Origin of the sequence: Xanthomonas sp. LMG 8993, from assembly GCF_009835065.2 — a bacterium.
Lineage (GTDB): Bacteria > Pseudomonadota > Gammaproteobacteria > Xanthomonadales > Xanthomonadaceae > Xanthomonas > Xanthomonas arboricola.
In genome coordinates this window covers 288,358-344,681 of sequence record NZ_QVIF02000001.1, presented here as the reverse complement: position 1 = coordinate 344,681, position 56,324 = coordinate 288,358, and the positions used below count along the sequence as shown (strand labels likewise).

At 66.5% G+C, this 56,324-nt stretch carries 53 protein-coding genes (2 of these 53 only partly in view); 24 read left to right on the top strand and 29 right to left on the bottom strand.

The features are described from left to right. From DYQ94_RS01410 to DYQ94_RS01395, 4 genes are all read left to right on the top strand, one after another. Positions 1–798, top strand: partial view of a cation diffusion facilitator family transporter gene (locus tag DYQ94_RS01410; protein ID WP_104591244.1) — the 3' portion only. The gene continues 255 nt to the left of window position 1, outside the view; only the last 798 of its 1,053 coding nucleotides appear in the window; the start codon falls outside the window, past its left edge; its stop codon occupies positions 796–798. Between the two features lie 281 nt (positions 799–1,079). After that, complete coding sequence (locus DYQ94_RS01405; RefSeq protein WP_039511537.1) at positions 1,080–1,553, top strand: FKBP-type peptidyl-prolyl cis-trans isomerase; 474 nt, start codon at positions 1,080–1,082, stop codon at positions 1,551–1,553. A gap of 124 nt (positions 1,554–1,677) precedes the next feature. Beyond that, positions 1,678–3,054 (top strand): Hsp70 family protein, encoded by a 1,377-nt coding sequence (locus DYQ94_RS01400; RefSeq protein WP_065032048.1) that lies wholly within the window; start codon positions 1,678–1,680, stop codon positions 3,052–3,054. Between the two features lie 189 nt (positions 3,055–3,243). Next, positions 3,244–3,429, top strand: coding sequence for a hypothetical protein (locus DYQ94_RS01395; protein WP_010366034.1), 186 nt, complete (start codon positions 3,244–3,246; stop codon positions 3,427–3,429). An 86-nt stretch (positions 3,430–3,515) separates the two neighbouring features. Here DYQ94_RS01395 and DYQ94_RS01390 read toward each other — a convergent pair whose 3' ends face one another. Genes DYQ94_RS01390 through DYQ94_RS01380 form a run of 3 tightly spaced genes read right to left on the bottom strand, consistent with a single transcriptional unit; the run spans position 3,516 to position 5,529 of the window. After that, entirely contained in the window at positions 3,516–4,400 is an 885-nt protein-coding gene (locus DYQ94_RS01390; protein WP_126965729.1) for a DUF4097 family beta strand repeat-containing protein, read from the bottom strand. A gap of 11 nt (positions 4,401–4,411) precedes the next feature. Next, positions 4,412–4,945, bottom strand: a complete 534-nt coding sequence (locus tag DYQ94_RS01385) for a hypothetical protein (RefSeq protein ID WP_126965728.1) — start codon at positions 4,943–4,945, stop codon at positions 4,412–4,414. Then, entirely contained in the window at positions 4,942–5,529 is a 588-nt protein-coding gene (locus DYQ94_RS01380) for an RNA polymerase sigma factor (RefSeq protein WP_024938004.1), read from the bottom strand. Before DYQ94_RS01380 ends, DYQ94_RS01385 begins: the two co-directional genes overlap by 4 nt. Positions 5,530–5,858: 329 nt before the next feature. Here DYQ94_RS01380 and DYQ94_RS01375 point away from each other — a divergent pair, with 329 nt between their 5' ends. Together DYQ94_RS01375 and DYQ94_RS01370 are read left to right on the top strand one after the other, a co-directional pair. After that, on the top strand, positions 5,859–6,107 hold the full coding sequence (locus DYQ94_RS01375; RefSeq protein ID WP_039520183.1) for a hypothetical protein: 249 nt from the start codon (positions 5,859–5,861) through the stop codon (positions 6,105–6,107). Positions 6,108–6,339: 232 nt separating this feature from the next. Beyond that, positions 6,340–6,933 carry a mechanosensitive ion channel family protein gene (locus tag DYQ94_RS01370; protein ID WP_104626969.1) on the top strand — a complete coding sequence of 198 codons (594 nt, stop codon included), beginning with the start codon at positions 6,340–6,342 and terminating at the stop codon, positions 6,931–6,933. Between the two features lie 158 nt (positions 6,934–7,091). On the opposite strand, the gene DYQ94_RS01365 is transcribed toward DYQ94_RS01370, so the two are convergent. Next, positions 7,092–7,358, bottom strand: coding sequence for a DksA/TraR family C4-type zinc finger protein (locus DYQ94_RS01365; RefSeq protein WP_024938007.1), 267 nt, complete (start codon positions 7,356–7,358; stop codon positions 7,092–7,094). Positions 7,359–7,489: 131 nt separating this feature from the next. Here DYQ94_RS01365 and DYQ94_RS01360 point away from each other — a divergent pair, with 131 nt between their 5' ends. Beyond that, on the top strand, positions 7,490–7,744 hold the full coding sequence (locus tag DYQ94_RS01360) for a DUF2789 domain-containing protein (RefSeq protein ID WP_016904102.1): 255 nt from the start codon (positions 7,490–7,492) through the stop codon (positions 7,742–7,744). Positions 7,745–7,918: 174 nt separating this feature from the next. Here DYQ94_RS01360 and DYQ94_RS01355 read toward each other — a convergent pair whose 3' ends face one another. Continuing rightward, the gene (locus tag DYQ94_RS01355; protein WP_003489471.1) at positions 7,919–8,092 is read right to left on the bottom strand and encodes a DUF1328 domain-containing protein; all 174 of its coding nucleotides are present in this window, start codon (positions 8,090–8,092) and stop codon (positions 7,919–7,921) included. Between the two features lie 171 nt (positions 8,093–8,263). On the opposite strand from DYQ94_RS01355, the gene DYQ94_RS01350 reads away from it, so the two are divergent. The 3 genes from DYQ94_RS01350 to DYQ94_RS01340 all read left to right on the top strand — a co-directional run bounded on the left by DYQ94_RS01350 (position 8,264) and on the right by DYQ94_RS01340 (position 11,481). Beyond that, complete coding sequence (locus DYQ94_RS01350) at positions 8,264–8,791, top strand: M48 family metallopeptidase (RefSeq protein ID WP_160954631.1); 528 nt, start codon at positions 8,264–8,266, stop codon at positions 8,789–8,791. A 183-nt stretch (positions 8,792–8,974) separates the two neighbouring features. Next, the gene (locus DYQ94_RS01345) at positions 8,975–10,225 is read left to right on the top strand and encodes a 2OG-Fe(II) oxygenase (RefSeq protein WP_160954630.1); all 1,251 of its coding nucleotides are present in this window, start codon (positions 8,975–8,977) and stop codon (positions 10,223–10,225) included. Positions 10,226–10,380: 155 nt separating this feature from the next. Continuing rightward, positions 10,381–11,481: a Glu/Leu/Phe/Val dehydrogenase dimerization domain-containing protein gene (locus tag DYQ94_RS01340; RefSeq protein WP_126965725.1), complete on the top strand. Its 1,101-nt coding sequence runs from the start codon at positions 10,381–10,383 to the stop codon at positions 11,479–11,481. Positions 11,482–11,536: 55 nt separating this feature from the next. Here the strand turns inward: DYQ94_RS01340 and DYQ94_RS01335 are convergent, their stop codons facing one another. Then, positions 11,537–14,392: an autotransporter serine protease gene (locus tag DYQ94_RS01335; protein ID WP_184428986.1), complete on the bottom strand. Its 2,856-nt coding sequence runs from the start codon at positions 14,390–14,392 to the stop codon at positions 11,537–11,539. A 185-nt stretch (positions 14,393–14,577) separates the two neighbouring features. Between DYQ94_RS01335 and DYQ94_RS01330 the strand changes: the two genes are divergently transcribed. From DYQ94_RS01330 to pdeM, 11 genes are all read left to right on the top strand, one after another. Next, a complete protein-coding gene (locus DYQ94_RS01330; RefSeq protein ID WP_024938012.1) occupies positions 14,578–15,753 on the top strand; it encodes a thiolase family protein in 1,176 nt (391 codons plus the stop codon). 122 nt (positions 15,754–15,875) lie between these two features. Next, the gene (locus DYQ94_RS01325; RefSeq protein ID WP_016904096.1) at positions 15,876–16,217 is read left to right on the top strand and encodes a hypothetical protein; all 342 of its coding nucleotides are present in this window, start codon (positions 15,876–15,878) and stop codon (positions 16,215–16,217) included. Between the two features lie 239 nt (positions 16,218–16,456). Further along, positions 16,457–16,783, top strand: coding sequence for an XAC1346 family secretion chaperone (locus DYQ94_RS01320; RefSeq protein WP_126965722.1), 327 nt, complete (start codon positions 16,457–16,459; stop codon positions 16,781–16,783). 116 nt (positions 16,784–16,899) lie between these two features. Beyond that, the gene (locus DYQ94_RS01315; protein ID WP_160954628.1) at positions 16,900–18,609 is read left to right on the top strand and encodes a diguanylate cyclase; all 1,710 of its coding nucleotides are present in this window, start codon (positions 16,900–16,902) and stop codon (positions 18,607–18,609) included. A 96-nt stretch (positions 18,610–18,705) separates the two neighbouring features. After that, complete coding sequence (locus tag DYQ94_RS01310; protein ID WP_126965720.1) at positions 18,706–19,263, top strand: bactofilin family protein; 558 nt, start codon at positions 18,706–18,708, stop codon at positions 19,261–19,263. After that, positions 19,260–19,625, top strand: a complete 366-nt coding sequence (locus DYQ94_RS01305; protein ID WP_016903723.1) for a hypothetical protein — start codon at positions 19,260–19,262, stop codon at positions 19,623–19,625. The genes DYQ94_RS01310 and DYQ94_RS01305 overlap by 4 nt, the downstream gene beginning before the upstream one ends. A gap of 312 nt (positions 19,626–19,937) precedes the next feature. Continuing rightward, entirely contained in the window at positions 19,938–20,948 is a 1,011-nt protein-coding gene (locus DYQ94_RS01300) for a ligase-associated DNA damage response exonuclease (protein ID WP_065031828.1), read from the top strand. Continuing rightward, positions 20,945–21,178 carry a hypothetical protein gene (locus DYQ94_RS01295; RefSeq protein ID WP_024938018.1) on the top strand — a complete coding sequence of 78 codons (234 nt, stop codon included), beginning with the start codon at positions 20,945–20,947 and terminating at the stop codon, positions 21,176–21,178. Before DYQ94_RS01300 ends, DYQ94_RS01295 begins: the two co-directional genes overlap by 4 nt. After that, on the top strand, positions 21,175–22,779 hold the full coding sequence (locus DYQ94_RS01290; protein WP_102581096.1) for an ATP-dependent DNA ligase: 1,605 nt from the start codon (positions 21,175–21,177) through the stop codon (positions 22,777–22,779). The genes DYQ94_RS01295 and DYQ94_RS01290 overlap by 4 nt, the downstream gene beginning before the upstream one ends. After that, a complete protein-coding gene (locus tag DYQ94_RS01285; RefSeq protein WP_126965718.1) occupies positions 22,776–25,268 on the top strand; it encodes a ligase-associated DNA damage response DEXH box helicase in 2,493 nt (830 codons plus the stop codon). Before DYQ94_RS01290 ends, DYQ94_RS01285 begins: the two co-directional genes overlap by 4 nt. Then, positions 25,258–25,902 carry a ligase-associated DNA damage response endonuclease PdeM gene (gene pdeM, locus DYQ94_RS01280; protein WP_126965717.1) on the top strand — a complete coding sequence of 215 codons (645 nt, stop codon included), beginning with the start codon at positions 25,258–25,260 and terminating at the stop codon, positions 25,900–25,902. Before DYQ94_RS01285 ends, pdeM begins: the two co-directional genes overlap by 11 nt. A 32-nt stretch (positions 25,903–25,934) precedes the next feature. Here the strand turns inward: pdeM and DYQ94_RS01275 are convergent, their stop codons facing one another. The 10 genes from DYQ94_RS01275 to rlmD all read right to left on the bottom strand — a co-directional run bounded on the left by DYQ94_RS01275 (position 25,935) and on the right by rlmD (position 35,712). Then, positions 25,935–27,200 (bottom strand): FAD-dependent oxidoreductase, encoded by a 1,266-nt coding sequence (locus DYQ94_RS01275; protein ID WP_160954627.1) that lies wholly within the window; start codon positions 27,198–27,200, stop codon positions 25,935–25,937. 94 nt (positions 27,201–27,294) lie between these two features. Beyond that, entirely contained in the window at positions 27,295–27,501 is a 207-nt protein-coding gene (cspE, locus tag DYQ94_RS01270) for a transcription antiterminator/RNA stability regulator CspE (RefSeq protein WP_003488188.1), read from the bottom strand. Positions 27,502–27,588: 87 nt separating this feature from the next. Then, positions 27,589–28,341, bottom strand: coding sequence for an S-methyl-5'-thioinosine phosphorylase (locus tag DYQ94_RS01265; RefSeq protein WP_039809937.1), 753 nt, complete (start codon positions 28,339–28,341; stop codon positions 27,589–27,591). A gap of 86 nt (positions 28,342–28,427) precedes the next feature. After that, on the bottom strand, positions 28,428–28,982 hold the full coding sequence (locus DYQ94_RS01260) for a hypoxanthine-guanine phosphoribosyltransferase (protein WP_016903731.1): 555 nt from the start codon (positions 28,980–28,982) through the stop codon (positions 28,428–28,430). Next, a complete protein-coding gene (gene nagZ / locus DYQ94_RS01255; protein ID WP_126965715.1) occupies positions 28,982–29,986 on the bottom strand; it encodes a beta-N-acetylhexosaminidase in 1,005 nt (334 codons plus the stop codon). The genes DYQ94_RS01260 and nagZ overlap by 1 nt, the downstream gene beginning before the upstream one ends. Before the next feature lie 140 nt (positions 29,987–30,126). Next, positions 30,127–31,704: a cryptochrome/photolyase family protein gene (locus DYQ94_RS01250; protein WP_126965714.1), complete on the bottom strand. Its 1,578-nt coding sequence runs from the start codon at positions 31,702–31,704 to the stop codon at positions 30,127–30,129. A 185-nt stretch (positions 31,705–31,889) separates the two neighbouring features. Next, positions 31,890–32,906: an NAD(P)/FAD-dependent oxidoreductase gene (locus tag DYQ94_RS01245; protein ID WP_126965713.1), complete on the bottom strand. Its 1,017-nt coding sequence runs from the start codon at positions 32,904–32,906 to the stop codon at positions 31,890–31,892. 39 nt (positions 32,907–32,945) lie between these two features. Further along, entirely contained in the window at positions 32,946–33,629 is a 684-nt protein-coding gene (locus DYQ94_RS01240; RefSeq protein WP_065031836.1) for a DsbA family oxidoreductase, read from the bottom strand. Positions 33,630–33,776: 147 nt separating this feature from the next. After that, on the bottom strand, positions 33,777–34,274 hold the full coding sequence (locus DYQ94_RS01235) for a CYTH domain-containing protein (RefSeq protein WP_126965712.1): 498 nt from the start codon (positions 34,272–34,274) through the stop codon (positions 33,777–33,779). A gap of 103 nt (positions 34,275–34,377) precedes the next feature. Further along, positions 34,378–35,712 carry a 23S rRNA (uracil(1939)-C(5))-methyltransferase RlmD gene (rlmD, locus tag DYQ94_RS01230; protein WP_126965711.1) on the bottom strand — a complete coding sequence of 445 codons (1,335 nt, stop codon included), beginning with the start codon at positions 35,710–35,712 and terminating at the stop codon, positions 34,378–34,380. Positions 35,713–35,869: 157 nt separating this feature from the next. Between rlmD and DYQ94_RS01225 the strand changes: the two genes are divergently transcribed. Further along, positions 35,870–36,592 carry a response regulator gene (locus DYQ94_RS01225; protein WP_046342105.1) on the top strand — a complete coding sequence of 241 codons (723 nt, stop codon included), beginning with the start codon at positions 35,870–35,872 and terminating at the stop codon, positions 36,590–36,592. Between the two features lie 149 nt (positions 36,593–36,741). Here the strand turns inward: DYQ94_RS01225 and recO are convergent, their stop codons facing one another. The 9 genes from recO to rpoE form a co-directional block, all read right to left on the bottom strand. Further along, positions 36,742–37,464 (bottom strand): DNA repair protein RecO, encoded by a 723-nt coding sequence (gene recO, locus DYQ94_RS01220; protein ID WP_024938031.1) that lies wholly within the window; start codon positions 37,462–37,464, stop codon positions 36,742–36,744. Positions 37,465–37,704: 240 nt separating this feature from the next. Further along, the gene (gene era, locus DYQ94_RS01215; protein WP_024938032.1) at positions 37,705–38,604 is read right to left on the bottom strand and encodes a GTPase Era; all 900 of its coding nucleotides are present in this window, start codon (positions 38,602–38,604) and stop codon (positions 37,705–37,707) included. Then, a complete protein-coding gene (rnc, locus tag DYQ94_RS01210; protein ID WP_039511552.1) occupies positions 38,601–39,281 on the bottom strand; it encodes a ribonuclease III in 681 nt (226 codons plus the stop codon). Before rnc ends, era begins: the two co-directional genes overlap by 4 nt. Further along, positions 39,271–39,678 carry a DUF4845 domain-containing protein gene (locus DYQ94_RS01205; RefSeq protein WP_024938034.1) on the bottom strand — a complete coding sequence of 136 codons (408 nt, stop codon included), beginning with the start codon at positions 39,676–39,678 and terminating at the stop codon, positions 39,271–39,273. The genes rnc and DYQ94_RS01205 overlap by 11 nt, the downstream gene beginning before the upstream one ends. Next, positions 39,678–40,478 carry a signal peptidase I gene (lepB, locus tag DYQ94_RS01200; RefSeq protein WP_011036465.1) on the bottom strand — a complete coding sequence of 267 codons (801 nt, stop codon included), beginning with the start codon at positions 40,476–40,478 and terminating at the stop codon, positions 39,678–39,680. Before lepB ends, DYQ94_RS01205 begins: the two co-directional genes overlap by 1 nt. A 104-nt stretch (positions 40,479–40,582) precedes the next feature. Then, complete coding sequence (lepA, locus tag DYQ94_RS01195) at positions 40,583–42,373, bottom strand: translation elongation factor 4 (protein ID WP_024938035.1); 1,791 nt, start codon at positions 42,371–42,373, stop codon at positions 40,583–40,585. Positions 42,374–42,563: 190 nt separating this feature from the next. Further along, on the bottom strand, positions 42,564–44,135 hold the full coding sequence (locus tag DYQ94_RS01190; RefSeq protein WP_126965710.1) for a DegQ family serine endoprotease: 1,572 nt from the start codon (positions 44,133–44,135) through the stop codon (positions 42,564–42,566). A 109-nt stretch (positions 44,136–44,244) separates the two neighbouring features. Continuing rightward, a complete protein-coding gene (locus tag DYQ94_RS01185; protein ID WP_104576338.1) occupies positions 44,245–45,135 on the bottom strand; it encodes a sigma-E factor negative regulatory protein in 891 nt (296 codons plus the stop codon). Continuing rightward, on the bottom strand, positions 45,132–45,752 hold the full coding sequence (gene rpoE, locus DYQ94_RS01180; protein WP_016903799.1) for an RNA polymerase sigma factor RpoE: 621 nt from the start codon (positions 45,750–45,752) through the stop codon (positions 45,132–45,134). Before rpoE ends, DYQ94_RS01185 begins: the two co-directional genes overlap by 4 nt. A 235-nt stretch (positions 45,753–45,987) precedes the next feature. Between rpoE and DYQ94_RS01175 the strand changes: the two genes are divergently transcribed. Continuing rightward, on the top strand, positions 45,988–48,069 hold the full coding sequence (locus tag DYQ94_RS01175; protein WP_126965709.1) for a 3-hydroxyacyl-CoA dehydrogenase NAD-binding domain-containing protein: 2,082 nt from the start codon (positions 45,988–45,990) through the stop codon (positions 48,067–48,069). A 170-nt stretch (positions 48,070–48,239) separates the two neighbouring features. Here DYQ94_RS01175 and DYQ94_RS01170 read toward each other — a convergent pair whose 3' ends face one another. The 3 genes from DYQ94_RS01170 to DYQ94_RS01160 form a co-directional block, all read right to left on the bottom strand. Further along, entirely contained in the window at positions 48,240–51,092 is a 2,853-nt protein-coding gene (locus DYQ94_RS01170) for a TonB-dependent receptor (protein ID WP_160954626.1), read from the bottom strand. Between the two features lie 381 nt (positions 51,093–51,473). Then, complete coding sequence (locus DYQ94_RS01165; protein ID WP_126965708.1) at positions 51,474–53,057, bottom strand: tetratricopeptide repeat-containing sulfotransferase family protein; 1,584 nt, start codon at positions 53,055–53,057, stop codon at positions 51,474–51,476. Between the two features lie 40 nt (positions 53,058–53,097). Next, the gene (locus DYQ94_RS01160) at positions 53,098–53,556 is read right to left on the bottom strand and encodes a hypothetical protein (protein ID WP_126965754.1); all 459 of its coding nucleotides are present in this window, start codon (positions 53,554–53,556) and stop codon (positions 53,098–53,100) included. A gap of 160 nt (positions 53,557–53,716) precedes the next feature. On the opposite strand from DYQ94_RS01160, the gene DYQ94_RS01155 reads away from it, so the two are divergent. Beyond that, positions 53,717–55,219: a tetratricopeptide repeat-containing sulfotransferase family protein gene (locus DYQ94_RS01155; RefSeq protein ID WP_126965707.1), complete on the top strand. Its 1,503-nt coding sequence runs from the start codon at positions 53,717–53,719 to the stop codon at positions 55,217–55,219. Between the two features lie 23 nt (positions 55,220–55,242). Here the strand turns inward: DYQ94_RS01155 and DYQ94_RS01150 are convergent, their stop codons facing one another. Then, positions 55,243–56,324 carry the 3' portion of an aspartyl/asparaginyl beta-hydroxylase domain-containing protein gene (locus tag DYQ94_RS01150; protein ID WP_126965706.1) on the bottom strand. The gene runs 202 nt beyond the window's last position, so 1,082 of the gene's 1,284 nt are visible here — the last part of the coding sequence; the start codon falls outside the window, past its right edge; its stop codon occupies positions 55,243–55,245.

The following is a 56,324-nucleotide window of genomic DNA, read 5'->3' as shown; positions in this document are numbered from 1 at the left end:
CTGTACGGCTTGCGCCGCGCCGCGCAGGCCCCCTCGCCGACCCATCCGTTCGGCTACGGGCGTGAGCTGTACTTCTGGAGTTTCATCGTCGCGCTATTGGTATTCGCGATGGGCGCAGGCGTGTCGCTGTACGAGGGCATCGTGCATCTGCGCAATCCCGAGCCGGCCAAGAGCCATCTGCTCGCCTACATCGTGCTCGGTGTGTCGATCGTGTTCGAAGGCATTTCCTGGGTGGTGGCGCTGCGCGAATTCCGCGCCAAGAAGGGCCGCATGGGCTATTTCCAGGCATTCCGGCAGAGCAAGGACCCCAGCACGTTCACCGTGCTGCTCGAAGACAGCGCCGCCTTGATCGGCCTGTTCATGGCGGTGCTGGGCCTGGCCGGCGCACAGCTGCTGGACATGCCCGAACTCGATGGCATCGCCTCGATCGGCATCGCCTGCGTGCTGGCCTTTACCGCCTTCCTGTTGGCGCGCGAAACCAAGGGCCTGCTGATCGGCGAACCCGCGCATGCGCACGTCACCGAATCGCTACTGCGCATTGCCGCCAGCGATCCGGATGTGCGCGCCGCCAACGGCGTACTGACCATGCAGATGGGCCCGAACCAGGTGGTCGCCGCGTTGAGCGCCGAGTTCGAAGACAGCCGCACCACGCCACAGATCGAAGCCTGCGTCGGGCGCATCGAAGCGGCCGCCAAGCGTCAGCATCCCGAGCTCACCGCGCTGTTCATCAAGCCGCAGACGCCGGAAACCTGGCACGCGCGCCGCGCCCAGATCGAACGTGGAGCAGAGAAGGATTAGTGCACGGCAGGCCGTGGAATGCGTGCATCGCCACGCGGCCAAACGCCGCACGTGACGCGCATCGATCGGCTCATCTTCGCACCGACGCACCGACGCATCGCGTAGGAAGCAGTTGCATCGCAGCGGTGACATCGTCACCACCAAGCTGATCCTCGCCCTAACCGCAGCCCCGGCTGCGGTTGCATCATCCGGGTCGATTGCCTACGGTAGGCGGGCACCACCTCTTGGCGTCGTGAGTCAGCCGACGCATCCCACTCGATCACAAGTCATGGAGGTTTCCGATGGAAATCAGCCAGGGTCGCGTTGCGACCATTCATTACACCCTTTCCGACGACAGCGGCCAGGTCCTGGACCGTTCGACGCCGGACGCGCCATTGAGCTACCTGCACGGTGCCGGCAACATCGTGCCCGGCCTGGAACAGGCGCTGGACGGCAAGCGCGTCGGCGAGACACTCACTGCCGATGTCGTGCCCGAGCAAGGCTATGGCCCGCGCCATGAGCAGTTGATCCAGCAGGTACCGCGTGAGGCATTCCCGACCGATGTCGAGGTCGTGCCGGGTGTGCAGTTCGAGGCGCGCACCCAGCAGGGCCCGGTGCTGGTCACCGTCACCGAGGTGGGCCCGGAGCAGGTCACCGTCGACGGCAACCATCCGCTGGCCGGGCAGACCCTGCATTTCGCGGTCGAAGTCATCGAGGTGCGCGAAGCCACCACCGAAGAACTAAACGAAGGCCAGGTCGCCAGCGTCGCGGCCTGATCGGGTGTGCCGCGTGCCTGTGGGCATGCGGCAGTTCGGCTGCTGCGACGTCCGAACGCAGCGCGACGGGCGTCGCCGGCAGCAGAAGTAGTAAAGTGCGCGGCCCGCTCACAGGCCCGCTTGCATGAAACTCGGCATCGACTTCGGTACCAGCAACTCCGCCGCCGCGGCGATCGTCGATGGTCAGGTGGTCCCGGTGCGCTTCGGCGAGGCCCTGCAGTTCCGCACCACGGTGTATTTCCCCGAGACCATGCGCGACCCGGACGATTTCAGCCTGACCCCGGCGCTGGAATACGAGGTCGAACGGCTGATCGACTCCGGCCGTCGCGATGCCGCCGCGGCAGGCCGCACGTCCAGCAACGACAGCCTGCGCCGCGACGCGATCCGCATCGTGCGCCGCCAGTGGATGGAAGAGCAGGTGCGCGAGCCGCGCAGCTCCGCCGCCCTGCTGCAGAACGCGGTCTATGGCGACGAAGCGCTGGATGCGTATTTCCTGGAAGGCGAAGGCAGCCTGGTGCAGAGCCCCAAATCGATGTTGGGCTACAACCTGCATCCGCGTGCGCGCCAGACCATCACCGGCATCGCCACGCACGTGCTGGAACACATCCGGCTCACCGCCTCGCGCCAGTTCGACATCAATATCCGCAGCGCCACGCTGGGCCGCCCGGTGCAGTTCCGCAGTTCCATCGGCGAGGCCGGCAACGCGCAGGCGCTGGACATTCTGCAGACCGCCGCCATCGCGGCCGGCTTCGACAGCGTGGATTTCCTCGAAGAACCCGCAGCGGCCGCGATGCATTACCACGTCAGCCACGACAGCCGTCACGACACCGTGGTGGTGGACATCGGCGGCGGCACCACCGACATCGCCCATGCCAGCGTCGGCGGCAGCGCCGCGCCGCAGGTGCACCGCGCCTGGGGCATCGCGCGCGGCGGTACCGATATCGATCTGGCGCTGAGTCTGGCCGCCTACATGCCGCTGTTCGGCCGCGGCATCACCCGCGTGCCCACCCACCATTACGTGGAAGCGGCGATGGTGCAGGACATGACCCGCCAGCGCGAATTCCGCCTGCACAAGTACCAGGACGTCCCTGCCCCGTTCGACAAGCGCCTGCAGGCGCTGCAGGACACCGGCAACACCGCGCGCCTGTACCGCGGCGTGGAAGCCTGCAAGATCGCGCTCAGCGAGCGCGACCGGCACCAGGCCGGGCTGGACTTCATCGAACGCGGGCTGGAGGTGGAGGTGCAGGCCAGCGCGCTGGTTGCGTCCGCTTCCAGCTACCTGGGCGAACTGGAAGGCTTGCTTGCGCAGGTCCGTGCCGACCTGGATGCGCCGCCGGCCACGCTGTTCCTGACCGGCGGCATGTCGCGTGCCGGCTATATCCGCGACACGGTGGCTGCCGCGTTCCCGCAATCGCGCCTGGTGCAGGGCGATCCGTCCTTCGGCGTGGTGCAGGGTCTGGCCTGGGCGGCGGCCCGCCAGGCCCGTCCGTCGGACGGTTAAGGCAACGCGGGCGCCCATCCGTTACAATGCACGGTTGCTGCATACCGCTTAGCCGGCTTGTCAGCAAGGCACGCTTGCCGTGCCGCCGCGATTGCGCACCGAACGCGACCGCACCTCTCGACACCGCTTCCGCGCGCGCCACCCTAGCCGCACGCGGTGTCATCGCACTTCCCCGCTACAGGAGGCCACATGGCACGTCCCGCGACCAAGCAGAAATCCCAGCCCAGCATCGCTCGCAGCGAAGGCAAGTCGCAGCCGCTCAGTCGTGAGCGCATCGCTGCCGACATCGCCGCGTTCCGCAAGACCGGCGGCCGGATCGAAGTGCTCACCACCAACTTCGGCCCTGCGCGTAACGATGGCGACAAGATCGCCTAAGCGTCACCCCCCGCAAGCCGAAGCGTTGTACCGACGTGCCACCGCAAGGTGGCACGTTCGTTTCCGGCCACAGTTGGCGCAGCCGCTCAGTTGCCGTAATCGATGCGCACCGAGCCGGAATGCGACTCGAGTTTGATGTCGCCATTGCCGGCCCCCAGCCGGGTTCTCAGGCTCTTGCCCGGGCCGTACTCCGGCCGCTCCACCTGCCCGGCCACCGAACGGATGTCGCCGCTGAACACCTCCACCTGCAGCGCTGCCGACACGTTGCGCGGCACACCCAGGCTGATCGTGCCACTGACGCTCTCCGCAGCGATGCTGCCGCCCGGCGCCAGACCGGCCACCGTCAGCGCCGTTGCGCCGGACACGCTCTCGGCGCGCAGCTGCGACACCTGCCCCGCGCCGACCCGGATCTGGCCGGAAACGGACTCGACCGACACTACGCCGCTGGCGCCGGCCGGCGCATCGATCTGCCCGCTGACCGTGCCAAGGCTCAGCCGTGCGCTGGCCACCGTGCTGCGCAGAGCGCCGCTGACGGTTTCCAGTTGCGCTTCCCTGGCGCGTCCGGCTGCGACCACGTTGCCGCTGACCGACTTGAGCTGCAACCGCGCCAGATCGACCTGATCGACATCCACCGAGGCACTCACCGCCTCCACCTCCAGCAGCACCGCGCGCGGAACCCGCAGCTCCAGTTGGGCCCCCCTGCTGTTGCGGTTGTTACGCGGGTAGATCACCTCGAACTGCAGCCGGTCCGGGCTTTCATCCACCTCCAGGCGCTGCCCTTCGCCCAGGGTGCCGGTCAGCGCCACGTCGTCGCGGTCCCAGCCGCGCACGCGGATCTGCCCGGCGATGTTGTCCAGCTCCACGCGCCCGCCGCGCGTCAGCGGATGGCTCTGCTTCACGGTGGTCTGCGCTGCCGCCGGCAGTGCGCAAAACGCAAGCAGCAACAACACGGATAGATGGGCGTAACGCATGGGCATGCTCCTCAGCTTGGAAAGGACGTCTCGCCCTGCGCGGCAAGACGGGTCAGTTGCAGGCGCTTGGCATAGGTGCGTTGCAGCTGCGACAACAGGAATGCAGAGCGCGGACTCTGCGCGATGGCGTGGTGGATGGCCTGTGCACTCTGGTCCAGCTCGGCCAGCGCCGGGCGCAGATCGGCCGGCACCTGCTGCACCGGCACTGCATCGATGGCCTGCTGGTACTGGCCGGCCATTGCCTGCGCCTGCGCCACCAGGCCAGAGCGCGCCGACGCTGGCGCTGGCGCCTGGGTCGAGCGATCGAGCCCTGGCACGATCGCCACCACGGCCAGCGCAGCAGCAAGCGCCACACCGAACGCGGGCCAGGCCCAGGCACGCTGGCGGCGCGGCTGCAGCGCAACCACGTTGGTGTGCGGCGTCAGTGCGGGCGCGATGCGCTCCCAGAGCTGTGCCGGTGGCTGACGTTGTTGCGGCAACGCACGCAGACGCGCGGACAACGCGGCGTCATCGGTTGCGTGCGGATCAAGCGGATCGTGATTCATGCAATGTCTCCCAGCCGCACGCGCAGCAGGCCGCGCGCGCGATGCAGTTGCGCCTTGGAACTGCCGACCGCCATCTGCAGTTCGTCGGCAATTTCCTGATGTTTCCAGCCTTCGATGTCGTGCAACACCAGTACCGCGCGTGCACGCGGCGGCAGCGTCTCCAGCGCGCGCTCCAGATCCATCTGGGTGGCCTGGCAGGCTGCGACACCTGGAATGGCAGCGAGGATCTCGCCATCGGCATCGTCCACCATCTGATCGCCCGCAGCCGAACGCGCACGCAGCTCCATCAGGGCCGTATTGACGGCCAGCCGGTGCAGCCAGGTGCCCAGCGCGCTCTGGAAGCGGAATTGCGGCAAGGCCTTCCACGCGGCAATGAAGGTCTCCTGCAGCACATCGTCGGCACGTGCCGCATTGCCCCCGCATAGCCGCCACACCACCGCATACAGGCGCGGCGCATGACGGCGGTAGATGGCCTCGTAGGCGGTGCGATCGCCGCCTGCAGCGGCACGCGCCAGCGCCGCATCGTCGCGTCCGGCCGGACCGTCACAAGCTGAGGCATCGATGGGCATGGAGGTGTCGAGCATATCCACTTCGATGCGCTGGGCAGCACAAAGGTTTAAACCGCGCCCAGGTTTTTTTCGAGCACGGTTCCAGTCGCGACCGACCAGCCTACTGCGCCGCCGCCCGGCGGGCGCGGCCGGTGGTCGGAATCGGCATGGCCCCGTCGTGCCACTTCGGTTCAGAGCGTGCGGTCCTTACCACCTGACGACTGCTCGCTTCCTTTTTTGCCGTTCTAAACCCTTTCGCCGTTCGCCGCATCCAAGCCTGCGATGGCGCAATCCTGCGCCGCATCGTTTGCCGGGAGCACCGCCGTTGGCCGCTCCAGGCGCAGGCCCCCTGATCGGACGTCGCCATGCCGCATGTTCTCGGAATCCTGCTGAGCCTGTGCTCCACCCAGTGCTCGGCCCCGCTGCCGATGGATGCAGTGCAGCTCACGCTGACGCCTGCGCGCCTGCAGGCCTGCCTGCTGCACCTGCCGTCGACGCGGCTGTCATGCGTCGAGCTGAACTCACCAGCGCACTGGTTGCCGGTACGCCGCGCCGAGCAGCTGTGGCGGCGTGTTGTCGCATTGTCCGCGCATGGCCGCAGTTCAACGCGTTGACCGGTTGCAGCGTCATCATGAATTTCGGTCGCTGCTGTATCGCCGTGTTGGCCTTCATCGATGCGCATGGCAGCGAACGCCCGGCCACGTACAGCTGAGATGCGGCACTCCATCGCAGCATCCTTGACTCAAGCTCGCTGCCGCCACCGCTGAGCACGCGTTCACCCCGCGCACCGGCTGCGCAATGACGCCCCCGTTACAATGGCTGTTCTCTGTGAACCTGCACGATCCGATGTCCGCGTCCGACGCTTTGCCCACCATGATCCGTAGCCTGCTGCCGCACTGGAATCCGCAGTGGCTGACCGTGGCAGTGCTGACGGTCCAGATCGTGCTGATCCTCGCCGTTGCCGCGCTGGTTCGGCTACTGCTGCGGCAAGTGCTGCGCCGCCTGTGTACGCGCTACAGCCTGCCGGCGGAAATGATGATCGGCATCCGTCGCGTGGGCAGCTTCATCATTTCCGTCACTGCGGTGCTGACGGTACTGAACGTGCTGGGCGTCTCCAGCGGCACCTTGTGGACCGCGTTCACCGGATTCGCGGCAGTCGGTGCGGTGGCGTTCTTCGCGGCATGGAGCGTGCTGTCCAATATCTTCTGCACCTTCCTGATCATCACCACGCGCCCGTTCCGCCTGCACGACCACATCGAGCTGCTGGAAGGCGGCGACAAGCCCGGCCTGAAGGGCCGGGTGATCGACATCAACGTGATTTACACGACCCTGGAAGAAACCGGCGATCATGCCGGCAGCGTACTGCAGGTTCCCAACAGCCTGTTCTTCCAGCGCACCACGCGCCGTTGGCGCGAGACCAGCCACTTCAACGCCAGCTGAGGGCGTCTGGCAGGACGTAGCGAGCCGTTATCGGGTGACTCGGTCGGCGCCTCGCAAGGACACGGCATACGAATGTCGCATGTAGGCCCCGAGCGATGGCCGCAGCCGCCTGGCGGCAAGCGCAGTCGTTTGCCGGTTGCGCTGAAGCCGCGTGGCAATCAACGCAGCTGGCTGTCCTTGCTGCCCCGACGGTTGTAGCCGCCTTGCGCCGCCTGCTCCTGGTCGTGCGCCTGCTGACAGTTCACGCACAGGTGCACGCCCGGTACTGCCTTGCGGCGCGCCTCGGGGATGGGCGCATCGCACTCCTCGCAGTGAGTCAGGCTCGGGCCCTGATGCAGCTGGCTCCGCGCGCGCTTGATCGCGTCCTCGACGGTCGCATCGATCTGGTCCTGCACCGCCCCATCACCTGCCCATCCGGTCGCCATGTTCGCCTCGGCTTGTCTGCTCAGAACTCAAATATGGGCATGCGCCCAGGCAAATCCAAGCCGGACGTGCACAGCGCGCTCAAATCAGGTGCTTTAGCATCCGCCCATTCGCACTCTTCGAGGAAGTCGCAATGGAACAACACGTCCACCCGTTCTCCGAATTATTCGCCCAGTTGGGCCTGCCGTCGGATGAGGTCAGCATCCGCAGCTTCATCGACGAACACTCTCCGCTGCCGGGCGACATGCGCCTGGAGGAAGCGCCCTTCTGGACACCGGCGCAGGCGCAGCTGCTGCGTGAAGAGCGCCTCGACGATGCCGACTGGATCGTGACCATCGATCAACTCAATATCGCCTTGCACACCACCGCCGACGACACCGGCGTCTGATCCGCGCAAGAACGCAGCGAGTGTCCTGCGCTAGACCTCGCTCGCGGCCGGCTTGTCGTTTTGTTGGTTGATTAGCTTGCAGGAATAAAAAAAAAGAGCGGCCACTGGCCGCTCCTTTGCACTCCGGGCGATGTAGCCGGCATGCGAACCGCATGCCGATGCACGCCTCGGGCGTCAGGTCACCTTTTTGGCGATCGTCATGCCGAGCACGAACAGCACGATGGCGATGATGATGCCGGCCCAGAACAGGAACTTGGCAATCCCCATTGCAGCGCCCGCCATGCCGCCAAACCCGAGCGCACCGGCAATCAGTCCGATGATGGCGAAAATAATGGCCCACTTGATCATGTTTGTTGTCTCCTCATCCGGCACGGTGCCGTGTTCAGTCGTGTGCTTGCGCAGTCGTGCCGCAAAACATGCGCTGCACGCTACGCATCCGGATGTGCCGCATTCGTGAATACGCCTGACACACGACGCCACATTCGCGCAGATTCGCCAGCAGCGCCTGCATCGGCGATCATGCGCAGCTCGCAGCAATCGATTGGCATGGACACTCTTCGCTATCTCGCCGGCTACCCGCCCGCCGTCCTGGATCAGGTGCGCGAGCTGATCGCGCAGGACAAACTCGCCCTGGTACTGGCACGCCGCTACCCGGACCGCCACAGCATCCGCACCGACCGGCAGTTGTACGACTACGTCAAGGCCATGAAGGAGCGCTACATGCGCTCCTCGCCCACGCTGCACAAGGCGCTCTACGACAACCATCTGCAGGTGGTGAAGCACGCGCTGGGCACGCATACGGCGATCTCGCGCGTCCACGGTAGCCGGCTCAAGGCCAGCCGCGAGATCCGCATCGCCTCGATCTTCCGCGATGCGCCCGAACCGTTCCTGCAGATGATCGTCGCCCACGAGCTGTCGCATCTGAAGGAGGCCGATCACAACAAGGCCTTCTACCAGCTGTGCAACCACATGAGCCCGGACTACCACCAACTGGAGTTCGACCTGCGCCTGTATCTGACCCACCTGGCGCTGTCCACGGACGCCTGATCGCGCACCGGCTAGACGAGGCAGCCCATCGCTGCGACCACCGGTCCATGGCCACCGGTCGCCCGCCGGGGACGCACGACCTGCATTGATCTCGGCGAGACCGCCATCGCCCTACGCGGGCCGCAGCGGCGCCCGCCTAGGATCAGGCACGACAGGGTTGCCGGCCTCTCCTAGAATGCCTCCATGCAGGCACCGTCCCTCCAGCAGCTCACCCAGGCCGCACAGACCGCCCAACCCGCGGCAATGACGGCGCTGGCACATGCATTGGTGCGTACCGGGCAGCCCGAGCAGGCGCTGGCCTGGTACACGCGCAGTGCGGCCGCAGGCGATGCCGGCGCGCAGATCGAAGCCGGCCGCATGCTGGCCTACGGTGTGGGTTGCGAGGTGGACCTGGCCCGTGCGCAGGAGCACTGGCAACACGCCGAGCGCCAGGATGTTGCGGCAGCGCGCTATCTGTTGGCGACCGTGGCCATCACCGACGCCCCATTGATGCTCGACACGCAGGCGCAATCCCGCTTGCATGCAGCGGCCGCAGCCAACTATCCGCCTGCGCTGCGCGCGCTGGCCATCCAGCACGGCCGGATCGATCACCCCGCGCAGCAACGCAGCTGCGTTGCCTTGCTGGAGCGCGCCGCCGCAGCCGGTGACGCACTGGCTGCCGCGCTACTGGCCGAGCGTCTGCTGCGTGGCGAAGGCGTCCGGCCACAACCCGACGCCGCGGCGCAGCTGCTGCGGCAATTGCAGCCGCTGGGTATCGCCGCGGCGCCTGCCGTGCAGATCACGCCGCCGGATCCGCTCGTCGACGATCCGCGCATCCGTTTCGCTGCCCGACATGTCGCAACGCGCCGCCACGACGCGCCCATGATCGAAGAAGTCTGCGGCGTGCTGTCTGCCGACGAGTGCCGCCTGTTGATGTTGCTGGCGCGGCCGCACCTGCGCGCCTCCGAAGTGGTCGACCCCGACGATGCGCGCACGCGCCGCGCGCCGATCCGCACCAGCCGCGGCGCCACCCTGGACCCCATCCTCGAAGACTTTGCCGCGCGTGCGGCGCAGGCGCGCGTGGCGGCCTGCGCGCAGCTGCCGCTGACCCATGCCGAAGCGCTGTCGGTGCTGTGCTACGCGCCGGGTGAGCAGTACCGCGCGCATCGCGACTACCTGCCGCCCGGCACGATCGCCGCCGACCGCCCCACTGCCGGCAATCGCCTGCGCACCGCCTGCGTCTACCTCAACGACGTCGACGCGGGAGGCGATACCGACTTCCCGGTCGCGGGCGTGCGCGTGCGTCCACGTGCCGGGTCGGTGGTGTGCTTCGACAATCTGCATGCCGATGGCCGCCCCGACCCCGACTCGCTGCACGCCGGCCTGCCGGTCAGCGCAGGGAGCAAATGGCTGGGAACGCTGTGGTTCCGGCAGCAGCGCTATCGGCATTGGTGAACAGATTCATACACTAGCCCCCGCCGACGTGGTTTAAAATGTTGCAGCGCGACGTGATCGGACAGGGTCTGCAGACGTCGCGTTTTTTTTTCCCATTGCACGGGTTCCAGCCCGGCCTCAGGGAAGGCACATCACGCAGCCCCGCGGAGCCTTCGATGCTTTTCGAAACCCTCGACACCACCGGCCACGAGCAGGTGATTTTCTGTCACAACCGCGACGCCGGCCTGAAAGCGATCATCGCGTTGCACAGCACCCGTCTCGGGCCCGCGCTGGGTGGCGTGCGCATGCGCCCCTACCCCAATAGCGAGGCGGCGCTGGACGATGCGCTGCGGCTCAGCCGCACCATGACCTACAAGAACGCGCTGGCGGGATTGAATGTCGGCGGCGGCAAGGCGGTGATCATCGGCGACCCAAAGAGTGACAAGAGCGAGGCGCTGTTCCGCGCATTCGGCCGTTTTGTCGACACCCTGGGCGGGCGCTACATCACCTCCGAAGACGTCGGCACCGACGTCAACGACATGGAACAGATCTATCTGGAGAGCGAGTACGTCACCGGCGTGCACCAGGTGCATCGCGGCTCCGGCGACCCGGCCCCGTTCACCGCCTACGGTGCGTTGCAGGCGTTGATGGCCTCGCTCAATCGCAGGCTCGGCCACGAGGAAGTCGGCAAGACCAGCATCGCGATCCAGGGCCTGGGCCATATCGGCATGGAGCTGGTGAAGCTGCTCAAGGAGCGCGGCGCCAAACTCTATGTGGCCGATCTGAACCCGGCGCTGGTGGATCGCGCGGTGGCCGAATACGGTGCTGAAGCGGTCAGCATCGAGGAGATCTACCAGGTGCCGGCCGATGTATTCGCACCCTGCGCGCTGGAAGGGGCAATCAACGAAGACACGTTGCCGCGATTGAGGGCCAAGATCATCTGCGGCACCGCCAACAACCAGCTCGCCAGCGCCGCCATCGGCGAAGAGCTGCACAGGCGCGGCATCCTGTATGCGCCCGATTACGTGGTCAATGCCGGCGGCGTAATGAACGTGTCGCTGGAGATCGACGGCTACAACCGCGAACGCGCGATGCGGCTGATCCGCAGCATCTATCACAACCTGGAAAAGGTCTTCGACTTGTCCTCCCGCTTGGGTGTCGCGCCGCAGCAGGCGGCCGACCAGATTGCCGAGGCGCGTATCGAGGCCATCAGCAAGCTCAAACTGCCGCTGGGCCGCACCGCACCGCGCTTCCTGCACAAGCTGCGCGGCGAGTGACCCACCTGTCCAGGCATCTTGCCTGGACAGATGAACCACCGATCAGGCGCGCCGATCAGAAATCGGCGCTGTAATGCAGGCTCAGCGCGCGATCGTCACCGCGCTCGCCCACCCGCTGGTCGTAGCCGAAGCGCAACTGGCTCTGCGGCCCCAACGGCGCGGCCGCGGTGATGCCGAACAGACCACCCGAGCGCGCCGGCTGCATGCCGCGCAATGGCGCCCATGCGTTCACGCCGATGAAGCTGGCATCCAGCGTCAGGCCTTCGCTGCTCAACGCCTGCTGCCATTCGGCATAACCGCCGAGCTGCACGCCGCGCCAGCGATAGGACGAACGCACGCCGGCCAGCACCTGGGTGCGCGAGGAGGTGCTGGCATCGGCACGCAAGCCGAAGCCGTCGCCACCGCTTTCGCGGAATCCCTCGCTGCGCAGACGCACATAATCCAGCCCCATGTAGGGCGTCAGGCTGGCGCGCGCGCCACCCAGGCGATACCCGGTTTCCAGGTTGCCGCTGAGGTAACTGCCGCTGTAGTCGCTGAAGGCACTGCTGCGGTCTTCGCCCAACTGCAGGCTGCGCTCGATCTGCCGGTTGACGTTGCCGAAACCCAACTGACTCAGCGTGTACGCCGACCCCAGCGTGGTACCCCAGTACAGCTGCCCCTGCACCTGCCGATCGCGCCCGCGTGCACCGTCCAGATCGCCCAGGCTGTTGGAGCGCGTTTCGCCGAAGGCAAAGCCAGTGACTGCGCCCGACGCCAGGCGCAGGTCGTTGCCCATCATCCAGCCGGAGGTGGCGAATCCTGCGGTGGTCACGCCACCCTCGCCCGGCCCACCGAGCGCGCGTTGCCAGACGCCCAGCATACGCGGCTGCTGCGACAAGCCGTCGAAATGCGAGGCCAACGCACGCCGCCCCAGATCGATGGTGTCGAAGGTCATCGCTGCCGACTCGGCGTGCGCACGGCCCGACAAACTACGCAGCGAATCGGCGGCAGCCTTGGCATCCGGCGACTGCTGCAACGCCGCTGCGGCGCGGATGAACCCGCTGCTGATGCCGCCAATGCCCTGCAGTTGCTGCGCATCCACCTGCTGGAACGCCTGCTCGACGCGGATTGCCGAATCCATCGCTGCCGTGCCGGTCATGCCCAGCGTGGCGGCAACGGCGGTGGCATTCAAGCTGCGCAAGGCAAGGTAAGCCGTATTGCTGTCGTACGTCAGCGAGGCATCCAGGAAGGTCACGGCCGCGCCGCGGCTGAGCGTGTCGAACGTGCCCTGCAACCCGCTGCTGGCTTGCAACAGCGTGTAGGTCGCGTTGTCGACCACGTAATCGCGGCGGCCGAGCACTTGCAGATCACCTGCAATCGTCGCGGTCCCGGTCACGTTCACCCGGTCGCCCACGTTCAAGGCAAGGCGACCGTTACTGGCCTGCGTGTAATTGCCCGCGATCGACAGCGTCGCACTGTTGACCTGCAGGGTGCCGGCGTTATCGACGCGTCCGCCGATCCTGCCCGCACCGATCAACGTCGCACCATTGGCGATGCCAATGCGCGCACTCTGCAGACTGGCCGTCTGCAAGGTGCCGCCCAGCACCTGGGTGTCGCCGTTGAACGTATTGGCGCCACTGCTCAACACCAGCGTACCGGTGCCGCGTTTGGTCAGGCCACCCGTGCCACTGATGTCGTTGGCCCAGGTGGAACGCAAGGTGTTGACGGTGACATCCACCGTGCCCCAATCAAAGCGCGCCGGCCCCAACACTGCCTTGCCGACATTGAGCAGGCCGTAGCCGAAGGTCGGGTCGACGCCGGCCGCACCCAGATCGGTGGCCGTTCCCAATAGCGTCTGCCGCACCAGATCGTTGCTGAAGTACGGAAAAGCCTGCCACACCAGCGCAGCCGCACCGGAGACCAACGGCGCCGCAAACGAGGTGCCGCTGCCGTAGAAGTAGCGGATGTTGCTGGCGGTCGCATCGGGGTCGAGGAACATCGAGGTGCCCGGTGCCACCAGGCAATAGCGCATCGCCACGCCACAGGCATTGGAGTACGAGGCCAGCTGCGTGGGATTGGCGGTATCCAGCGCAGCGACGACCAGCCAGCCGCGCTCCAGATCGGCGGCCGGCAGCGTGCCGTTCGGGCCCAGCTGGCTGGGCAGCGCGGCGGTATCGGAGGGTTGCGCTCGCGATTCGTTACCCGACGCGAACACCACCAACCCATCGTTGCCGATGACGAACGGCCGGTATTCCTGCGCAATCTGGTTGGTCACCGCCGGGTCGTTCCAATACAGCCCGCCCCAGGAATTGTTCATGATGCGCACGCCGGCACTGATTAGATCGGCATGCACCGGACCCAGGCCAAGCGGGCCATCGACCTCGTTGCCCTGACCGCTGCCGTCATCGTCCGGCGCTTCGTCGCTGATGATGCGTGCCGACACCAGGCCGGCGCCGCTGGCGATGCCGCCCGGCCACTGGCCCACTGCGCGCCCGGCTGCCAGCTGCGCGACCACCGTGCCGTGGCCCACCACATCGCCCGCAGCGACATTGTTGGTACGCGGATCCACATAGATGAAGCTGTCGCTGACCCGCCCCTGCAAGGCCGGATGATTGGAATTGATGCCGGTATCGATCACGCCGATGCGATAGCCCGCACCGGTGAAACCCAATGCCTGCGCAGCGCGTGCGTTGGTCAGCGCCAGATGCGCGTCGAATGCGGGTTCCGGGGTCGTCGGCGGTGCCACCACCGGCGGCGGAGGTGGTGGCGGTGGCGGTGAAGTCGGCGGCGGTGGCGGCGGTGGCGACGTCGGTGGCGGTGCCGTCGGTGTACTCGGACGGATACCACCGCCCCCACCACCGCCGCCACACGCGGTCAACGCCACGGCCAACGCCGAGGCCAGGACAGTCCTGGCGACGTCTGTCTTGTTCATTTGATGCTCTCCCCGAACCCATTCCATGGATAGGGCCCAATCCCGGGCCCGAACGCCGTCTTTATACTGCATCCTCACACGGCTGTCGCAGCTGATTGCGTAGCGAATGTTGCAGCGCCGGGGGCGTGCTGGCGCGAACCGAGCATGAGGCAGATAATCGTTTCACTTTAAACGGTATCTCCTTTATGTCCGACATCGTCATCGTTGCTGCCAAACGCACTGCCATCGGCTCGTTCCTTGGTCAATTCAACGGTGTGCCGGCGCCGACGCTCGCCGCCACTGCGATCCGCGGCGCGCTGGCGCAGTCCGGCGTCGCGCCGGCCGACATTTCAGAAGTCATCGTTGGCTGCGTCCTGCCGGCCAACCTGGGCCAGGCGCCCGCACGTCAGGCGGCGATTGCCGCAGGCATCCCCACCTCCACCGGCGCCACCACCATCAACAAGGTGTGCGGCTCGGGCATGAAGGCGATCATGTTCGGGCACGATCTGATCAAGGCAGGCTCGGCCAGCATCGTGGTCGCCGGCGGCATGGAGTCGATGAGCAATGCGCCGCATCTGCTGCCCAATTCGCGCACCGGCAACCGCTACGGCAACTTCCAGGCGGTCGACCACATGGCCTGGGATGGGCTGACCAACCCTTACGACGGCCAGGCGATGGGCGTGTTCGGCGAGGCCACCGCCGAGAAGTTCGGTTTCAGCCGCGCCGATCAGGACGCGTTTGCGATCGCCTCGGTCGAACGCGCGCAGGCTGCCCAGCGCAGCGGTGCGTTCGCCGATGAAATCGTTCCGGTCACCGTGGCCACACGCAAGGGCGAGGTGGTCGTCGACAGCGACGAGCAACCGGCCAAATCCGACATCGCCAAGATCCCGACCCTGAAGCCGGCCTTCAAGAAGGACGGCAGCGTCACCGCCGCCAGCTCGTCCAGCATCTCCGATGGCGCGGCGATCACCGTGCTGATGGGCGCAGACGAGGCGCAGCGGCGTGGCATCGCACCGTTGGCGCGCATCGTGGGGCATGTCACCCACTCGCAGGAACCTGAGTGGTTCACCACTGCGCCGGTCGCTGCCATCCAGAAGTTGATCGGCAAGATCGGCTGGCAACTGGATGAGGTGGATCTGTTCGAAATCAACGAAGCATTCGCCGTGGTGGCGATGACGCCGATCGCCGAGCTGGGCATTTCGCACGACAAGGTCAACGTCAACGGCGGTGCCTGCGCTTTGGGGCATCCGATCGGCGCATCCGGTGCCCGCCTGGTGGTGACATTGGTGAATGCGTTGCGCACGCGCGGTGGCAAGCGCGGAATCGCGACCCTGTGCATCGGCGGCGGTGAGGCGACTGCCATCGCTATCGAATTGATTTAATTGTTTTTAACGGCGATTTTGCAAAACTGAATGCGCGCACGCTTGACACTGGTCTTTGGACCGTCATCATGTCGGGGGCGCGCAATAGCGCGTTGCCTAATCTAACGACGAGGATTGAAACAATGACCATTAACAAGCTGCTGATCGCAATGGCTCTGGGCCTGGCCCTGACCGCTTGCTCGAAGCCGGAACAGGCTCAGGACGCTGCTGCTTCGGCTAACGAAGCTGCTGCCGACGCTCAGACCGCTGCTGACCAGGCTGCTGCCTCGGGCTCGCAGTCGGCTGACGCCGCTCAGGCTGCTGCCAACACCGCCGCTGCTTCGGCTGACACCGCTGCTGACGCTGCCCAGGCTGCTTCCGGCGCCGCCACCGACGCTGCTGCTGAGCAGGCTGCCGACGCTGCCAAGACGGCTGAAAACACCGCCGAAGCTGCTAAGGACACCGCCGAAGAAGCCAAGAAGTAATCACTTCTTAGCTCCAAGCGAGTTCGGAAAAAGCCGCTGGTTTCCAGCGGCTTTTTCTTTGCCCGCGATTTATAGGCGCCTGACCAGCGTTGCCGTTCCTGCACCGGAGCGGCTCCCTGTGGCGACGTGCACGGTGCATGCCGCCCGTTGGCTGAATGGCCGGCCGCGCATTGACGCCGGCTGCATCGGCCCGTGCATAAGCTCGCTCTTCCAACACCGGAACAGGAACAGGACCACCCATGAAGACGATCCGCATGCTGTCGCTGAGCGCCATCGCCGCTCTCACCCTCGCCGCTTGCCAGGGCCCTGACGCCGAGCAGGCGCAACGCGATGCCGCCTCCGCTGCCAAGCACGCTGCGGCTGCGACCGAACAAGCTGCCGATCGCGCCGCCGTGCAGGCCAAGGCCGCCACCGCAGATGCACGCGTGGCTGCACGCGAACTGGCCGCCGATGCGAGCCGCGCAACCGCCAATGCCGCAGACGCCACTGCCGACAAGACCCGCGAGATGGCCAACAAGGCCGAGCAGAACGCCGACAAGCACGACGCCGACCATCCGCAGCATTGATTGACCGTGTGACCGTATCAGCAGTTTGCGAACGCGCCGGCCAAATTGGGCCGGCGCGCTTGTTTCCCGCCAACGGCGACCTCGTGTTGTCGAGGCTGGCAGGCTAGCATTCGTCCATGCCCTCCTCTTTTACTGCGCGCCGCCGCAACCAGCTGGCGCTGGCGTTCTCTGCCCTGATCTTCATCGCCATCGGTATCGGCATCTTTGTCGGTGCCCGTCGCTCGTTGGCCGATGCCGCGCTCGTCTCGCATACGCATGAAGTGATTGGCCGGGTCGACGAGATCCAGGCGCGCGTACTGGATGCCGAATCGGCGCAGCGCGGCTTTCTGCTCACCGGCAACGATGCCTATCTGCTCGACTATCAGACCAGCGTCGAGCGCCTGCCGATCCTGCTCGATAACCTGCGTCGCCTGATTGCCGACAATCCCGACCAGGTGCAGCACCTGGACACCTTGCAGCGACTGGTGGAAACGCGCCTGCAGCAGATCCAGCACGTGCTCGACGTGTACGCGCAGCAGGGCCTGGAGCCGGCCCGCGCGGGCATCCGGCAGACCGCCTTCCGCACCACCAGCGCGATCCGCGAGCAGGCGCTGACCATGGTGCAACGCGAGCAGGAGCTGCTGACCCAGCGCGCCGAAAGCAGCCGACAAAGTGCGGCCTTGCTGCTGGTGCTGGCACTGGCCGGCATCCCGTTCGGGCTGGCGGTGGTCGGTACCGTCTATGCCTTGCTGATGCGCGAACTGCGGCATCGCTCGCAGGCCGAGAAACTGGCAGCGCAGGCCAATCGCGAGTTGGGCGACAGCGTCGTTGCGCTACAACGCAGTACCGCCGATCTCAATCTGCTCAGCCGCTATACCGGCCTGTTGCAAAGCTGCATCAGCGCAGAAGAGGCGCTGATGGTGAGCAGCCGCACCCTCGCCAGCCTGCTGCCGGGCGTTGCCGGAAGCGTGTATCTGCTGCGTGCCTCGCAGGATCGCGCCGAGGCGATCAGCCATTGGGGCGAGCCGCTGGTGCACAGCGCGCCACATCTGCTGCCTGAAGAGTGCTGGGCGCTGCGCCGTGGACAACCGCACATCGTCGACGACCTGGGCCGGGATGCGCTGTGCGTGCATATCGGTACGCCCGAGCCCGGCAGCGCCGTCACCACCGCATGCCTGCCGATGTCCGCGCAAGGCACCCAGCTCGGCTTCCTGTTCCTGTCTTCGCCGGGTCCGGGGCCGATGCCCCGCCTGGAAATCGCCGAGGCGGCCGCCGAACAGCTGTCGCTGGCGTTGAGCAATCTGCGCCTGCGCGAATCGCTGCGCCGGCAGTCGATTCGCGACCCGCTGACCGGGCTGTACAACCGCCGCTATCTGGAAGAATCGCTCAGCCACGAACTCGCGCGCTGCGCACGCCGCGGCCTGCCGTTGTCGGTGCTGATGCTGGACGTGGACCACTTCAAGCAATTCAACGACAGCCAGGGCCACGCCGGCGGCGATCTGCTGCTGGCGGCGCTGGGCGAGTTGCTGCTGACCCGGCTGCGTGCCGAAGACGTCGCCTGCCGCTACGGCGGCGAAGAGTTCACGGTCATTCTTCCCGAGGCCGATGGCGTCGAGGCGCTGCGCGTGGCCGAGGACATTCGCGGCCACATCGCGGCCCTGGCAGTCAGCGACGGCCCGCGCTCGTTGCCGTGGGTGACGGCCTCGATCGGCGTGGCCAGCTTCCCGGTCGATGGAGAACTGGGGGCCAGCCTGATCCAGAAGGCCGATGCGGCCCTGTATGTCGCCAAGCACGGCGGTCGTAACCGGGTCGAGCGGCATGGCGCCGCCACGCCCGCAGTGGACTGAGCACGCGCGCCATCGGTGCTGGTTTGCGTAACCCGTCACACAAAAGATCGGTCCGCGCGGCGATAGTCGGTCTTGACCCCCGAGCGAGACAGTCCGATGTCGATGTGGCGCGATCAAGGTCCCAACAAGAAAGACGGCGTTCCCGCAGCCCCTGAGGTCCCGGCTGCCGATGGACGGCTGTTCACTGCCGAGGCCAGCCCGGCACCCCCGGTGCCCGCCGCCGCGCCACCGAGCGCCGCACCCGCCGCGGCCACACCGCAGCGCCAGGGCGAGGCCAAGGAATCGCTGATCGCCGCCGACATCAGCATCGAAGGCAAGATCGAGGGCGCCGGTCACGTGCGTCTGGCCGGCCGCTTCAAGGGCGATGTCAACGTCAAGGGCGATCTGACCATCGAGCGCGGCGCCAAGCTCAACGGCGGCGTGCGCGCCAACAAGGTGATCATCGCCGGAGAGCTGGAGGGCAATATCGAATCGGCCGCGCAGGTGGAGCTGCAGACCTCCGGCGTGCTGGTCGGCGACGTCAAGGCCGGCAGCCTGACCGTGGCCTCGGGTGCGCGCATGCGCGGCCAGGCCGATTTCGGCTGGGGCGAGGACACCGGCAAAACGGTCGTTGCGGCCAAGCCGGTCGTCAGCGGAGACAGCGACGGCACATGAGTGCGCCCCGCCCGGGCACGCCCGGTGCCACGCGCAGCTGCCCGCACTGCAAGGCGACGATCCTGGAAAGCGCCAGCGTCTGCCCTGCGTGCAAGCACCACCTGCGCTTCGACTCGGCGGCGGCGCAGCACGCACAGCCGGCACCGATCGTGCCGCTCAAGGTCGACGGCACCATTCGCCATCCCGCCGATGGCGATCCATGGGAATACACCGTGGTGGTGGTGGTGCGTAACGGCAAGGGCGAGGAGATTCGGCGCCAGGTCGTGGATGTCGGCGCAATGCAGGGCGGCGAGGAGCGCGGCTTTACGCTGGCGGTGGAGGCGACTGCGGTGCGTTCGCCTGGGCGGCGGTCGCGGCATTAGCGGTTGGGGCGGGGAATCGGGAATCGGGAATCGGGAATCGGGGTGGATGATGCGGGCCAGCGCCTGCGTGGGTGTTCGATTTCCGAGTCTTGACTGATTATTCCGATGCGCAATGGTGCGAGCTGGCGGCGGGCGTGCTGCATTGACGGACAGCTCATGCCACGCCGGGCGCTTGCTCGAGTCGATGGCCTTGCCTTGATCGCGCACTGGCTCGACTAGCGATTGCGATCTGCAGGCCTTGGCGCAGTGGTGCGTCGATGCGTGCCATTCCCATTCTCAGGATCTGCACACCGGCTTGGCCAGAGTTGCCCCATGCGCAACGGCAACGGACAACTTGGCGATCTGGTGGTGCTTGGCCCCGAAGGCCTGTATTGCCCGCAGGGCGACTTCCATATCGATCCCTGGCGGCCGGTGCCACGTGCGGTGATCACGCATGGGCATGGCGACCACGCACGCAGCGGCATGGGCGAATACCACTGCACGCACGAGAGCTTGCCGATCCTGCAGTGGCGCCTGGGCGAGCAGGTCTATCACACGCATGCCGACGGTGAAGCCTTCGAGCTGGGACGCGCGCGGGTGTCGCTGCATCCGGCCGGGCATGTGCTCGGCTCGGCGCAGGTGCGCATCGAGGTGGATGGCGAAGTCTGGGTTGCATCGGGCGACTACAAGCGCCAGCACGATCCCACCTGCAAACCGTTCGAAGTGGTGCCCTGCGACACCTTCATCACCGAAGCGACCTTTGGGCTGCCGGTGTATCGCTGGCCGGATACCGCCGATGTCGCGGCCGACATCGTCGCCTGGCGCCACGAATGTGCAGAGCGCGGCGAGGCCGCCATTCTGTATTGCTATGCCCTGGGCAAGGCGCAACGCGTATTGGCGGAATTGCGCGCCTGGGATACGCAACCAGCCTTGCTGCATGGCGCGATTGCGGTGGGCGTGGAGGTGTATCGCCAGGCCGGCATCCCGATGCTGGATACCCAACCGGTCAGCGAACATGCGCGTGGCGCCGACTATGCCGGGCAACTGGTCCTGGCGCCGCCATCGGCGGCCGGCAGCGCCTGGATCCGTCGCTTCCGGCACGCGCAACAGGGTTTCGCATCGGGCTGGATGCGCATTCGCGGCAATCGCCGTCGGCGCAACTATGACCGCGGTTTTGTGGTGTCCGATCATGCCGACTGGCCGGACCTGCTGCGCACCATCGAAGACACCGGCGCACGGCGGGTGATCGCCACCCACGGCAACACCGATGCCTTGATTCAGCACCTGCTGGAACGCGGCGTCGCTGCCGAAGCCTTCCGTACCGATTTCGGAGCCGAGGAATGAACCCCTTGCCTGCACGTCGTTATGCGCGCGCGCGCCCACGGATCCGCTTGACCGGCGCACTCGCGTTCCGTCGCCACGCATTGGCGTTTCGCGTGCACCGCACACTGCCGGCGGCAGTGATCGGGCCGCCACGACCTTACCGGCGCCCGCGCTGCCTGGGCGCATTTACGCGGCGCGCGCTGGAACTGCGTGCTGCCGACAACCGCACCAAGCTGCAGGGCCCGGCGTGAAGCGATTTGCCGCGTTGTACCGCACCCTGGATCGCAGCACCGGCACGCTCGACAAGCGTGCGGCCTTGGTCGCGTATTTCCGCAGTGCGCCGCCGTTCGACGCGGCGTGGGCGCTGTACCTGCTGGCCGGTGGCAAGGTGGCCAGCACGCGCATGCGCATCGCCAGCAGCGGCGAACTGCGCGAATGGATCACCGACACCGCCGGCATCGCCGACTGGCTGGTGGCCGACAGCTACGACCATGTCGGCGATCTGGCCGAGACCTTGGCCTTGTTGCTGGACGACCCGATCACCGAAGCGGCCGATCTGCCGCTGGCCGAGTGGATCGAACAGCGGTTGCTGCCGATCGCCAACCAGGACGTGGAAGTGCGCAAGGCCTGCATCGTGCAGGCGTGGCGCAGCCTGGCCTTCGACGAGCGCCTGGTGTTCAACAAGCTGCTCACCGGCGCCCTGCGCGTGGGGGTGTCGCAGCGACTGGTGCAGCAGGCGCTGGCGGAGATGTCCGGGATAGAGATCGCGCGCATTGCACAGCGCATGCTCGGCAGCTGGCGGCCGCATCCGGGCTATCTGGCCACTCTGCTGACCGCCGAGGAACTGCCCGGCGATCGCCAGCAGCCCTACCCGTTCTTTCTCGCCTCGCCACTCGAAGCCGAGGTCGAAACGCTGGGCGCGGTCGATGACTGGTTGCTGGAATGGAAGTGGGACGGCATTCGCCTGCAGTTGATCCGGCGCGCTGGCGAAGCGGCGTTGTGGTCGCGTGGCGAGGAACGCCTGGATGGCCGTTTCCCGGAGATCGAACAGGCCGCGCTGCAGTTGCCCGACGGCACGGTCATCGATGGCGAGCTGCTGGCCTGGCAACCGGAGCAGTCCTTGCCGATGCCGTTCACCGCCTTGCAGACGCGCATCCAGCGGCTCAAGCCCGGGCCGAAGACATTGGCGGCGGCGCCGGCGCGCGTGGTTGCCTACGATCTGCTCGAGCTGGACGGCGAAGATTTGCGCGAGCGCCCCTTGCAGGAGCGTCGCGCATTGCTGGAAGGCGTGCTGAGCACGCTCGCCGACCCACGCATCGTCGCCTCGCCGCTGGTAAAGGCCGGCGACTGGCAGGCGGCCGCGCAGCTGCGCCTGGATGCACGCGAGCGCGGCGTGGAAGGGTTGATGCTCAAGCGCGCCAGCTCCGCCTACCAATCCGGCCGCCGGCGCGGCGACTGGTGGAAGTGGAAGATCGACCCGCTCACCATCGATGCGGTGCTGCTGTACGCACAAGCCGGCCATGGCCGCCGCAGCACGCTGTACACCGACTACACCTTCGGGCTGTGGCACGAGGGCCAGCTGGTGCCGATCGCCAAGGCCTACTCGGGGCTAGACGACAAGGAGATCCTGCAGCTGGATCGCTGGATCCGCGCCAACACCACCGAACGCTTCGGACCGGTGCGTGCGGTCACCGCGCACCATGTCTTCGAACTGGGGTTCGAAGCGGTCAACCGCAGCGCGCGGCACAAGTCCGGCATTGCGGTGCGTTTCCCGCGCATCCTGCGCTGGCGACAGGACAAGCCGATGAACGAGGCCGACCACCTGAGCAGCCTGCAGGCGCTGGCACGGTGAGCGCTGCGGCGCAGACACGCGGCACGCCCTTGCAACAATGGCGTGCCTGGTTCGCGCAGCGCGGTTGGGCGCCGTTGCCGTTTCAACGTGATGTGTGGAAGCGCTATCTCGCGGGCGAGTCCGGCTTGCTGCATACGCCCACCGGCAGCGGCAAGACGCTGGCAGCCTTCGGTGGGCCGCTGCTGGAGGCCTTGTCCACGCGTGGACGCAAGCCGGCGAGCAAGCCCGCCACGGCCGCGCGACGCCAACAGCAACGCACGCTGCAGGTGCTGTGGATCACGCCCCTGCGCGCACTCGCCGCCGATACCGCACGCGCGCTGCGCGAGCCGGTGGAGGCCCTGGGGCTGGATTGGCAGGTGGGCCTGCGTACCGGCGACGCCAGCGCGCGCGACAAGCGGCTGGCGCGCAGCGGCAAGCTCGATGTGCTGGTCACCACGCCCGAATCGCTGGCCTTGCTGTTGTCGTATCCCGACACCGCGCCGCAGCTGTCGGCGCTGCGCTGCGTGATCGTCGACGAATGGCATGAGCTGCTCGGCAACAAGCGTGGCGTGCTGCTGCAACTGTGCCTGGCGCGGCTGCGCGGCTGGGCGCCGCAGCTGCGCATCTGGGGCCTGTCGGCAACGCTGGGCAACCTGGCGCAGGCACGCGACGTGCTGTTGCCGCATCGCCCCGATGCCGCGCTGGTGTCGGGCGTCAAACCCCGCGCGATGACCCTGGAGACGCTGCTGCCCGACAGCGGCGAGCGCTTTCCGTGGGCCGGGCATCTGGGTCTGGCGCAGCTGGCGCGCGTATTGCAGAAGATCATGCAGCAGCGCACCAGCCTGGTGTTCACCAATACGCGCGCCCAGGCCGAGTTGTGGCATCAGGCCTTGAGTGCGGTGTGGCCGGACGATCTGGCCACGCTCGCGCTGCATCACGGCTCGCTGGACCCGTCCTTGCGCGCGGCGGCCGAGCAAGGCCTGCGCGACGGCAGCCTGCGTTGCGTGGTCGCCACGTCCAGCCTGGATCTCGGCGTGGATTTCCCGGCTGTCGATCAGGTGCTGCAGGTCGGCAGCCCCAAGGGCATTGCGCGCCTGCTGCAACGTGCCGGCCGCGCGCGCCACCGTCCGGGCGAATCCGGGCATGTGGTGTGCGTGCCCTCGCATGCGCTGGAACTGGTGGAATACGCCGCCGCGCGGCGCGCCATCGTGCATGGCCAGATCGAGGCACGGCCGCCGCCGCGCCTGTCGCTGGACGTGTTGGCGCAGCACTGCGTGACCCTGGCATTGGGCGGCGGTTTTCAGGCCGATGCCTTGTTCGAGCAGGTGCGCGGCACCGATGCGTTTGCGGCACTGGATCACGCCACCTGGCAGGCGGTGCTGGACTTCATCGTGCAGGGCGGCAGCGCGCTGGCGCATTACCCGGATTTCCACAAGGTCGTGCGCGACGAAGAAGGCGTGTACCGGGTCATCGACCGGCGCGTCGCGCTGCGGCACCGCCTGTCCATCGGCACGATCACCAGCGACGGCAGCGTGCGCGTGCAGTTCCTACGCGGCGGCCGCCTGGGCGCGGTGGAGGAGCAGTTCGTCGGCCGCCTGCGCCGTGGCGATCGTTTTCAATTTGCCGGCCGTTTGCTGGAGCTGGTGCGGCTGGAAGACATGACCGCCTACGTGCGCGTGGCCAAGGGTGGCAGCGGCGTGGTGCCCAAATGGATGGGTGGACGCATGCCGTTGTCGTCGGCCCTGGGCCGCGAGGTCGAAGCGGTGTTTGCCGATCCCGGCGACGCGCCGGAAATGCAGGCGCTGGCGCCGTTGCTGCGCCTGCAGGCCTCGCTGTCCTCGCTGCCCGGCCCGGACCATTTGGTGGTGGAAAGCATCAAGGCGCGCGATGGCCGGCACGTGTTCGTGTATCCGTTCGCCGGTCGCCAGGTCAACGAAGGGCTGGCCGCGTTGCTGGCGGCGCGCTGGGGCAGGCGTCAGCGCAATACCTTCAGTTTTGCTGCCAACGATTACGGATTCGTGCTGTCGCCCGCGCAGGATGTGGAACTCGATGCGGGCGTCCTGCAGGCGCTGCTGTCGCCGGAGGGGCTGTTTGCCGATCTGCGCGACAGCCTCAACCTGGGCGAACTGGCACGCCGCCAGTTCCGCGAGATCGCGCGCGTGGCCGGCTTGCTGTCGCCATCGCTGCCCGGCCGTGCACCACGCAGCCTGCGGCAGCTGCAGGCCTCCAGCGGATTGCTGTACGACGTGTTGCAACGTTTCGACCCAGATCACCTGCTGCTTGCCCAGGCCGAGCGCGAAGTGTTCGAAGGCCAGCTCGAACTGGCGCGGCTTGCGCATGCACTGGAAGATTGCGCGCGGCGCGAACTGCGCCTGTGCAAACCGCGCAGCCTCACCCCGTTGTCGTTTCCGTTATGGGCCGAACGTGTGCGCGGCCAACTGAGTACCGAAGACTGGAAGGCCCGCGTGTTGCGCGCTGCCGAACAACTGGAGCGTAAACATGGGCGATAGCGTGCAACTGCAGCTTGCTGGCGAAACAGTGGAACTGCTCGGCGAACGCGCGCTGTATCGACCGGCGCAACGCGCCTTGCTGATCGCCGACCTGCATCTGGGCAAGGCCGATGTGTTCCGTCGCGCCGGCATCGGAATGCCGGCCGGCGGCACCGCGCACGATCTGGAGCGGCTGGATGCGCTGCTGCAACAGCGCACGGTGGACGCGTTATGGATCCTCGGCGACCTGCTGCACGGCCCCGTACCGCGCGCGGCCTGGCATCGCCGCTGGAGCGCATGGCGCGAGCGCCATTGCGCGTTGCGCGTGATCGCCATCCGCGGCAATCACGACCGCGCATTGTCGGGCGCCGACCTGCATATCGAAGCGGCCGGCGAACAGGTAGAAGATGGCCCCTTCGTGCTGCGCCACGATCCGCTGCCCCATCCGACCGGGCATGTGCTGTGCGGGCACCTGCATCCGCTGGCTGCGCTACCCGGCATGTCGCGTCGCTGGCCGGCGTTCTGGTTGCGCGAGCGCGTCACCATCCTGCCGGCGTTCTCGCATTTCACCGCGGGCATCGTGCCAACGCTGGTCGAAGGCGAGCGCCTGGTCGCCTGCGTGGAAGACGATGCGCTGGCATTGCCGGTGCGTTAGCGGGCGCGGCACTGCGTAGGCCGCCGCTTCTTCTATGCGGCCGCTTCGGCCTTGTCGACGGCAACACGCGGCACCGGTTGCGCCAACGCGTCCACAAAGTCCGGCGCCAGTGCCAGCTTGCCGAACCAGCCGTGCTGGGTGCCGCTGAGCACCCGCAGCATATGCCCGCGTCCGCCGGGCACGCGTCCCATCGGGCGCAGCAGCAGATCGCGCCCGTGCGCCCAGAAATCGCGTTCGGACTGGAACAACGGCGTCAGCCAACGGCTCCAGCGGTGATAGATCGCCACATGCGCCTGGCGCTCGCGCTGATAGTGCTGCAAGGCCGCATCCAGATCGGCGCCGACCCGCAAGGCATCGCGCAGCGCCAACGCATCCAGCAGCGCCATGTTGACGCCCTGCCCCAGCTGCGGACTCATCGCATGCGCGGCATCGCCGGCCAGCACGAAGCGGCCGCGATGCCAGCGTGTCACCACCGCGTCGCGATAACTCGCACGCGCCAATGCGCCATGCACTTGCACGGTTTCCAGACGCGCATATGCATCCGGCCACATCTGCGCAATCTCCTGCCGCCATGCGGCAATGCCGCGCTGTTCCCACGCGGCAAAATCGCTGCACGGCAGGCTCCAGAAAAAACTCAGCCGCGGGGTGGCGTCGCCCGGGCGCGTGCCCACCGGCAGCAGGCCGATCATCTTGCGCGCGCCGACATAGCGCTGGCGCAACTCATCGACGAACGGCCAGTCCTCGCGTGGCAGCAAGCACCACAACGCACCCCACGGATACACCCGATCCAGCCGCGTGCCCTGCGCCTGCGCGCGCAAGCTCGACGCAGAACCATCGGCGGCGATGATCAGATCGTAGGGGCCGTGCCAGTGCCCGCGCTGGTCCTGCACGCGCGCGCTGTCGTGATCGATCGCGGTGATCCGGGTATCCACATGCAGCTGCGCTTGCTCTGACCAGGCCTCGCGCAACAGCGTAAACAAAGCGCCGCGCTGCATGCCCAGGCCCATCAGCCGCGCATCCAGATCGCGGTACTGCATGTCCATCACCGCGCGTCCGCACGGCGTTTCGCCATACAGCCGGCGCACCGGTGCGCCATGCGCGAGCGCCTGCGGCAGCAGGCCCATCTTCCACAGCACCTGCAGGCCACTGGGCTGCAGCAGGAAGCCTGCTCCCACCGGCCCGGGCGTGGCGGCACGTTCGAACACGTCCAGCCGGTGCCCGTCGGCGCCCAGCAGCACGGCCAGTGCCTGCCCCGCCGTTCCATAACCCACTACCGCAATGCGCAATGCTCGCTGCATGTCCTTCGCTCCCTGGACGGCACCGACCCCGCATGGGGCGATGCAAAAAAAACCCCGCCGTGGCGGGGTTCTTCAACCGCACAATCGAGTCACATCACTCGACCGGCGTGATGTTCGAAGCCTGGGCACCCTTGGGGCCCTGGGTCACGTCATAACTGACGCGCTGGCCTTCCTGCAGGCTGCGGAAGCCCTTGGAGTTGATCGCGGAGAAGTGCGCGAAGACATCGGCGCTGCCGTCCTCCGGTGAGATGAAGCCAAATCCCTTGGCGTCGTTGAACCACTTGACGGTACCGTTCGGCATGGTGATGCGAGACCTTTGCAATAATTAATGGGTGGTGTACGGCGATGCGTACGCGCCGAGTATGCAAAGCTTATGCCCCGATGACAATCACCCGCGTGCAAGTTCGCCGATCAGCTCCGGCAATCCGGACGAGGCGGCATCGACGTTGGCCAACACCTCCGCCATGGTGATTTCCTGCGCGTCGCCACAGCCGGCCGCCCAGTTGGCCACGATCGCCAAACATGCGTATTCCAGGCCTTTTTCGCGTGCCAGAGCCGCTTCGGGCATGCCGGTCATGCCGACCAGATCGCAGCCGTCGCGACGCATGCGGGCGATCTCTGCAATCGTTTCCAGTCGCGGCCCCTGGGTTGCGCCGTAACATCCGCCGGCGACCATCGTGACGCCGGTCACCTTGGCGGCGGCGATGACCTTGCTGCGGAACATCGGCGAATACGGATGGCCGAAATCCACGTGCTGCACCTCGCTGCCTGGCTCTTCGCAGAAGGTGGACACGCGGCCCCAGGTGTAATCGATCAGCTGATCCGGGCACGCCAGCACGCGTGGGCCGAACTGCTCGGTGATGCCGCCGACGGTATTGAGCGCCAGCACCCGCGCAGCACCGATTTGCTGCAGCGCAGCGATGTTTGCGCGGTAATTCACCTTGTGCGGCGGCAGCGAATGGCCTTCGCCATGACGCGCCAGGAATGCCACGCGGTGGCCCAGCAACATGCCCACGCGGATCGGGCCGGAGGGCGCGCCATACGGTGTTTCGATGTCGTGCGTCTGCACCTGATCCAGCTGTGCGAGCTTGTAGACGCCGGTGCCGCCGATGACGGCCAATGCGATGGAAGTGGAGGACACAAGCAACCTCTGCAACGAAAGACAGGATGGTGACGCGCAGCCCTGCGCGCCGGGCTGCCCGCAGCGACGCGGGCAAACTGCGGCAGTTACTGCTTCATCGCGTAGATGGCGGGAATGCCGCGCAGCTGCTCGTTGACGTCCATGCCGAAGCCGAACACGTAGCGGTCGGCCACTTCCACGCCGACGTAGTCGGCGGCCACACCAGGCACGCAACGGTCGTGACGCTTGACGGTCAACACCGCCACGCGCACGTCGGTGGCGCCCTGCTCCAGGCACCACTGGCGCACGCCCTGCAGCGTGTAGCCCTCGTCGAGGATGTCGTCGACCAGGATCACCCGGCGACCGAACAACGCAGTGGCCGGACGGTGCTTCCACACCAGCTCGCCGCCGGTGGTTTCGCCGCGGTAACGGGTGGCATGCAGGTAATCGAACTGCAGGTCCTGGCCGCGTGCGCCCAGCTCCAGCGCCAGCTGCCCGGAGAACGGCAACGCGCCATGCATGATGGTGAGATACACCGGCACTTCGCCGGCATAGTCGCGCGCGATCGCGTCGGCAATGCTGGCGACCGCCGCATCGATGGCAGGGCGATCGACCAGCAGATCGGCTTGGGCCAGGGCCTGGGAAATGGTGAGCGTGGACATCAGGCAGTTGTTCCGAAAGAGGCGGAAAGGGGGGTGGTGAATGAGGCGTCGGAGCCGGCGAGCAGGCCATCCCAGCCCAGCGCGCCGCGGCCGATCAGGCCGATCAATGCTGCGGTATTGAGGCTGCGGCCCTGCACGGCCTGCAGCGATTCGTCGACCAGTTCCGGGTGGCAAACCAGCACCACGTCACAGCCGGCATCCAGGTGCGCATGCACCCGGCCGGCCACCCCGCCGGCGCTGAACGAGGCGGCCATGCCGATGTCGTCGGAGAACACCACGCCGCGAAAGCCCAGTTGCCCGCGCAGGATCTGCTCGATCCAGCGCGGCGAATAGCCGGCCGGTTCCGGGGCGACCTGCGGGTAGACCACGTGCGCCATCATCACCGCGTCGGCACCGGCCTCGATGCCGGCCATAAACGGCAGCAGATCTTCGGCCAGCAGGACCTGCAGCGGGCGCGGGTCGCTGGCATGGTCGACGTGGGTGTCTTCCAGCACGGTGCCGTGGCCGGGGAAATGCTTGAGCGTGGCGGCCATGCCGGCGCCGTGCAGCGCCTGCACATAGGCGCGGGTGAAGCTGGCCACGATCTGCGGATCGTCGCTGAAGGCACGATCGCCGATGGCGCGGTTGCCGCGGCCCAGATCCACCACCGGTGCGAAGCTCAGGTCCACGCCGCTGGCACGCACTTCGCTGGCCATCAGCTGCGCATGTGCGCGCGCGGCGGCGAGCGCGGCCTCGGGGTCCTGCGCGTAGTGCGCGCCGAAGCTCTGCAGCGGCGCCAGGGCGCTGTAGCCGTCGCGAAAGCGCTGTACGCGCCCGCCTTCCTGGTCCACGCAGATCAGCACCGGGCGCGGTGCGGCCGCGCGGATGGACGCAGACAGCTCGGCCACCTGCGTGCGCGAGGCGAAGTTGCGCTTGAACAGCACCACGCCGGCGACCGCGTCGTGCTGCAGCCAGTCGCGTTCCTGTGCGCTGAGTTCGGTACCGGCAACGCCGATCAGAAGCATGTTGGGGGGACTCCCGGGCCAGGCGCCACGTTGGCGCAGCGCGGCATTGTCGCAGATGCGCGTTGCAGCGTCAGATCGCGCATTCAGGCAGGCCCGTGCTTCCGGCCGTCTCGGCCCCGCCACTGCCCTTCGATTGCAGCTCAGAGCACCTCCAGATTCGCCCGCCAGTGCGCGGCCTGCGCCTGCACCTGCTCCAGTACCTCCGGTGCCATGGCGTCGAGCTGCCGGTAGGGCAGCGCCAGGCGCTCGTTGGCGCCCAGCAGCGTGCGCTGCCGCGCCAGGAAATCCCAGTACAGCGAGTTGTACGGACAGGCCTGCGGGCCCACCCGCACCTTGCGCTGATAGCGGCAGCCACCACAGTAATCGCTCATGCGGTCGATGTAGGCCGCGCCGCTGATGTACGGCTTGCTGCCGAGCAGGCCGCCGTCGGCGAACTGGCTCATGCCGACCGTATTGGGCAGCTCCACCCACTCGAACGCATCGATGTAGATGCCCAGGTACCAGCGATGCAGGGCCTGCGGGTCCAGCCCCGCCAGCAGCGCGAAATTGCCGATCACCATCAGCCGCTGGATGTGGTGCGCATGCGCGTTGGTCAGCGAATTGCCGATCGCATCGGCCAGGCAGCGCATGCCGATCTGCCCATCCCAGAACCAGTGCGGCAGCGGCGCATGCTGGTCGAGCCGATTGGACAGCGCGTAACCGGGCATCTGCGACCAATACACGCCGCGCACGTACTCGCGCCAGCCCAGGATCTGGCGGATGAAGCCTTCCACCGATGCCAGCGGCGCATGCCCGTCATGCAGGGCCGCCTCCGCGCGCGCGATCACCTCGCGCGGATGCAGCAGCTTGACGTTGAGCGCGAACGACAGCAGCGAATGGAACAGCCGCGGGCTGCGCGTGTTCATCGCATCCTCGTAGCGACCGAAGTGCGGCAACGCATGCGTAACGAAGGCATCCAGGTGCTGCAAGGCTTCGTCGCGATCCAGCGGCCACGGTAGCGCATCGGCATTCGGCGCACCGAAGCTGTGCACGCCGGCTGCCTCGATGACACTCCACAGCGCGCGGTGATCGTGCGCGGCGCGCCACTCCTGCGGCGCGGGCGGATCGCCTGGCCATGGCGCACGGTTGTCGTGATCGAAATTCCAGCGCCCGCCTTCCGGCTCGCCTGCGGCATCGAGCAGGATCCGGTGCCGGCGGCGCATCTTTCGATAGAACACTTCCATGCGCCATTGGCCGCCAGCACGAAAACACCCGGCTACCTCATCGCGCTCGGTCAGGAAATGTTCGCTGTCGACCATGCGCGTGGCGAACGGCTGCCGCGCGCACCAGTGCTGCAATGCTTTGTCCAGCCGCCATTCGTCCGGCGCCTGATACTCCAGCTGGCTGGCGCGGTAATGCGCCATCAACGCGTCCAGATTGGCGGGAATCGATTGCCGATTGCTGGGATTGTCGATGGCCACGTAACGCACCCGATGACCGGCCTGCCGCAGACGCGCGGCAAACGCGCGCATCGCCGCGAAGATCGCCAGGATCTTCTGCGCGTGGTGCAGCACGTAGTCGGTTTCCTCGCGCACTTCCATCAGCACGTAGACCACGCCCGCATCGGTGACATCGAACCAGCTGTGTTGCGGGTTGAGCTGATCGCCCAGGACCAGGCGCAGCGTGTGTGCAGCTGGCTGCGGATGACGCTCGCCTGCGGTCGCGTCAGAATTGCTCATCTATGCCGGGCGCGTGCACGCGCACAAAGCGTCGCAACAATCGAGGTCGCACGCGCGCGCGCACTGCATAGCGGCACATGGTCTGTCATGCCTGCGCGGCCCGTTTGCGTTGGCGAACGGCCTGGCGTGCAGACGCGCTCTGCATCGACACGCCAGCGCATATCTCCGCCGCGCATGCCACCGCATCACTCCTGCCCACTGCAGGCGGCATCGCCGGCACACACACGCGCAGCCAAGGCCACACCGCTTTGCCAGGCCCCTTCGACCTTGCCACCGGCCAACCAGTCACCGCAGATGCCGATGCTCAGCGGCGCATCCCAGGCACAGCCGATCTGCAAGGCAGGCTCAGTGCTGGCCACCGTCCAGCGATACGCATCGCAGGACTGCGGCAGGGGCAGGCCAAGCGCGGCCAACGCGGGCAACACGCTGGCAATCACCGTTTCAGGCGTTGCGTACAGATGCGCCCGACTCCAGTCGGCAGTGGCATGCAGCAGCCAGGTTTCCATGCCATCCCTGCCCGGCTTGCTGGCGTTGCGTGCCACCCAGCGCAACGGGCCGGCGTTGACGAACAATGCGTCGTACCCGGGGTCGACCGGCATGTCGAAACGCAGCACCACCGCCCAGGCCGGCTGCATCCGTGCGTTGGCGGCCGTCGTCGCCAGCGTGGGCGCGCTGTCCGCCAGCAATGCAGCTGCAAGCGGTGCCGGTACCGCCAGCAATACGGTGTCGAAGCGGCAGTTACGTGTCGTTCCGTCTTCTGTCACCTCCAGCTGCCAGCTCTCGCCATCACGCTGCAGCGATCGCACAGAGGCGCCCAACCGAACATTCAGGGACGCCGCCAGCGCACGCGCCGGTGCGCCCATGTCCGGCACCCCGACAAAGCGCGTCAACCCGCCCTGCGACGCACGCAGGTGGGCGCCATCCCAACTGGCGACGCGCGCAGGCCAGATCGCCGCGTCACCGCGCGCAATCCATGCATCCACCACTGCGGCAAACGCCGGGTCGCGGGCGGTGAAATACTGCGCGCCGTGATCGCACTGCCAGCCAGCGCCGCCACAGCTGCGCATGCGTCCGCCGGGCAGGTCGCCCTGCTCGAACAACGTCACAGCCAGTCCCGAAGCCTGCAGCCGTTGCGCGCAGGCAAGCCCGGCCAGCCCGGCGCCGATCACCGCAACCGTCCTCGATGGGATGGGCCGCGTCATCTCGTCAGCGGCAGGCCGTTGCCACACGCCGCCGGCCGATCACACCGCGCAGCCATCCGGCCCGCAGGCATCGGGACCACCGATTGGCGCCGATTCGGCCGCCAGCTGCAGCAGTGCCTGCGCAAAGCTCTCCGGCGGCTGCGCGCCCTGGATCAGGCTGCGTCCATCGATGACGAAACTGGGCACCGCACGGATTCCCAGCGCAGCGGCCTGCGCCAGTTGCGCTTGCACGGCAACGACGCCTTCGTCGGAGTCCAGCAGCGCGCGCACGCGGGCCTCGTCCAGACCGCCGGCGGCCCCGGCAGTCACCAGTGTTGCGGTCGCGCCGACGTCTTGGCCTTCGGCAAAATGCGCATGGAACAAGGCTTCGATCACAGCCTGGACATCGCCCTCGCGGCTGGCCAGCCAGATCAGCCGATGCGCGCGCAACGTGCTGACCTGCACCTGCCCACGCCCGAAATCGAACGGCAGGCCTTCGGCGCGCGCAGTGGCCTGGGTCTGCGCCAGCATCTGCTCCACGCGCGCAGCACCGCCGAACTTTTGCGCCAGCGCATCACGCAGCGGGGTCGGCTCCAGGCCAGCATCTGGGTCCAGCTGAAACGCGTGGTAATGGATGTCCAGCGCCGGTGCCTGCGCACCGAGTGCGGCCACCGCCTGCTCGAAACGGCGCTTGCCGATCCAGCACCAGGGGCAGACCACGTCAGACCAGATATCGATGCGCATGGGCGGGGAGTGGAAATTCATCATTGGGGACTCGCAGAGCATAAACCCAATACCAAGGCAGGGATGGGGGGCGCAACGCAATCAGCCCAAGTCCGACGCATCGCGTTAGCTTTTACGAATCCCGAATGCCCAATCCCGAATCCCGCCCTACAAATCCCCGCTCCAGTGCTTGAACGGGTGCGAGGCCAGGGCCAGGTTGTAATAGCGCACATCGTCGGTGACTTCGGCGCCGATCCAGTCGGGTTTGGCGAAGGCCTCGTCGGCATCGCCGAGTTCGATCTCGGCCACCACCAGCCCGGCGTTGTCGCCGAGGAATTCGTCCACTTCCCACACATGCCCCTGGTACTGGACCAGGTGCCGGCGCTTGTCGATCAGACCGCCGACACACAGCGCCAGCAGCGCACGCGCCTCGACCACCGGAATCGGATATTCGAACTCCTGCCGGGTATGCCCCACCTCACGCGATTTCAGATTGAGAAACGCGCTCTCGCCCTGGATGCGCACCCGCACCGATGCGTTCTGCGCACCGCTGCGCAATGCCGCCTGATCGTTGATATAGCCCTGTGCCATCGGGATCACCGCATGCGCGGCGCTACGCCAGCCCTCGCCGGTGACCAGGAATTTGCGTTCGATTTCGATGGGCATGGGATTTTGGGGATTAGAGATTCGGGATTGGGGATTGGTCACAGCGGCTAACTGGCGGGCTTAGGAAATGCGCTCCTGCGAATCCCCAATGCCCAATCCCCAATCACCGCCTCTCGAACACCGCGATGCTCTCCACATGCGCGGTATGCGGAAACATGTCCATCGCGCCGGCGGCCTTGAGCGTGAAGCCCTGCTCGTTGACCAGGTAACCGGCGTCGCGTGCCAGCGAGCCTGGGTGGCAGCTCACATAGACGATGCGCTCGAACTTTTTCAGCGGCAACTGCTGCAGCACTTCCAGCGCGCCCGAGCGCGGTGGGTCCAGCAGCAGCTTGTCGAAGCCCTGCCGCATCCACGCCGCGTTGCGCTGGTCCTGGGTCAGGTCGGCCGCATGGAACTGCGCATTGGCCAGACCGTTGCGCTGCGCGTTGTCCCGGGCGCGTGCCACCAGCCCAGCATCGCCCTCCACGCCGACCACTTCGCGCACACCGCGCGCCAGCGGCAGGGTGAAATTGCCCAGCCCGCAGAACAGATCCAGCACGCGGTCGTCCGGCCCGGCGTCGAGCAGCGCCAGCGCATGCGCGATCATCTTCTGGTTGAGCGAGGCATTGACCTGGATGAAATCCAGCGGCCGGAACGCCAGCTCCACATCCCACTGCGGCAGGCGGAACGACAGCGGCACCTCCTGCGGCCATAGCGGATGCACGCTCTCCACGCCACCGGGCTGCAGGAAGATCGCAAAGCCGTGCGCCTGGGCGAACGCGGTCAGCGCCTGCAGGTCGCGCTCGCTGAGCGGCTGCAGATGGCGGATGGTCAACACCACCGCATCGTCGCCGGCAATGAATTCGATCTGCGGGATATCGCGCTTGCCGTCCAGGCCTTCGACCAACGCCGCCAGCTGCGGAATCTTCTCGCCGATCTGCGGGATCACCGTGTAGCAGACCGACAGATCGGCCACGAAGCGCGGATCCAGCTCGCGAAAGCCGACCAGGGTCTTGTCCTTCTTTTCGACGCGACGGACCGAAAAGCGGCCCTTGCGCCGATAGCCCCAGGTATCGCCGACCAGGGCCGGCAGCACCGCCTGCGGTGTGACGTGGCCGATGCGTTCCAGGTTGTCCATCAGCACGCGCTGCTTGGCCACGATCTGCTGCGACTCGTCCAGATGCTGCAGCACGCAGCCGGCGCAGACGCCGAAATGCGGGCAGCGCGGGGTCACCCGCTGCGGCGATGCCTCCAGCACCTCCACCGTCCTGGCCTCGTCGAAATGCCGGCTGCGCGCGGTGGGTTCGGCCCGCACCAGCTCACCGGGCAAGGCGCCACTGATGAAGGTGACCTTGCCGCCCTCGCCGTCGCGGCGGGCCACGCCGCGTCCGTCGTGGCTGAGGTCGGTGATCGCGGTCTGGAACGGAGTACGGTCGAAGCGGTTTCGGGTTCTGGCCACGTGGCGACGAGCTGCGGGCAAAAAGGGTGCGTATTGTCGCAGATGCGACCGATCCCGGCCGCTTCGCGCAGTGGAACAATTGTCGCGCCCCGCAAACACAGGCACACTTCCGCTGCACGCGGCTGCTAGGACGCGGCATCGCTGACAAGGAGGCAGCATGAACATGGCGACACGCCAGGAACCCCAACCACGCCTCTTGCTGGTAGAGGACGACCCGATCAGCCGTGGCTTTCTGCAGGCGGTGCTGGAAGGTCTTCCCGCCCATGTGGATTGTGCAGACTCGCTGTCGTCGGCACTGGACCGTGCGCGCGCGCGTCGCCACGACCTGTGGCTGATCGACGTCAATCTTCCCGATGGCACCGGCAGCGGCCTGCTGCGCGCACTGCGCCTGCTGCACCCGGACGTGCCTGCACTGGCCCATACCGCAGACACCACCACGGCCATGCAACGCAGCCTGCAGTCCGATGGTTTTCTGGAGCTACTGGTGAAGCCGCTGACCTCCGAGCGCTTGCTGCAGGCGGTGCGTCGTGGGCTGGCGCGCGGCCGCTACAGCGTGGCGCCGGTGGGCGTGGTCGACATTGCCGCCAGCGATTGGGACGAAGCGGCCGCGCTCAGCGCGCTCAACGGCCAGCAACACCATCTCAACGCGCTGCGCGAATTGTTCCTGGCCGAGTTGCCGGGCACCCGCGACGCGGTGGATTCGGCCTTGCAGGTCAGCGACGATCAGGCACTGCGCAGCCATCTGCATCGGCTGCAGGCCAGCTGCGGTTTTGTCGGCGCAGCACGGCTTGCCGGCGCAGTGCGCCTGCTGCGCGGCGACCCGCACTCCAGCACGGCGCAGACCCAGTTCCATGCGGCGGTGGCTGCACTGCTGCACTGAAGGAGGACTGCAGCGGTGTCCCTGGGCCCGGCGCAGCGTCGGCGATCGGAACTGGTGACATTGAGCACCATGCATGACGATGGTTCCGCATGGAGTTCAACGCGCATCCGGCGACTGCTCGCAAGACTGGTAGACCTGCCTTGCGACCCTCAACGCCGCCGCGCCAGATCCTCGAGCATCTCCCAGGATTTGAGCCCGCGTCCACTCAGGTGATGCAGCAGCACGCCCCGCATGCTGCGACGCAGGCCCGGCATGTCGTCGGCCGCCGGCATGACGTCCTGGCCCAACGCCAGCAGCGCCGCACCGGTGACGGTGTCGCGCCGGTCCTGCGCCATCGCCTCGCTCAGTACGCGCAGCGCGCCCTCCTGCGGATCGAGCCGGTAACGCGCCGCCGGGTCGATCGGCTGGCCGTCGCGGTCGTGCTGCAGATCGAACGCAAAGCCCAGGCCATCGAGCACATCGCGCTCGAACTGGCGCAGCCCCCAGGCCAGCGGCAGGCCGGATGCCAGATGCGCACGCGCCTGCGCATAGCAATCGAACAACTCTGGCACCGGGTCGTTGCGCGGCGCCAGGCGCAGCAGCAGTTCACTGATGTAGAAGCCGGCCAGCATGGATTCGCCCGCCAGGCGGGGGGCGGTATCCAACGCTTCGGCCTGACGCAGCTGGGCCAGTTCGCCGCGTTGCACCGCAGTGAACTGGATCAACTGCAGTGGCTGCAGCGCGGCCCGCAAGGCCTGCTTGCGAGGCCCGTGCACCCCACGCGCCAACAGCCCGACCCGGCCATGCTGCTCGGTCAGCACTTCCACCAGCAGGCTGGTCTCGCGCCAGGCCCGCACATGCAGGATGAAACCGCGTTCGTGTTCGATCAGCATGGTCTGTTATGCGGCAGGGGGCGCGATTGCAGGACACAAGAGCGGCCAGCAGCGATGACCGCCGTGAGCCGCTGCCGGCAGCGCAGCTGGTCGCAGCCGTCGACGGCAGCCGCCGCAATGGCCAGGCGCGATCCGGTGCATCGGGACATCGCTTGCATCGCAGCCCCATGTCCGTGCCGGTGCCGGCGACCGCATCGACAGGCTGTCAGCACGGCACTGGCACTGGCGCCAGCCAGGGCCTCACTCGTATCCGAACGCCTTCAATGCCGCTTCGTCGTCCGACCAGCCTTCGCGCACGCGCACCCAGGTCTCCAGGAATACCTTGGCCCCGAACAGGCGCTCCATCTGCAGGCGCGCCTTGCCGCCGATGTCCTTCAGGCGGGTACCGCCCTTGCCGATCACGATCGCCTTCTGGCCTTCGCGCTCGACCCAGATCACCGCGCCGATGCGCAGCAGCGCGCCATCTTCGGCAAAGCGTTCGATCTCCACCGTGGTGGCATACGGCAGTTCTTCGCCGAGCTGACGCATCAACTGCTCACGCACCAGTTCCCCGGCCAGAAAACGCTGGCTGCGGTCGGTGATTTCGTCCTCGCCGAACATCGCTTCGGCCTCCGGCACCAGCTTGAGCAGGTCGCCGACCAGCGCCTCCAGGCCCTTGCGCTTGAGCGCGGACACCGGATGTACCGCAGCGAACGTCCGCCCCTCGCTGACCTGGGCCAGGAACGGAAACAGCGCGGTCTTGTCCTTGAGCCGGTCGACCTTGTTGACCACCAGCACCACCGGCACTCCGGCGTCGCTCAGGACCTTGAAGGCCAGGGTGTCTTCGTCGTCCCAGCGGCCGGCTTCGATCACCAGCACTGCCGCGTCCACGCCTTCCAGCGAGCCGCGCGCGGCGCGGTTCATCACCCGGTTCATGGCGCGCTTCTGCTCGCGATGCAGTCCGGGCGTGTCGACCAGCACCAGCTGCCCTTCGGGGAAGGTGGCAATGCCCAGCAACCGATGGCGCGTGGTCTGCGGCCGGTTGGACACGATGCTGACCTTGGCGCCGACCAGGGCATTGGTCAGGGTGGACTTGCCGACATTGGGCCGGCCGATCACCGCAACGCTGCCGCTACGGTGGGGGGAAGAGGTTTCGCTCACGTGTTGGAATCCAGTTGTGCGATGACAAGGGTGGCCGCCTGTTGCTCGGCGAGGCGACGCGAGCTGCCCTGGCCTTCGGCGCGGGCGACGGGCTGTTCCAGGATGCAGGCGACGTGGAACTGCTTGGCATGTTCGTCGCCGCTTTCGCTGATCAGCGCGTAGGTGGGCAACGGCAGCTGCCGCGCCTGCAGCCATTCCTGCAGCCGGGTCTTGGGGTCTTTTTCTGCCTTGCCCACCGGCAGCGCCGCCAGCGAAGGCTCGAACCACGGCAGCACCACCGCGCGGCAGCGTTCGAAGCCGCAGTCCAGATAGATCGCCGCGACGATCGCCTCAACCGCGTCGGCCAGGATCGAATCACGTCGATGGCCGCCGGACTTCAGCTCGCCCGGCCCCAGCGTCAGCCGCTCGCCCAGATTGAGGGTGCGGCCGATCACCGCCAGCGCCCCTTCGCGTACGAGTTCGGCACGCGCGCGGGTCAATGCACCTTCGTCGGCCTTGGGCCAGCGCTGGTAGAGCGCTTCGGCGACCAGCAGGTTGACGATGCCGTCGCCGAGAAATTCCAGTCGTTCGTTATGCGGTGTCCCGGCGCTGCGGTGTCGCAGCGCCTGGGCGAGCAATCCCGGATCGGCAAACGCATGCCCGATCGGATCGCCGCGCTGGAAAGTCCTATTCGCCACCACGTCCCGTCATGTCCTGGGACGTCTCGAATTTACCGACGACATCCAGATTGCCGATCAATTCGCGGCGAACTTCGTAGTTGACCTTCATGCGCCAGCCACCATCGACGCGCTCGAACTTGACGTCCTCTTTCTTGACGTTTTCCGAGTAGTTGATGTACAGCCGACGAAAGAACAGATCCTGCAACTTGGACGGATCCATGTTGGCGCTGTCGGGTTCCTTGGCCAGGCCTTTCATGGCCGTGCGCACCGAATAGTATTCCTGGTACATCGGAAACAGTTTCATTCCGATGTACAGCGCGAACCCCACCACCGCCAGCACCACCACGAACGACGTCAACGTCATACCGCTCTGCTTGCGCTTCATTGTGCTTCCCCCGGCACGCCGTGCGTGCATTACTGGATTCCGGTCCCGATCCGCGACGGATCGAAACTCCCCTTGCAGAACCACCCTTCGCAATTGAGCCAGATCAGGAACGCCTTGCCGCGCAGGTTGGCTTCCGGCAGGAAGTGCGTCTGGGTCCAGAACCGGCTGTCTTCACTGTTGTCGCGATTATCCCCCATCACGAAATAGCTGTCCGCCGGCACGGTCCAGTCACCCTGCCCGGCCGGCATGTTGCGATCGACCCACTCCAGCACCGTGTGGGTGCGGCCCGGCAAATCCTCGACCAGCAAGGTGGTGCCGGTCATCTCGGCGCCCTTGCCCTTGCCGATGTATTCGCCCTTGACCGTGTAGCGCATCGGCTTGTCGTTGATGTACAGCGTATCGCCGTGGAAGCCGATCTTGTCGCCCGGCAGACCCACCACGCGCTTGATCCAGTTCTGGTCCGGCGCATGCGGCGGCTTGAACACCACCACGTCGCCGCGCTTGGGCTCGCCGGTCGGGATGAACTTGGTATTGGTGATCGGCAGACGGAAACCGTAAGCGAACTTGTTGACCAGGATGAAATCGCCGATCAGCAGATTGGGCATCATCGAACTGGACGGAATCTTGTACGGCTCGGCCACGAAGCTGCGCAGGATCAACACCACCGCCAGCACCGGAAAGAAAGCGCGCGAGTAGTCGATGATCGCCGGCTCGCTGTCCAGCAGACCGGCGCGTGCCGCGCGGCGCTTGGCCAGGAACAGCTTGTCCAGCAGCCAGATGAAGCCGGTGCCCAGCGTCAACACAACCAGGGCAATTTCAAACCATTTCATTGATGTTCCTTCGGAACGGGATTTGGGATTGGAGATTGGGGATTCGCAAAAGCACGGGGCTGGCAAGTCGTTGCCAATCCCCAATCACGACTCCCGAATCCCTGCTACTTATCCATCTGCAAGACAGCCAGGAAGGCTTCCTGCGGAATCTCCACGCGGCCGACCTGCTTCATGCGCTTCTTGCCTTCCTTCTGCTTTTCGAGCAGCTTCTTCTTGCGCGAAACGTCGCCACCATAGCACTTGGCCAACACGTTCTTGCGCATCGCCTTGACCGTGGAGCGCGAGATGATTTGCGAGCCCACGGCGGCCTGGATCGCCACGTCGAACATCTGCCGCGGGATCAGATCCTTCATCTTTTCGCACAGTTCGCGGCCGCGCCGGTCGGCGTAGCTGCGGTGCACGATGATCGACAGCGCATCGACCTTGTCGCCATTGATCAGCGTATCCACGCGCACGAACGGGCCGGCATCGAAACGCAGGAAGTGGTAATCCAGCGAGGCGTAACCGCGCGAGACCGACTTGAGCTTGTCGAAGAAATCCAGCACCACTTCGGCCATCGGCAACTCGTAGCTGATCTGCACCTGGCTGCCCAGGTAGTTGATGCCGATCTGGGTGCCGCGCTTTTCTTCGCACAAGGTGATGATGTTGCCGACGTAATCGGGCGGGGTGAGGATGTTGGCGCGGATGATCGGCTCGCGGATCTCTTCCACGTTGTTGAGCGGCGGCAACTTGGATGGATTGTCCATCGGGATGATGCTGCCGTCGGTCTTGAGCACTTCGTAGACCACGGTCGGCGCGGTCGAGATCAGGTTGAGGTTGTACTCGCGCTCCAGCCGCTCCTGCACGATCTCCATGTGCAGCATGCCCAGGAAGCCGCAGCGGAAGCCGAAGCCCATCGCTTCGGAGCTTTCCGGCTCGAAGCGCAGCGCCGCATCGTTCAGGCGCAGCTTGTCCAGCGCCTCGCGCAGATCCGGGTAATCCTCGGCATCGACCGGAAACAGGCCGGCGAACACGCGCGGCTGCATTTCCTGGAAACCGGGCAGCGCATGCGGCGCCGGGTCGGCCGCCAGGGTCAGCGTGTCGCCGACCGGTGCGCCGTGCACGTCCTTGATCGAGGCGTTGATCCAGCCCACTTCGCCCGCGCCCAGCGCGGCAAGCTCCTTGCGCTTGGGCGTGAACACGCCGACCTTGTCGACCAGATGGGTGCGGCCAGTGGACATCACCAAGATCTTGCTGCCCGGCTTGATCTCGCCCTGCATCACGCGCACCAGCGACACCACGCCCAGGTAGTTGTCGAACCAGGAGTCGATGATCAGCGCCTGCAGCTTGTCGGTGTCGCGGGGCTTGGGCGGCGGAATCCGCTGCACGATCGCTTCCAGCACCAGATCGATGTTCAGACCGGTCTTGGCACTGACCGCCACCGCGTCTTCGGCGTCGATGCCGATCACCGCTTCGATCTCGGCCTTGGCCCGCTCGATGTCGGCGGTCGGCAGGTCGATCTTGTTGAGCACCGGCACCACTTCCAGGCCCTGCTCCACCGCGGTGTAGCAGTTGGCGACCGACTGCGCTTCCACGCCCTGGGCCGCATCCACCACCAGCAGCGCGCCTTCGCACGCGGCCAGCGAGCGGCTGACTTCATAGGAGAAGTCCACATGCCCGGGGGTGTCGATGAAGTTCAGGTGGTAGACCTGCCCGTCCTTGGCCGTATACGGCAAGGACACCGACTGCGCCTTGATGGTGATGCCGCGTTCGCGCTCGATCGGGTTGGAGTCCAGGACCTGGGCCTCCATCTCGCGCGCCTGCAGGCCGCCGCACAGCTGGATGATCCGGTCGGCCAGGGTGGATTTACCGTGGTCGACGTGGGCGATGATGGAGAAGTTGCGGATATTCCGCATTGAATCAGAGGACATTGAGGTGGGCGCCGGCGGTGCCGTCGTCAGGGTAACGCAGCATTATCGCACGCTTTGGAGCCGGGATTTGGGAGTGGGGATTGGGGATTCGAAAAGGCAGAACAAGAGCAGGCACCCGCGAACAGGAGCCTGCTTTTGCCAATCCCGAATCACCAATGACGAATCCCGGCTTCCGTTAGCCGCCGGCCTTCAAGGCCACATAGCTGGTCGCCTTGCCGTCGGTGACCAGCAGCATGACCACGTCGCCCTTCTTGTAGCTGGACAGGGCGCGGTTGAGTTCGGCGACGCTGCCGACCTTGGTGCGGCCGACGCGGGCGATGACCAGGCCCGGCGACAGCGGCGGTTGGGTGCTGCGTGCTGCCGCGCCGGTCACCGAGGCGATGCGCACGCCCTCGCCGGCTTCCAGGCCCAGGCGGCTGCGCTCGGCAGCGGTGAGATCGGCGACCTGCAGGCCGAGCAGCTCCACACTGGCCGGAGCACTGGGCTTGGCGTCGTCGGCCGCGGTACGCGGGGCGGCGTTGCCGGCGGGGTTGTCCAGCGTCGTCAGGGTGACGGCCACCTTGCGCGGCTTGCCATCACGCAACACGTCCAGGTTGACCTTGGTGCCCGGCGCCATCAGGCCGATCATCGGCGGCAGATCGCTGGCGACATCGATCGGCTTGCCGTTGACGGCGCGGATCACATCGCCCACCTCGATCCCGGCCTTGGCGGCGGGGCTGCCGGGCGGAATGTCGTTGACCAGCGCGCCGCGTGTATCCGGCAGGCCCAGGCCCTGCGCCTTGAGCGAGTCGATCGGGCCGACCGCCACGCCCAGCATGCCGCGGCTCACATGGCCGGTGGCCTTGATCTGCTCGGCAGCGCTGAAGGCCAGGTCGATCGGGATCGCAAAACTGATCCCCATATAGCCGCCAGAGGCGGAGAAGATCTGCGAATTGATGCCGACCACCTCGCCGCGCGTGTTGAGCAAGGGGCCGCCGGAGTTGCCCTGGTTGATCGCCACGTCGGTCTGGATGAAGGGCACGTAGCGCTGGTCCGCGTACGGATTGCTGCGCCCGGTGGCACTGACGATGCCGGCGGTGACCGAGTGATCCAGGCCGAACGGCGAGCCGATCGCCACCACCCACTGGCCCGGCTTGAGCGTGTTGGAGTCGCCCAGGCGCACCGTCGGCAGGCCCTTGGCCTCGATCTTGAGCAGCGCCACGTCGAACTGCTCGTCGCTGCCGACCACCTTGGCCTTGAACTCGCGGCGGTCGGTCAGCTTGACGGTGACCTCGCTGGCGCCATCGACCACATGGTGATTGGTCAGCACATAGCCGTCGGCCGAAATGATGAAGCCCGAGCCCATCGACTTGCCGGCGATGCCGCCATCGTCATCGCCGCCCTGGCCCGGCCCCTGCCGCGGCCCGCCCGGCATCTGGAAATCCGGCCCGAAGAAGCGGCGGAAGAATTCCGGCATCTGCTCGTCGCCGGGCATCGCGCCGCCGTCCTGCCCACCCCGCCGCTGGCGCGCCATGGCGTCCTTGCGAGTGATGGTGGTTTCGATATTGACCACACCCGGGCCGACCTGCTCGACCAGATTGGTGAAGTCCGGCAAGCCGGCCACCAGCTGCGGAGCCGGGTCGGCGCTGCGGTTGGCGGCAATCGGGGCAACATCCTTGGCCGTGGGCGCGGACTGCTGCGCGCAGGCGGCCAGCGGCAGGGTCATGGCGATCAGGCCGAACATCTGGGTGCGAATGCGATGGTTCATCAGGTTGCCTCCGATGGCAGGGCGACAGGGGCCAAAGCCCCTGCCACTGCAGGGGTCCGGCACGATAACGGGAGGGAGGGCGCCGAACGGATGAAGATCGGCGGCGACATCAATCCTGCGGCGGCTGCACCGGCAGCGGCCGGTTGGGCGCGGGGCTGGCAACACCCTGCGGCGCAGGCTCGAACGGATAGAACGCGGTGCCCTGTCCGCCTTGGCGGAAGCTGGCATTGAGCGGACTTTCACCGGCACCGGACAGCGCCGCGCGCGGCCATGGGCGTGCCTGCAAGGTGGTATCCGGATGCGTGAACGGATTCGATGGCGACACCGCACCGGCCGTGGCCGTCGTCGCAGCAGGAGCAGCGGACGCCAGCATGCGGGTCGGCACCTGCTGCTGACGCGAAGCGACGCTGCGGGCGACCTGCTGGTTGCGCGTGGCCGCGCCACGGCGCGTGGATGCCAGCGCGGCGGCCGGCACCGCTGCGGCCAGCGCGGCCACCTCATCGGGGGCGGCCGGGCCGGGCTCGGCCGGACCCTTTGGTGCTGCGGGCGTGGCGGGGGCCGGCGTGGCCGCCGGCAGCTGCGCTGTCGTGGCGAACACCGGGACCTGCTCGGCCGGCGGTACGGTCTCGGGCAGGCGCTCGCGCGCCATGAACAGGGCAATCGCCGCGACCGATGCTGCAATCGCTGCGCCACCACCCCAGCGCCAGCGCGTGGCCGCGCGCGTGGCTGGCTGCGCCTGCGGCACCGGCTCGTCGGCAATGGCGCTGCGCACGCGCGCGGCAAAATCCAGCGGTGCCGGCGCGCTGGCCGCACCGCGCAGCACATCGCCGCACAGCTGCCAACGCTCGTGGCAGCCGGCCAGTTCCTCGTCGTGGGCCAGGCGGCGTAGCAGGAAGCGCGACTCGTCGGCGCTCAATTCGCCATCCACCAGCGCAGACAGCTGCTGACGGTAGTGACGCTCGAACTTGTCGGTGGTGGACATGGCAGGGTTATGGCTCATACACGGTGTCGCTCACGGGTGGCGCTTTCGGTCTCCAACAGAGGCCGCAGCTCGATGTCGATGGCCTCGCGCGCCCGGAAGATGCGCGAGCGCACCGTTCCGATCGGGCAATCCATCTTTCGCGCGATTTCGTCGTAGCTCAGCCCCTCCACCTCGCGCAGGGTGATGGCCGACCGAAGTTCTTCCGGCAGGGCTTGGACCGCACGCATCACCGTTTGTTCCAGCTCCTGTCGCATCAATTCGCGCTCCGGGGTGTCGGTATCGCGCAGGCGGGTGGCACCATCGAACTGTTCGGCATCGCTGATCTCGATATCGTCGGTGGGCGGACGGCGGTTGTGCGCAACCAGATGGTTCTTGGCAGTGTTGACGGCAATGCGGTGCAACCAGGTATAGAACTGCGAGTCGCCGCGGAAACTGTTGATCGCGCGGTAGGCGCGCACAAACGTATCCTGGGCCACGTCCTGGCACTCGCTCCAGTCGGCGATGTAGCGCCCGATCAACGCAACGATGCGGTGCTGGTATTTGCGCACCAGCACATCGAACGCTGCGCTCTCGCCGCGCTGCACACGCCGGACCAGTTCCAGGTCCAGCTCCTGAGGTGTATCGACTTCGGCCATGTCGGGCCGCACTCCTGTCAGCCCACCGAAGTCGGGCAATGAGACAACCATTGAAAAGAAAAGTTCATACCGATCCGGACGATCGTCACGCATCAGACTAGCTGCACCGATGCGCCACTGGCGACGCCTCGCACGAGGCGCGCGCCGCCCTGCCGACAGGTATGGGTATTTGACGTGAAGGAAACAACCTCTGGATGATAACGACCTTTCCTTATATCTCCGGACGGCCAGACGCATGCTTCCAGGTTTCGACGGGCTCCGATTCAGCCATTGGCAGGCCGACCTGCGCGAGGACGGCGTGGTCGTGCTCAGCCTTGATCGTCAGGGCGCACCGGTCAACGCGTTTTCGCAGGAGGTGCTGCTCGAACTGGGCGCGCTGGTCGAGCGCCTGGCGCTGGACCCGCCCAAGGGCGTGGTGCTGCGCTCGGGCAAGCCCAATGGCTTCATCGCCGGCGCCGACCTGAAGGAATTCCAGGAGTTCGACCGCAAGGGCACCGTCAACGATGCGATCCATCGCGGCCAGAGCGTCTTTCAGAAGCTGGCCGAGCTGCCCTGCCCCACGGTGGCGGCGATCCACGGCTTCTGCATGGGCGGCGGCACCGAGATTGCGCTGGCGTGCCGGTATCGCGTGGCCTCCGACGATGCCGGCACGCGCATCGGCCTGCCGGAAACCAAGCTCGGCATCTTCCCCGGCTGGGGCGGCAGCGCCCGCTTGCCGCGCCTGATCGGTGCGCCGGCGGCGATGGACCTGATGCTGACCGGTCGCACCGTCGCGGCCAAGGCCGCACGCGCGATGGGCCTGGTCGACAAGGTCGCCGCGCCCGCGGTGCTGGTCGATGTCGCCGCCGCGCTGGCGCTTACCGGCAGCAAACGCCCGTTCAAGCAGCGCGCCACCGCGTGGGCCACCAATACCTTGCTCGCGCGCAAGCTGCTGGCGCCACAGATGCGCAAGCAGGTTGCACGCAAGGCGCGCAAGGAGCATTACCCGGCGCCCTACGCCCTGATCAACGTGTGGGAACGGGCCGGCGGCAGCGGCATCCAGGCGCGCCTGGCGGCCGAGCGCAAGGCGGTGGTCAAGCTCGCCAGCACGCCGACCGCACGCAACCTGATCCGCATCTTCTTTCTCACCGAGCGCCTGAAGGCGCTGGGCGGCAAGGATGCCGGCGCTGAGGCGCTGGCTCCGATCCGCCATGTGCATGTGGTCGGCGCCGGCGTGATGGGCGGCGATATCGCGGCCTGGGCGGCGTACAAGGGCTTCGAGGTGACGCTGCAGGATCGCGAGCAGCGCTTCATCGATACGGCGCTGGGCCGCGGCGGCGAGTTGTTCGCCAAGCGCGTCAAGGACGAGGCCAAGCGGCCGGCGGTGGCGGCGCGCCTGCGTGGCGACCTGGCCGGCGCGGGCGTGGCGCAGGCGGACCTGGTGATCGAAGCGATCATCGAGAACCCGCAGGCCAAGCGCGAGCTGTATCAGTCCATCGAGCCGCAGCTCAAGCCCGATGCCTTGCTGACCACCAACACCTCGTCGATTCCGTTGACCGAGCTCCGCGGGCATATCCAGCGCCCGGCGCAGTTTGCCGGCCTGCACTACTTCAATCCGGTATCGATGATGCCGCTGGTGGAAATCGTGCAGCACGACGGGCTGGATCCGGCCAACGTCGCGCGCCTGGCGGCATTCTGCAAGGCGCTGGACAAGTTCCCGGTACCGGTGGCCGGCACGCCGGGCTTCCTGGTCAATCGCGTGCTGTTCCCGTACCTGCTCGAAGCGGCCACCGCCTATGCCGAAGGCGTACCGGGCCCGGTGCTGGACAAGACCGCGGTGAAGTTCGGCATGCCGATGGGGCCGATCGAACTGATCGACACGGTGGGGCTGGACGTTGCCGCCGGCGTGGGCGCAGAGCTCGCACCGTTCCTGCACCTGCCGATTCCGGCGGCGCTGGCCACTGTAGAGCCGGGCAAGCGCGGCAAGAAGGACGGCCAGGGCCTGTACAAGTGGGAGAACGGGCGCGCGGTCAAGCCCGAGGTCGCCAGCGGCTACGAGGCGCCGGCAGACCTGGAAGATCGCCTGATCCTGCCGCTGCTCAACGAAGCGGTCGCCTGCCTGCACGACGGCGTGGTGGCCGATGCGGACCTGCTCGACGCCGGCGTGATCTTCGGCACCGGCTTTGCGCCGTTCCGCGGTGGCCCGATCCAGCACATCCGCAGTGTCGGCGCCGACGCCTTGCTGGCACGTCTGCAGGCACTGCAGGCGCGCTATGGCGAGCGTTTCGCGCCGCGCCCGGGCTGGCAGTCGCCGTTGCTGCGTGAACCGGTGGAGTGAACCGTCGACGCTGTCTTCGACGTCGATCAGCCACGCAAGCGGGGGGCGATCGGCGACTGGGGTGATCCGCAGGTTGCAGCGCGGCGAGCCATCGACACACGCTGTCACAGGCAACAAACAACAACGGCGAGCCGAGGCTCGCCGTTGTTTTTACCAGCTTGCAACGTGCCTCAGAAACGCAGACCCACACTGGTGAAGAAGTAACGACCCGCCTGGTCGTAACCGGCGAGCGAGTTGCCGTTGAAGGTCAGGCTGCCGCCCACCAGCGGCGGCTCCTTGTCGGCGATGTTGTTGATGCCCAAGGTCCAGGTGACGTAATCGCCCAACTGCATCGAACCGGACAGGTCGAAGTAGTTGTACGCCGACACCTTGTTGCCCTGGTTCACCAGGCGTACGTCGGTTGTGCCACGGGTGCCGTCGGTGTTCTGGTAATCCAGCTCACCGATATAACGCCAGCGCAACCCGACGGTGTAGCGATCGAAGCTGTAGCGCGTGCTCAGCACATGCCGCCATTCGGCACTGTTGCAGGCCACGTTGACCACGCCCGCGCAGTCGTAGGTCACTTCCTGCACACCCGGAACCGGCTCGTACTCCTGCTTGATGGCGTAGCTGCCCATCATCGAGGCGGTCAGGCGCCCGGGGCCAACGCTCCAGGCATACGATGCGGTCAGATCCACGCCCTGGAAATGCAGCGAACCAAAATTATCCTGGGAATTGAGGATCAGACCGGACACGTCCGGGTCGCTACCGCGGAACAGATCGCCCGTGGTGGCATTGCGGCGCACGCGGCTGCAGATATCCGCATTACCGGTCACGCCGCATGCGGTGAGGATGTTGGACGAGCCGATGCTGCGGATCGCGTCGTCGATCTTGATGTCGTAGTAATCCACGCTCAGATCGAGCCCCTTGATCGGGCTGGCAGCAAAACCGACGGTCCAGGTGTTGGCCGTTTCCGGCTGCAGCGTCGTATTGCCGCCGCCGATTTCGTTGTACTGGCCGGCCGGGTTGGCTGCAACGCGGCCGTATTGCGCCGCAGTCACACCGGTGTTGGCGCACTGGGCCTGGGTGAAGACCGGATTGGCACCGGCGCACGGGTCGCTACCACTCCATAGCCCGATCGTATTTTCGTTATACAGCTCGGTCACGTTCGGAGCGCGGATCGCACGATTCCAGCCCGCGCGCAGGTGGTATTTGCCATCGACGAATGTTGCACCCAGACCGGCCTTGTAGGTACTCACACCACCGGAGGTGTCGTAGTCCGAATAGCGATAGCCAAGCTGCATGTCGAGGTGATCCAGGCTACCGGCCTGCGCCACCAGCGGCACCGCGCCTTCGAGGAACAGTTCCTTGACGCCGATGTCGCCGGACACATTGGAGGTCGGGCCACCCAGGCCGGTGAAGTTGCCGGTCTGCATGTTGCTGTCGGCCACCCGCTTGAAGGTCTCGTTGCGGGTCTCGACACCACCGACCAGACTGATCGGGTTATCGCCGGCCCACGGCAGGCTGTAGCCGAAATTGCCGGTCACATAGGCGTTGAACACGCGCATCGAGGTTTCGTAGTTGACGATACCCACGCCCTGCAATGCCTCTGCCTCTGCTGCGGTGACACTGTCGGTCCACACGCTGTAGGGCACGCAACCATCGAACGAACCAGGCTGGCAGCCCAGCAGTGCATCGCGGACGCGCGTGGTCACGAAGTCGTTCCTGTTTTCCGACTTGGTGGTGCTGCGGTTGTAGGTGAACGAGGCGTCGTACGACCAGTTGTCGTTGATGTCGCCCTGGGCGCCGGTGGTGATGCTGAAACTGTTGGTATCCGAGTCGGTGATGCGCGGGCCGCCTTCGACGTTGCGCTTGGCCACGTAGACGGTGAACTCGTCGTCGGTGATGCCCACATCGTTACACAGGCTGCCGATCACCGAGGTGGCGCAGTTGACGTTGAGGTCGGTGAAAAACGCACCCGACGGCGCGATCTGGGTCGAACTCTTGCGGTTGACGAACAAGGTTTCGAGATAGGGCTTGAAGTGCTCGTTGACCTCGTACTTGATGTTGGTGCCGGCCGTGTAGCGCGTGTCCGGACGCTGGTAGTAATTCAACGGCGCGAAGTTGTAGAGGTTCGGGGATGCGACCTGCGACCAGGTGCCGCCGGCTGAAGGCTGCACGTAGAACGCGCCAGCCGACGGAGCGACGACATAGAAGTTGGCTGGATCTGCGGTGGCAGAGCCGCCGCAGGCGGTGCCGCGGTTGCTCAATGCGCATGCGGAGTAATCGCGCTGGCCCTGCAGCAGTGGATCGTTTTCGCGCCAGGTGGCCCATGCGGTGGCATGCCCCGCCTCGCCGAAGCTGCCGCCGATGGCCAAATCCACATTGCGGGAGATGCCGTCGAAATCGGAGTTTCCAGTCGGATAATCGTAACCGGCGTCGTCCATCAGACCGCGCATCAAGGTGTTGCCGTTGTCGTGCTGGTAGGCGTTGTAGCCCATGTCGACACTGACACCTTCGAACTCGTCGTCGAGCACGAAATTGACCACGCCGGCGACGGCATCGGAGCCGTACACCGCCGAGGCGCCGCCGGTCAGGATGTCCACGCGGCGCACCAGCGCTGCCGGAATGATGCTGATGTCCGGACTCTCGCCGATGCCTTTGGGAATGCGCCTGCCGTTGACCAGGGTCAAGGTGCGCTGCGCGCCCAATCCACGCAGATCGACGGTCGCATACCCCTGCGAGCCATTGTTGGCGAAGTTGTCGAAGCTCGCCGAGAGCTGCGGGTACTGGTTGATCAGATCTTCGACCTTGGTCGAGCCGGTGTACTGGAATTCCTCCTTGTTGATCTCTGCCACCGGACTGGAGGCAGTCATCGTCTGGCTCTTGATGCGCGTACCGGTGACACTGATCGCGTCCAGGCTCTTGAGTTCCGTCGAGGGCTGCTCCTGCGCCATCACGGTTCCCGACAGGGCAAATGCGGCAGCGCCAACCGTGAGCGATACCCGGATGGCGTCGCGCAGCTTGGTGGTCTTCAATCTCATCTCTCTCTCCGAGAAGTTCGAACGGGTGAGCGCGACGCACTGCATCGGCATCTGAGGCAATGCCGGCACGTGCTGCGACGTTGTTGGCAAGCGCATCAAACTGCGCTTCCACACTGGCGAACGGCCGGACGAAAGAGCGCCCGAAAAAACGTTGCCAACCCGATGTTAAGACCACGTTGAGGAGAATTAAAGCGCCATTCAGAAATGCTCCGAATCGGTGCGACGAATCCCCAAAACAGTGCGGAAGTCAGGCAAAAGTGGCCCTTTGCCGCCGGTGTCTGATGTAGGGCTCGATGCCGCCACGTGTGTTCGCTCGTGGCTCGCGAGCCGGCGGCGCGCTCACTCGGAGGACTGGACCGGTGGATCGGCCAGCGCCAATCGCTACACCACTTCGGCGCCGGGCACGATCACGCCAGCTGCCTGAAGTCGCCTCAACAACGGCAGCAGTACGTCCAGATGCCGGCGAGAGCTATGCACCGAGCGTTGGTGGACATCGCCGCGCACCTGCGCCGCGCTCGCAGTCACGAACGGCACATGCTCCAGTTCGGCGATGGTGTCGCTGCGCGCCAGCCCGCACCAACTCAGCACCCGCGTGATCTGCTGGTCGGTATCGCGCACCAACTCTTCGTAGTGCACGTCGAGAATGGCGCCGGGCAGCACCGCATGCCAGTGCCGCATGGTCTGCTGGTAGGCCAGGTAGTAATCCGCGAGCTCATCGAGCGCGTACGAGAACGGATAGGCGTTGTAGAACAAGGTCTTGTACATCGCATAACAGGTGTCCAGCGGATCGCGCACCAGATGGATGATGCGTGCGCGTGGCAGCGCGGCGGCAATCATGCCGCAATACAGGTAATTGACCGGCAGCTTGTCGATGAACACCGGATGGTCGTGCACCAGCTCACGGGCACCGCGCAGATACTCCTGCCCAAGCGCCGCGAAATCGATCTGCAGCGATGCCTGGGCGGCGGTCAGTTCGGGATTGGTCGACAGTACGCCGGAGGTCGCACTGCCGAGCAACGCACCGAAATCCATCAGCTCCCCGGCCGAGCGTGCACCGCCGCGCTGGATCAGCAGGCGCTCCAGCAAAGTGGTGCCGGAGCGTGGCAAACCGACGATGAAGATCGCTCCCTCGCCCGCATGACCGGGCTGCAGTGCGCGCAAGGCAGCCGGGCCGTACGCCTCGAGCACCTGGGCGATATGCGCACACTCGGCAGCAACGTCGTATTGCAAAGTCTTGCGCTTGCAGGCCGCTGCTGCGGTCAATGTCTCGAACGACTCCGCATGCTGGCCCAGGTCCTCCAGCTCCTTGCTCAAGGCGTACAGACCGGCCGCTCGGGCGGATGGTTCCGATAGCGTGGTCAAGCGGTGACGCAGATCGTCCAGGTGGTTGTGCTGCCCGGTCTGACGCCGGAGCGTGGCGCGCAGGTACAAGGCATCGCCCGTGCCGGGTGCCAGTTGCAATAGCCGCTCCAGGGTGAGCTCAGCCGCATCGAATTCACCGCCAAAGAACTGCATGGTGGCGAGGTCGTACAGCAAGCCGGGCTGTTCTCCCAGCAATGTCATCGCATGCCGGTACGCATCACGGGCGGCCGCCACCTCGTGGCAGCCACTGTACAGCGCACCGATCCGCCACCATGCAGCGCCGTCGGCGGCCGCCAACGCCTGCGCCTGGCCGGCGACGAGCCGGGCCTCGCGGCGGCGACGCAGCTGCAGCAGCAAGCTGGCGTATTTGATCAATAGCGGGAGCGGTGACGTTGCAACCGCCGCAGCCTGTGCGATGCGGTCGGCTGCGGCCTGCGGATCGCCGTTGGCCAACCGGGCTTCGCTGGCAAGCTCCAGCAGATGCGCATTGCCTGGCTGCTCTGCGCAGGCGCGGTCGGCGAACACAGCTGCCTCGGCATAACGTCCCTGACGCAGCAGTTGATACCCGTTGTGCAACAGGGCGCGTAGCGGTCTCTCAGTCATCCATTCTCTTCTGTCTGTTGCGATGCCGTCGGTGGCCTGGCTAGTCGATGCGGCGGGCACGTAGTGCCACACCGGCAGCGGTGACCAGCATGTAGCTTCCCATTGCGGCCTTGCGGATCACCACGACCTCGCCCTCGGCCAGCGGCCCGCGGCTGGTCGCTTCCGTCAGCGCCCAACGCTGGCGACTGTCCAGCGACACGATGCGCGTACCGTCTGGCTGATACGCCACCGCGAGCACCTTCGCGGTGAGTTGCGCAGGCGCTGACTGCTGCGCGCCTGTCGCTGCCGAGGCCTGTTGGCTGCTGCGGCCGAATGCCCTGACTGCCCTGTCCGCCTCCGCCGCCCGCACCGCCTGCGTTGGCGGGAAGCTGGCGTCATAGCAGGCCAGCCGCGGCAAGGGATCGAGTACTGCGGCGCAGCGATGCGTCGGCACGTCCTGCGCCGATGCCGCCCAGGCGCAGCTCAACACCGTCAGCCCCCACACCACTCGCTTGTGCATGCGCGCATCTTCACTCGTCGATTGCAGCAGAGCATACAAGGCAAGCGGCGCACACAGGAAAGACCGCTCATCACCGTCCGCCACGGGCCGATTGAACGCACCGACGGCGCCGCCTAAGCTGCAGGTCTCCCACCCGCTGCAAGAATGCCTGGAAAACGCCTTGGACCCGTCCTTGCAGCACGCCGCACGCTTACTGCAACAAGGCCATCTGGCGCAGGCGATCGCCGCTTATCGCCGCATCCTGCAAGCGCAGCCCCGCTGCGCCGATGCCTGGTACAACCTGGGATATCTGCTGCGCCAGACCGGCGAGGCATCCGCCGCACTGGACGCTTATGCGCAGGCATTGCAATGCGGTGCCGCACTGCCGGAACAGATCCATCTCAATCGCGCCGCGCTGCTGAGTGACCATCTTCATCAGGAGGCGGCAGCGCTGAAGGAACTCGACCTGGCACTGCAGTGCCGGCCGGACTACGCCCCGGCCTTGCTCAATCTGGGCAACCTGCAGGAAGAGCTGGGCGCACGCGACCAGGCGGTCGCCGCCTATCGCCGGCTGCTCGCCAGTCCTCCTGTCGATGCCCAGACACGGGCGCTGCAGCTGCAAGCCACCGCACGCCTGCTGCACCTGGATCCTCCCACGCATGCGCAGGACACACGCCTGCTTGCACTTGCGCAGGCAGGCTCGGTCGCGGGACAGGATCCTGCGTTGACGGCCACGCTGCTGCATGCACTGGCCCATGCCTACGACCGCCTCGGCCTGCACAGCCAGGCATTCGCTGCGGCCAGTGCCGCCAACCGGCATGGCCATGCACATGCGCGGCGCTATGACCCGATCCGCACACAGCAGCAGTTCGACAGCATCGCTGCGGTATTTGCCGATGCAAGCGACGCGCGCCAGCCACCGCCCATGGATGCTGTCGGCGACGCGGTGCCGGCACTGTTTATCTGCGGCATGTTCCGCTCCGGCTCCACCTTGATCGAACAGGCCTTGTCGCGCCACTCGTGCATTGCCGCCGGGGGCGAACTGGATGCGCTGCCGCGACTGGTTGCACAGTCGCTGTCGCCGTTCCCGCAAGCCGCGCAGCATCTGTCCTCGCACACGCTGACGCAGCTGGCCGCGGCCTATCGTCAACGCATGGCAGCAGCCGTTCCCCAGCATGCGCAACTGCGCTACATCACCGACAAGCGCCCCGACAACTTTCTGCTGATCGGGCTGATCAAGCAGCTGTTTCCGGCGGCCAGGATCGTGCACACACGCCGTCACCCGCTGGACAACGGGCTGTCGATCTTCATGCAGCAGCTCAATCCGCAACGCTTTGACTATGCGGGCCGGCTGGAGGACATCGGGCATTTCTATGCCGCCTACCAGCGACTGATGGCGCATTGGCTGTCGCTGTATCCGGACAGCATCCACACGTTCGACTACGACGCCTTTGTCGCCGCGCCGGAGCCCAGCCTGCGCGCACTGCTGGACTTTTTGCAGTTGCCCTGGGAACCGGATTGCCTGGATTTCCACAAGGCGCCTGGAGCCGTCAGGACAGCCAGCTACTGGCAGGTGCGCCAACCCCTGCATGGCGATGCGTCCGGACGCTGGAAACCCTACGCGACCCAGCTCGCTCCGCTGCGCGACACACTTGCCCGGTTTGGCATCATGCCTGCGGACTGAACCGGCCGACTACCGGCACCACCTCATCCCGCACGGTGGCGCGCAATCGCCGTCTCCATGGCATTGACCATCTGCCGCTCCTCCTGGCTCAGCAGCGGGTTCCAGACATCGAAGATCAGCACCGCACGCTGCTGCGCGCTCGCGTTGCGCGCTTCATGCTCGATCGAGTCGTCGAACACCAGTACCTTGCCGACCTCCCACTGCCGCCAGTCGTAACCGACCCGGAAGCTGCAGCCCTCGGGCACGATCAACGGAAGATGCGCCACCAGACGTGCGTTGGTCTCGCCGTGGTGCGGCGGAATGACCGTCTGCGGCGCAAGCACCGAAAACATCGCGTTGGGGCACACGCCGTCGATCTGCGCCGCATCGACCAATGCCAACGCGGCGGCGGTTGCCGGGCACTGCCGCAGATGCTCATCCACCGGCTGTCCATGTGCCCACAACGGATAGGAACTCCATGCCGGCGAATGGTTGAGCTCCTTCCACTGATTGACCGGCTGGTCCGGCGCGTAGGCGATGTACGGCGCAAAGCCGCCCTTGTCCTCGTGCATGACGGCGCGAAGTTCCTGCGCGATCGCCGCGGTCTGACGCTGTACTGCAGCGATCCAGGGAAACGCGTCCGGCGGGTGAAACGGCAGGGCTGGCAGTCGCGGGATGTACAAGCGGTTGGATTGGGAATGGAACGGGCGACTGCGCCCGCATGCGATCGCGGCCGCTTCCGCCCAGCGTCCTGCGAGTGCGGCGTCCACGGCGATGCCAGGAGCGTCCAGGACGGCGCGCAATTGCGCCTCCAGCTCAAGCGTGTCCTGCTCCACCGCCTGCGTGGCCAGGGCCAGCTTGCGACGCAACACCGCAGGCCATTGCGGCTCCGGCGGCGCGACCTTCAGCGCATCGCGATAGACACTAGCGGCGGCGCGCGGACGGCCGCGTGCCTGCAGGAATGCGGCCTTTGCCAGCAGCCCGGGCAGGAAGTACGCATCCAGCGCCAGCGCCGCGCTGATGGCCTGCCATTCGCCATCCACATCGCCTTGCGCCTGCTTCACCACCGCAATGGTCAGCACGATCATCGGATCGCCCGGGCTGCTTGCGCGTGCGCCTGCCAGGT

Coding starts and splice junctions, on each gene's coding strand:
- DYQ94_RS01405 (WP_039511537.1), top strand. CDS start 1,080: ATGGAAATCAGCCAGGGTCGCGTTGCGACCATTCATTACACCCTTTCC.
- DYQ94_RS01400 (WP_065032048.1), top strand. CDS start 1,678: ATGAAACTCGGCATCGACTTCGGTACCAGCAACTCCGCCGCCGCGGCG.
- DYQ94_RS01395 (WP_010366034.1), top strand. CDS start 3,244: ATGGCACGTCCCGCGACCAAGCAGAAATCCCAGCCCAGCATCGCTCGC.
- DYQ94_RS01390 (WP_126965729.1), bottom strand. CDS start 4,400: ATGCGTTACGCCCATCTATCCGTGTTGTTGCTGCTTGCGTTTTGCGCA.
- DYQ94_RS01385 (WP_126965728.1), bottom strand. CDS start 4,945: ATGAATCACGATCCGCTTGATCCGCACGCAACCGATGACGCCGCGTTG.
- DYQ94_RS01380 (WP_024938004.1), bottom strand. CDS start 5,529: ATGCTCGACACCTCCATGCCCATCGATGCCTCAGCTTGTGACGGTCCG.
- DYQ94_RS01375 (WP_039520183.1), top strand. CDS start 5,859: ATGCCGCATGTTCTCGGAATCCTGCTGAGCCTGTGCTCCACCCAGTGC.
- DYQ94_RS01370 (WP_104626969.1), top strand. CDS start 6,340: ATGTCCGCGTCCGACGCTTTGCCCACCATGATCCGTAGCCTGCTGCCG.
- DYQ94_RS01365 (WP_024938007.1), bottom strand. CDS start 7,358: ATGGCGACCGGATGGGCAGGTGATGGGGCGGTGCAGGACCAGATCGAT.
- DYQ94_RS01360 (WP_016904102.1), top strand. CDS start 7,490: ATGGAACAACACGTCCACCCGTTCTCCGAATTATTCGCCCAGTTGGGC.
- DYQ94_RS01355 (WP_003489471.1), bottom strand. CDS start 8,092: ATGATCAAGTGGGCCATTATTTTCGCCATCATCGGACTGATTGCCGGT.
- DYQ94_RS01350 (WP_160954631.1), top strand. CDS start 8,264: ATGCGCAGCTCGCAGCAATCGATTGGCATGGACACTCTTCGCTATCTC.
- DYQ94_RS01345 (WP_160954630.1), top strand. CDS start 8,975: ATGCAGGCACCGTCCCTCCAGCAGCTCACCCAGGCCGCACAGACCGCC.
- DYQ94_RS01340 (WP_126965725.1), top strand. CDS start 10,381: ATGCTTTTCGAAACCCTCGACACCACCGGCCACGAGCAGGTGATTTTC.
- DYQ94_RS01335 (WP_184428986.1), bottom strand. CDS start 14,392: ATGAACAAGACAGACGTCGCCAGGACTGTCCTGGCCTCGGCGTTGGCC.
- DYQ94_RS01330 (WP_024938012.1), top strand. CDS start 14,578: ATGTCCGACATCGTCATCGTTGCTGCCAAACGCACTGCCATCGGCTCG.
- DYQ94_RS01325 (WP_016904096.1), top strand. CDS start 15,876: ATGACCATTAACAAGCTGCTGATCGCAATGGCTCTGGGCCTGGCCCTG.
- DYQ94_RS01320 (WP_126965722.1), top strand. CDS start 16,457: ATGAAGACGATCCGCATGCTGTCGCTGAGCGCCATCGCCGCTCTCACC.
- DYQ94_RS01315 (WP_160954628.1), top strand. CDS start 16,900: ATGCCCTCCTCTTTTACTGCGCGCCGCCGCAACCAGCTGGCGCTGGCG.
- DYQ94_RS01310 (WP_126965720.1), top strand. CDS start 18,706: ATGTCGATGTGGCGCGATCAAGGTCCCAACAAGAAAGACGGCGTTCCC.
- DYQ94_RS01305 (WP_016903723.1), top strand. CDS start 19,260: ATGAGTGCGCCCCGCCCGGGCACGCCCGGTGCCACGCGCAGCTGCCCG.
- DYQ94_RS01300 (WP_065031828.1), top strand. CDS start 19,938: ATGCGCAACGGCAACGGACAACTTGGCGATCTGGTGGTGCTTGGCCCC.
- DYQ94_RS01295 (WP_024938018.1), top strand. CDS start 20,945: ATGAACCCCTTGCCTGCACGTCGTTATGCGCGCGCGCGCCCACGGATC.
- pdeM (WP_126965717.1), top strand. CDS start 25,258: ATGGGCGATAGCGTGCAACTGCAGCTTGCTGGCGAAACAGTGGAACTG.
- DYQ94_RS01275 (WP_160954627.1), bottom strand. CDS start 27,200: ATGCAGCGAGCATTGCGCATTGCGGTAGTGGGTTATGGAACGGCGGGG.
- cspE (WP_003488188.1), bottom strand. CDS start 27,501: ATGCCGAACGGTACCGTCAAGTGGTTCAACGACGCCAAGGGATTTGGC.
- DYQ94_RS01260 (WP_016903731.1), bottom strand. CDS start 28,982: ATGTCCACGCTCACCATTTCCCAGGCCCTGGCCCAAGCCGATCTGCTG.
- nagZ (WP_126965715.1), bottom strand. CDS start 29,986: ATGCTTCTGATCGGCGTTGCCGGTACCGAACTCAGCGCACAGGAACGC.
- DYQ94_RS01250 (WP_126965714.1), bottom strand. CDS start 31,704: ATGAGCAATTCTGACGCGACCGCAGGCGAGCGTCATCCGCAGCCAGCT.
- DYQ94_RS01245 (WP_126965713.1), bottom strand. CDS start 32,906: ATGACGCGGCCCATCCCATCGAGGACGGTTGCGGTGATCGGCGCCGGG.
- DYQ94_RS01240 (WP_065031836.1), bottom strand. CDS start 33,629: ATGCGCATCGATATCTGGTCTGACGTGGTCTGCCCCTGGTGCTGGATC.
- DYQ94_RS01235 (WP_126965712.1), bottom strand. CDS start 34,274: ATGCCCATCGAAATCGAACGCAAATTCCTGGTCACCGGCGAGGGCTGG.
- DYQ94_RS01225 (WP_046342105.1), top strand. CDS start 35,870: ATGAACATGGCGACACGCCAGGAACCCCAACCACGCCTCTTGCTGGTA.
- recO (WP_024938031.1), bottom strand. CDS start 37,464: ATGCTGATCGAACACGAACGCGGTTTCATCCTGCATGTGCGGGCCTGG.
- DYQ94_RS01205 (WP_024938034.1), bottom strand. CDS start 39,678: ATGCACGCACGGCGTGCCGGGGGAAGCACAATGAAGCGCAAGCAGAGC.
- lepB (WP_011036465.1), bottom strand. CDS start 40,478: ATGAAATGGTTTGAAATTGCCCTGGTTGTGTTGACGCTGGGCACCGGC.
- lepA (WP_024938035.1), bottom strand. CDS start 42,373: ATGCGGAATATCCGCAACTTCTCCATCATCGCCCACGTCGACCACGGT.
- DYQ94_RS01190 (WP_126965710.1), bottom strand. CDS start 44,135: ATGAACCATCGCATTCGCACCCAGATGTTCGGCCTGATCGCCATGACC.
- DYQ94_RS01185 (WP_104576338.1), bottom strand. CDS start 45,135: ATGAGCCATAACCCTGCCATGTCCACCACCGACAAGTTCGAGCGTCAC.
- rpoE (WP_016903799.1), bottom strand. CDS start 45,752: ATGGCCGAAGTCGATACACCTCAGGAGCTGGACCTGGAACTGGTCCGG.
- DYQ94_RS01175 (WP_126965709.1), top strand. CDS start 45,988: ATGCTTCCAGGTTTCGACGGGCTCCGATTCAGCCATTGGCAGGCCGAC.
- DYQ94_RS01170 (WP_160954626.1), bottom strand. CDS start 51,092: ATGAGATTGAAGACCACCAAGCTGCGCGACGCCATCCGGGTATCGCTC.
- DYQ94_RS01165 (WP_126965708.1), bottom strand. CDS start 53,057: ATGACTGAGAGACCGCTACGCGCCCTGTTGCACAACGGGTATCAACTG.
- DYQ94_RS01160 (WP_126965754.1), bottom strand. CDS start 53,556: ATGCACAAGCGAGTGGTGTGGGGGCTGACGGTGTTGAGCTGCGCCTGG.